Source organism: Pedobacter sp. B4419, from assembly GCF_059693725.1.
In genome coordinates this window covers 2652891-2710561 of record NZ_JCASSL010000001.1, presented here as the reverse complement: position 1 = coordinate 2710561, position 57671 = coordinate 2652891, and the positions used below count along the sequence as shown (strand labels likewise).

The following is a 57671-nucleotide window of genomic DNA, read 5'->3' as shown; positions in this document are numbered from 1 at the left end:
ACGGGCGTAAGTTATTCCAAGCATCAAATCAGTGCAGAGAGTTTTGAGCGCACGCAAGACCCAGGTGGCGATGATCATGCCCCAGTGGTATCCTACAGAAACGTACTTGATTACATTACACAATACAAAGCTACCAAAACGGCTATTGTAACGCCATGGGTTAATCTGCGTACTTATTTGAGAAATGCAGATTTTGCACCAGTGGCAAATAGCGATTTGGCCGTTAAAGACAGCACCATCAACATCTTGAACAAGCAAGATAACCTAGGCGTAATGATGGTTAACCTTAGAGACGTAGAGGCTGCGGGTGCAAACGGAGGATTTGTGGCCACCAATGATAATTACAAAAATGCCATTCTAAAAGCTGATGAATATGTAGGCAATATCCTTGCCGCTGTAAAAGCCAGAAAAAACTACGCCAAAGAAGATTGGTTGGTGATCGTAACCACTAACCATGGCGGCAGCAGCAGCAATCCACAATTAGGATTTTTAATGGCTTCTAACAAAAACTTTAAAGAAGAAAAATTACAAAAAAGAGGTTTTAATACTGTTCAGTTTACTGGATTTTCAAATGCAATAGTACCCAAGGACAATGGATTATATGATATTGGTGATAAAGGGGATATGACGATTCAGGTACAGACCAAATTTGCCGGAGGCCAAAGCTACCCTGGGTTTTTGGGCAAAACAAGTGGCATGAGTGAATCTAATATTACTGGATGGCTTTGGTTGCAAAGTGGCAGTAATTTCGGGGGCTATGCCGGTGGAACATTGAACGGAGGTGCAGGAAAAGATGGGGGCTATACAGGCGGGGGTTCTATTTCCGATAATGCATGGCATACGTTAACTATGACTATTAAAACTACACTTAATGGGTCAAATGTAGTAACTGCAAGAACATTGAAAATGTTTCTGGATGGCGTACTTAAATCTACAACTGATATTGCGGGTAAAAAAAGTATAACTGTTGTCAATCCTTTAACTTTGGGATTTGTTAAAGTTGATAATTCTGGTGGCGCTACTTTCAATGCAGCTAACCTGCAGTATTTCAATGTTGCTTTAAGCGATGCGGCTGTTTTAGCAAATCTTTCGCTAAAAGATATTACCAAGCACCCAAATTATGCCAATTTAAAAGGTTTTTGGCCAATTGATGAGGGTACTGAAAGTATTTTAACCAATAAGGCTCCAGGTGGTTATGATATGGTCTTGTCTGGACCTTATTCTTGGAAAGCCATGGGTACGGATGTACCTCCGGCTACAGCTTTAGACCCTAACGCCGCAGGTAAATCTATTGTGGTTACCCCAACTGCAGTATCAGCAAACATGCTGTATTGGATGAACATTAAGATTTTGCCAGATTTTAGTATTGATGGCAATCCCTTCTTGAACCAATTTGAGTTAGAATTTTTAAAGTAGTTTAAAAATAAATTTAGGTAAAAAAGCGAAGCCCCGTCCAATTGGTCGGGGCTTTTTATTTGAAACATTAGCGTAGGCTACAATTGTGGCAATATTTTCTCCATTACATCCATGCCTTCGTCTATGTGTTTTTGCTCAATGCATAATGCCGGACGGAAGCGAATGGTTTGGTTGCCACAGCCTAAGAACATCACATTGTTTTCCATTCCTTTTTGGATAAAGCTGTTGCGGATTTCCTTGCTCGGGAAATCAAAGGCACAAAGCAAACCACGGCCACGCACATTGCTCATCTGGGGATGTTGGCTAGCGAGTGCAGTCAATCTTTCTTTTAGATAGGCACCTACCTCTGTTGCATTTTTGCACAAATGATCATCGTGTACAATATTTAAAATTTGTGTAGAGCGAACCATGTCTACCAAGTTGCCACCCCAGGTAGAGTTGATACGTGAAGGAACCTTAAACACGTTCGTCTCGATTTCTTCCACTTTCTTGCCTACCAAAATACCGCAAACCTGCATTTTCTTGCCAAAAGCAACAATATCTGGGCGGGCTTTTTCGCTAAAATGTTCATGGCACCAGAATTTGCCCGTAAGGCCAACACCGGTTTGTACCTCGTCATAAATCAAAAAAGCTTCGTTTTCATCAGCCAGTTGACGCAGCTGGATCAGAAATTCTTCACGCAAATGGTTATCGCCACCTTCAGACTGGATAGGCTCGATAATGATGGCACAAATGTCGTCCTTATTATCGGCAAAAGCCTGTTTTACCTGAGCAATAGAGATTTCTTCGCTTGAAATCGCATTTTTTAAATTATCATCGGCCAATGGAAATTTCACTTGTGGTACCGATACCCTTGGCCAATCGAATTTGGCAAACCATTTGGTTTTATCGGGCAGGGTATTGGTTAAGCTCAAGGTATAGCCTGTACGACCATGAAATGCCTTTTCAAAGTGCAATACTTTAAATCCTTTTTCTTCTTTGTAGCCTTTGGCAAAGTTTTTCTGAACCTTCCAGTCCATAGCCACTTTAATGGCATTTTCTACAGCTAAAGCTCCACCGGCAATAAAAAAGGCATGAGGTAGGTAAGCGGGAATACCAACTTTGGAGAATGTAGCCACAAACTCTGCATATTGTTGAGTGTAAACATCAGAGTTAGAGGGGTTAGCCAATGCTGCCAATAAAAGGTTATGCTTAAAGGCCTCGTCATTGATCATTTTGGGATGGTTATAGCCCAAAGGCACCGATGCAAAGCAGGTAAAGAAATCGAGCAGTTGGCGCTTGTATTTCGAATCATAAATATAAGCACCTGTACTTTTCTCCATATCATAGGTCAGGTCGAAACCATCAGCTAAAATATGTTGCTGCAAAGTTTGGTTCACTTGGTCTGGCGCTACACTAAGTTGATACATAAAATTTATATTTTGGTGTTTCTCAAAAGTAACTAAATGTGCCAAATTATCAAATCTGAGCACTTTTTTGAGAAAAAGTCAAAAACTAGGTTTAAACTGTTTAAAGTATGATTATAGACAAAAACCAATTTTAGACTACACATATGTGGAAAACTTTTTAAGCTGATTTATACTTAACCGACAAGAAAAGAAGGGTTATACGAAGCTTTTCATTGGCTGATTAGTTCATTGGCTGATTAGTTCATTTGTGCCTTTATTTACTGAGAATTGCCAATTGTAAACGGATTTCATCTTAAATTTTCGATGTGCCTATGTGGTGTTTAATCATTAATGAATGAAGGGTTATTCAAAGCATCGCATTAGTTCATTAGCCGTTAGTGTCTTTAATTTACTGAGAACTGCCAATTGTAAACTGGTTGCCATCTTAAATTTTCTATGTGCCTATGTGGTGTTTTTTAATCACTAATGAATGAAGGGTTGTTCAAAGCATTGCATTGGTTCATTAGCCGTTAGTGTCTTTAATTTACTGAGAATTGCCAATTGTAAACTGGTTTGTCATTCCAACGTGAGGAGAAATCTGAGTTGGATAAGGTTCTTTAGAGATCCTTCGCTTTGCTCTGGATGACAAGTTGGTTTAGGGAGATTGCTTCGCGCGTTCGCAATGACGACTGGCTATTGACCATCAACTATTAACCATGAACTAAAATACTATAGACTACCGATTAAATGACGTACCTTACCTTGAATTTAGAACGAGTGCGATGAGGTATGGAGTAGTAATTAGTTTCAATTCTTCAAAAGGAATGGGAAACATCAAAGACAATACAACCCACGAGGAATATGCTTTCTCAAAAGAAGATTGTCCACATGAAGTAGAAATCCTCGACGAGGTAGCTTTCGAACCAGTTATTGTTGATAATAAGAAAACGGCTACAAAGGTCAAGCCGAGTTATTAGCCATTCATTGGCTGATTGGCTCATTGATCATGGGTTTATTTGCTGAGCTGGTTACTGATAACTGACAATCGTCAGCTATTTTCTTTACAGATCCTTCGCTTGCTTGGATGATAACGCTTTTAGTATTTTGACTATAGACTTATAGACTATGGACAATTCGTACAAGACTAAGAAATCGCATTGTAAAAGGCATCCCGGTAAATATCGCCCAAGGCAATTACCTGATCGGCAATATAAATGCGGTTGCGCTCAACGCTGCTGATCTTGTTCAATGCCACGATAAAAGATTTATGCACCCTTAAAAACTGCGGACTAGGCAACTGTTCCTCTGTTTTTTTCATTGTCTGCAAACTGGTGATTTTCTCGGTGCTGGTACAAATCACGATATAGTTTTGCATCCCTTCTATATAAAGGATATCTGCTGTGTTTACACGGACGAGTTTATATTCGGTTTTAACAAAAATATGATCTATCTCTTTGTCGCTAGGTGCTGATACAGGTAAAGGTAAAGGAGCATTCTTTTCTGCCAATGCATTCAACACAAATTGGGCCTTTTCTGCGGCTTTATAGAAACGCTCGAAAGAAACGGGTTTCAATAAATAATCAATCACGTTGTTTTCAAAACCCTCCAGCGCATATTCTGTATAAGCGGTAGTTAAGATGACCTGGCATTTATCCTTAACAATCTTCATGAACTGAAGCCCGCTCAATTCAGGCATTTGAATGTCTAAGAAAACCAAGTCTATGCCACCCTCGATTACTTTATTGAGCGCCTCTAACGGATCGGTTGTACTGTAGGCCAATTCCAAAAACGGGACTTTGGTTAAATGGTGCTTCAGTACATCTATGGCCAAGGGTTTATCATCAACAATTAGGCAACGGATCATAACAAGTCTATTTTGAGGTCAACGGTAAAGGTACTGTTTTGTTGGTCAATCAGCAGTTCATGTTTTTGCGGATAAATCAAGGCAAGACGTCTTTTTACATTCACCAAGCCTATGCCACCCGTCTTATCTTTTTTTAAGGTATTGACCTTATTCCTTACACGCATGTGAAATTGATTTTCGGTTATGCCCAGTTCGATTAGGATAGGCTCGCTTTCGTCTTTAAAAACACCATGCTTAAAGGCATTTTCAATAAAATTGATCAAAATTAGGGGTGCGATTTTCTGATTCGTAACTTGTCCTTCTACCTTAAAATTGATAAACGACATTCCTTTTTGGCCAATGCGCTGCAGTTCGATCACATTTTCAAGGTATTCGATTTCCTTGGCCAAGGGCACATGCGTGTCATCGCTTTCTCGCAACATGTAACGCAACAGCTCAGAGAGTTTAAGCAGGGCATCAGGCGCTTCCTCACTTTGCCGTTGGGTGAGTGAATAAATATCGTTAATGGTATTGAACAAAAAATGAGGGTTTACCTGTGATTTCAAAAAAGCCAGTTCGGTTTTGAACTGCTCCTTTTCGGCGATCTCTTTCTCCACGCGCATGGTTCGCCAGTCCATTAGATAGCTCAGCAACAAGCCTAAAAAGATGTGGATGAAGTTAGCACTGACTACAATCATCGCTGCGGATAAAAAACTGAGGTCTATTTCATAGCTTTTCCAGCCTATAGATGGATAAAAATGCTGTTCGAGGTAATAATACAAGGGCGCAAAAGTTAATATCGCGCCTAAAAGCGAAAGAACGTATTTAAAAATGTTGCCTTTCTTTAAGCAATAAGGCACAAGCAAAAGATAGTTCACATAGAAAAATGCTACGGAACAAGCTGTTTGAATGAGCTTAACGGGAAGCACAATACGCAAAAATAAACCCCAGTCTATTTGACTGCCTAAAACACCGGTGCCTAGGGCTACCAATAATACCTGAACAAATACCAGTAACCAGTAACCGATATGCAGGTAGCGGATGTTATGCTTCTTCATGGCTTAAAAATAAGCTAAAAATGATGGCCTCATCAAATAGAATACACCAAAAGCCAAATTTCATTGACGAAATGCTTCATTTTCCACACTTAGGGCCTAACGCGAAAATCTAACTCTTGTCAAGGAGTTTTGGGCTTTCGTCAATCGCTTTTGTCGAGGCGTTAAAGATGCTCCACCTTTGAGACATCAAAACTAAGAACATGAAAACGAAAGCAATCCATATTATTCTATTTACAATTTTAATGAGCTTTGGCCTGAAAGCAAAAGCACAAACAAGCCTACAACAGGAAAAGAATATTCAGAAATTTATCCAGGTATGGGCTTTGATCAAGTATAAATCTCCCCAAGGCATAAGTGGCAAGTTCGATGCCGACAAGGTATTTCTAGCCAACGTCGCTTCGGTAAGCAAAGCCGACGAAGCTACCTGTAACGAACAACTATTGGCTTTGCTGAAAGAAAACACAATTGGAGTAACCAAAGTTAAACCAATAAACGATAAAGCGCTATACCTTAATAAAAACCTAAATTATGACTGGATAAAAGCTTATCCCAAAAACCTGCAATCAGAATTGAAGCTGTTGGTTAGCAATACAAATGCAACTGGCAAGCACTATTACATTTCGGCAGATGGCAAAAACGCTGGATTGGTGCCTAACGAACCTGTATACGCTGATTATGATTTTAAAAGCGAAGCCATGAATTTATTGGCCTTGGCCAAAGCCTGGGCAGCTATCGAATACCTGTTTCCTTATAAATACGTGATTGGCCGAAACTGGTGTGATGTATTAGCAGAATCTATCCCGATGTTTAGGGCTGTCGATTCGAGAATGAGCTATGAAAAAGCAGTATTGACACTAGAAAGCGCCATTAATGATACTCATGCTGGTGGATTTATTGGGCAGATGAAAACCTTGCCAAAAATCTTTAAACTGGTCTATTATCCGCCATTCGACTATCAGGTTGACCAATGGACAATTGTAGTGAAGAATTTTTTGAATGATTCTTTGGCCAAGGCCTCGGCTATCAAAGTTGGTGATCAGATTGTGGAAATCAACGGAACAGCTACAGAACAGTGGCTAAAAGAACGCAGCGCCTTGTTGCCGGCTTCTAACTATGCGGTAAAACAGCGCCACCTTTCAACCGATTTTAAAGGAACTGCTTTCGCTTTTGGTGATTTGCCCAGTAAAACCTTAACAGTAAAGGTACGCAGAGGCAATGCATTGTTAGAGCTGAAATTAGAAATGCTAGAACGAAGCAATAAAAACCATGTTGCCCTGATTAATGCCTACTTTAAAGCAAAATTAAATGAAAGATGGGCGCCTAAGGGCTACGAAGAACTAAATGGCAATATTGCAGTTGTAAGAGCTGGTAATTTTATGGAGACAGGCTTGCCAGAAGATGATGCCGCTTTAATGGAATTTTCAAAACAATTGAAAAGTAAAAAAGCGATCATTTTCGATATGCGTAATTATCCGCAGGCACCGGGGCTGTTCTATTATTTTTTGCCGACAGCTTTGGGCAAGCCAGCCTTTTATTTCGCTCGCTATTATCGTGCAGGGCTTAAAAATCCGGGTACTTTTGTAAAACAGGAAGCCATAGAGGATTATCTCTCTAAAGACATTAAGCCAATGGGCGATTTGTATACCGGCAAAATTGTAATCCTAACCAACGAAAATACACAGAGCATGGGCGAGTGGTTTTCCATGATGTTACGTCAGATTAATAATAAAACGATTGTTTTGGGCAGCCAAACTGCCGGTGCCGATGGCGATGAGAAGCAATTGAATTTACCGGGAGGCTATGAGTTTGCATTTACAGGCAATGGTATTTTTTATCCGAACGGAAAAGAAACACAAAGAATAGGCATAATCCCTGATATCGAATTTAAACCAAGCGTAGCAGAAATTGCATCAGGTACAGATGTGCAACTACAAAAAGCGATCGACTATATCAACAAAATCAAATAAACGCAAATGTAAGGTTCAAGCTAGCTCAAAATCTGGGCTAGCTTTTCTTGCATTCCCCAAATGCCCAACAAGCCCCCAGTATGGATGGCTAATATCTTGGCGTCTTTTTCAAAAGCACCATTTTTGGCCAAATCGTTAATGGCAAAGAAGAGTTTTGCAGTATATACAGGATCGACCAATAAGCCTGTTTGCGCAATGAAATCCTTCATAAACTGTAACAGTTCGGGTGTGGTTTTGGCATAGCCACCAAAATGATAATCGTTATGAAGGCTGAGCTGATTGAGCTTGCTTTCGTATTTAGCTATTTCAGAGGCGATAAATTGGCCACCTTTGAGCACAGGAACTACATGAAGCTGGGTAGCTAAGTTTTGCTTGTAAATGCCCTTCAGTAATCCTGCAGCAGTAGTGCCGGTGCCTGCCGCACAAAAAATATGGTCATATTGTATGGACAACTCGTCGATGATTTCAGCGCAACCTTGTACCGCTTGGGTACTGGCTCCGCCCTCATCTATGAAATAGGCTTCCGCATCTTTACCGAAATATCTGTCAAATAGCTGTTGCTTGTCTTTATAGCTTTCCCGGTCTACAAAAATCAAGTGCATGCCAAAGAGTTTGCAGAGCAGCAGCATTTCGTTGTGAACCGTTTCGCCACGAACAAAAGCTGTGGCCTTAAGTCCGTTTCTCGAAGCAACAGCTGCCGTAGCTACCAAATGGTTAGAATAGGCGCCGCCAAAGGTTACCAAATGCTTTTTATCCTTGCTTTGGGCATCGGCCAAGATGTATTTCAGTTTTCGCCACTTATTGCCCGAAATATAAGGATCGATCAGATCATCCCGCTTCACCCAAACTTGCTTGAGGTGCTCAAAATTGATGGCTTGAATGGGACTGTAGATTTGCATAAACAAAAAGCTCCACCAAAGAGAAGCTTTTTTGCCGAGGTTTTAAAATTTTTAGGCTATTTGCCGAAGCCAAAGCCAATACCTGCATTTACATATTGGTATTTGGTAGCTGTGTAAGAGGCATAAAGCCTTAAAAAAGCGAGATCTAATTGAAAGCCAAGGCTGGCTCTAAATCCATCCAAGTCATTTTTAATAGCTATAGGGTCGTTAAACGTGGTCGTTTTGTTAGGATCGAGCAAAGTAGGGGTGCTGAATTGGTAGCTTCCCAATGCCCTTAAAGTTGAATTGGCGCTGTTATAGCCTATGCTTGCAAATGGGGTAAATGCCAATAGTTTTTTAGAAACAATCAGCTCTGAGCTAAACCCGTTGACTTTAATGTCCAATTCCTGATTTGAATTGGATGCACTTGTATTTACGTGCAGGGGCAGGCTGTAGTTAAGGCGGGTAAAGCCTAAGGCAATGGCTAAATTAAAGGGAATCAGGTTTTCTCTTTTGCCCAAAATTAGCGGAAACAGCTCTGCTTTGGCACCAATACCAAACATGTCGATTTTTCCAGCGTCGCTACCCAGTTTGATCTTTGGTACATAGCGAAGCGAAACATCAATATTTCTAGGCAGGCCTACCGTTAACTGAACCTGCGGAGATGGCACAAAATTTAAACCAGAGCCCTGAGGCAGGTTAAAAGTTTCGTTGGTTGGGGTTCCATTGTAGTATAAACGCATATTGGCACCGCTGTTATTATCGCCAAAAGCCGTAGGACCTGTACTTGGTCCGCCAGGAGTAGCCGGTCTGATGTTTTGCAGACCAAGCGTATTTACATCATAAGAACGGTCTGAAGAAGGCACAAAAGCCAAAGTTGCCGTAAAGCGCAAATCAAAACGCAAAAAACCTTGCCTCTTGGCTGTATTGTTCCAACCTGAATTTAAACCGACGCCCAAACCCTTGAACAAAGGGTTCATGTAAGCATTGATTAATTTTGTTGCATCTTCGGGCCCAGACTTAAATAAGCCTTCCACATCTTTTTGGGCCATCAACTGGAAAGGAAATAAAAAAGCGCTTAGGATGAGAGTTATCTTAAGCGCGGATGATTTAGTTTTCATCTTCTATACCTGTTTAAAAATCCAATCAGTGTTTGAAGTAGATCTTCCTGATCAGATAAGGAAAAAAGTTTAAGATAATCTTAACATTTTGAGTAAAATTTTTCATACGCCCACCTATTTAGTTCTTTATAAGTGCTGTATAAACAAATAGCGAGCCAATTTGTTTTTTTCGGTATTATCAAATTGTTAATCCTATTTTTGTGGCATGGAAAACCATAATATTGAGCAGGAAGAAGAGCAGGACCTATTTGAGCATTTTAATATTGTTGTAGATAAAGGACAGTCTTTGTTGCGAATCGACAAGTTTTTAATGCACCGGATAGAGAATGCCTCCCGTAATCGGATTCAAAATGCCATTGATGCGGGTAATGTACTGGTCAATAAGAAAACAATCAAATCAAGCTATAAGGTAAAGCCATTTGATGAAATTTCCATCGTATTTGCCCATCCGCCCCGCGATACCGAAGTTTATCCAGAAAATATTCCATTGGATATCGTTTATGAAGACGAAGACCTTTTGGTGGTAAATAAACCTGCGGGAATGGTGGTGCATCCAGGTTTTAATAACTATACAGGTACATTGGTTAATGCTTTGGCCTATCATTTTGAGCAGCTGCCCACTTTGCCAGGCAATGATGGCCGGCCCGGATTGGTACATCGGATTGATAAAGATACCTCTGGGCTTTTGCTCATCAGCAAGAACGAAATTACGATGACCAAATTGGCCAAGCAGTTTTTCGACCATAGCATTACCCGAAAATACGTTGCCTTGGCTTGGGGCGATATAGAAAAAGACGGCAGGGTAGAAGGCTACATTGGCCGAAGCCTGAAAAACAGGATTGTGATGGATATGTATGATGACGAAGAAAAAGGGAAATGGTCGGTAACTAATTATTCGGTATTGGAGCGCCTGGGCTATGTCACGCTCGTTAGTTGCCAATTAGAAACCGGCCGTACCCATCAGATCAGGGCGCATATGCAACACATCGGACATCCTTTGTTTAGCGATGCCAATTATGGTGGCGATAAGATTTTAAAAGGAACTACGTTTGCCAAATACAAGCAGTTTGTGGCTAATTGTTTTGAGCTGATGCCGCGCCAGGCGCTACATGCACAAACTTTGGGCTTTATTCATCCCACTACCAAGCAATACTTGGAATTTGAAGCTCCTTTGCCGGCTGATTTTGAAGCCGTTTTAACTAAATGGCGTAATTATTCTTTACAAGCACAATAAGAGATGTCGCAATACATTTTGCATAACGACGAGTTTTTTGCCGCAGACGAAGCGATAATCAAATCGAGTAACCGTGGCTTTAAGTTTGGCGACGGACTGTTCGAATCGATGCGCCTGTGCAACGGCAAGCTCCAATTTGCAACTTTGCATGCCGATAGACTAAAGGCCGGAATGAAGGCTTTAAAGATGGAAGGCTACGCCCTGCTCGACGATTATTTTCTGAAACAAAAAACCACTGAGTTGCTCAAGAAAAATAAAATGAGTGGTAATGCCCGCTTTCGCCTTTCGATTTACAGGGATGGTGAAGGATTATATACTCCACAAAGCAACAAAGTAGGCTATCTTTTAGAATGCAAGCCCTTGGAAGAGCCTTACTATGAGCTGAATAAAAAAGGCTTGATCATCGATGTGTACGATGAAATTGCTAAGCCCATCAATAAATTGTCCAATTACAAAACCAGTAATGCATTGTTGTATGTAATGGCTGCGTTGTACCAAAAACAGCACCGCCTGGATGAAACCCTGATCTTGAACCAAAATGGCTTTTTGTGCGAAAGCATGAGCTCTAATGTATTTGTAGTTTATCAGAAGCAGATCTATACGCCGGCCTTATCCGAAGGATGCGTGGCAGGAGTAATGCGCAACGTTGTATTGCAATTGGCCAAAACCCATCAGTTGCCCTTGATCGAAGCACAAATTAGTCCGGAGATTTTAAAGGAAGCCGAAGAAGTATTTGTAACCAATGCCGTGAGTGGCATCCGTTGGGTAATGGGCTATGGCAAAAAGCGCTATTTTAACGAAGTGGCGAAAATGTTGAGCGAGAAGTTAAATTCACTGGTTCATTAGTTTGTTATTGGCTGATTAAAGGATTAGTTATTGGTGAATTGCAAACTGAATTTTCTAAAAAAAGATTGCTTCGCTGATAAAAGTCGGCTCGCAATGACGATCCTTGCACTAAGGACCATAAATTATAAACCAACCCCTCTTCCATCTCCCATCTTACCTCTTCCATATTACAACCCAACCATTGAAATTAACCTAAAATTTTAGTAATATTGGTTACACACAAATTTAACCGAAATGAAAAAATTACTCATTATCGTGATGGCTTGCTATGGCCTAAACGCTCGTTCGCAAGTGAACGAATCCAAAAACTTTATGTACTTCTATTCCGATTCCACGGTTTATGCCCAAAAGATCAGGCTTCGTCCCGATTTTGCAGGTTCTTGGACCTTAAGGGCCGATTCTCGGCGAGTGCCTACTGCACAAGTCAAGTTCTTTAGCAATGAAGACGGTTTTTTTGCCAATACCAGGAAACTCAATTTTTTTGGAGAGGCCTCGTTTGCCGAGAGGATTATTGAAGGGAAAATTAACCTTTATCAACAAGTAGTTTATGACGATGTTCCTGTGGAGACAGACTATTATAGGTTTAGAGCCTACAGGCGACAAGTGGTGAACACCCGAATGTTTTTTAATAAGGGTTTTTTAGATTTGAAAAGAGTAAATTATAACAACCTCAGCGAAGCGATGGCCGACAATCCGAAAAGTTTGGACCTGTTAAAAAGCTACCGGAGCAGCAAGAATACGGGTACCATCATGTATGTTGCGGCTGGAGCAGCAATTATTGCTGGTGCCATTACTTTTCTTTCGGGCAATGACTTTAAAAACAATCCTAATACAGGATGGAAAGAGCTTGGCGATCGCAATTACACGGGAAGCTACGTTTTGATGGGAGCTGGCCTCGGTTTAACCGTAGGAGGCTACCTCATCCAAGAATCTGGCAAGAAAAATATAGAAAGGGCTATCGAAAACTATAACCGATAGTCCAATAAACAAACAGGCAGGCCAATGGCAAGCCTGTTTGTTTATTGATGTCATTAGTTCATTTGCTGATTAGTCAATTGCAAACGGTCAACCGGTAACTAGATTGCTTTGTCGTTACTCTCCTCGCAATGACAGTTTTTTGACTACAGACTATCGATCATAGACTATAGGCTATGGACCATCGGCCACTAACCGTCGACTATGGACTATTAGCTTAATAGCCGCATTCCCCTTAAAAATTCTTCAATTGGCATTCGCTTCTTGCCTTCGTATTGGATATCGTTCAACTTTAAGAAACCGTCTTTCGTTGCAAATTTAAGATAGGTTTTTCCATCGGTTAAAAAGGCTCCGGCAGAAATGCCAGGTTCTTTTTCTTCCAAGTTCGCACCGAATATTTTTAAGGTCTTTTCGTTAAATATGGTAAACGCTGCAGGATAGGGGCTCAGGCCTCTAATGTGGTTATAAACAATTTGAGTAGGCTGGTTCCAGTCGACCTTGCAAAATTCCTTAAAAATTTTTGGCGCCATTTTAAGCTCCTCGCTGTGTGGCTGCGGTACTTCGTTGTAATCGTTAGCTTCGATGGCTTTTACGGTTTTAACCAATAAACTCGCACCCAGTTCCATTAATTTATCATGCAGTGAACCTGCAGTTTCATCGTCGCCAATGGCCACAGAATCAGAAAAGATAATATCGCCGGTATCAATTTCCTGTTTGAGGAAAAAAGTGGTTACGCCACTTTCCTTCTCTCCATTGATGATAACATGATTAATTGGGGCGGCGCCACGGTATTGAGGTAGCAAAGAGGCATGCAGGTTAATGGTGCCTTTGGGTGGCATATTCCAAACCACTTCCGGCAGCATCCTAAAGGCAACTACCACCTGCAGATCGGCCTTAAGCGCTTTAAGGGCTTCAATAAACTCGGGGTCTTTCAGCTTAAGTGGCTGCAGTACGGGAACTCCCTTTTCAACAGCATATTTTTTTACGGCGCTTTCGCTCAGCTTTTGTCCACGTCCGGCAGGCTTATCTGCTCCTGTTACTACAGCAACAACATCCAATCCGGCCTGTAGCAGGGCATCTAAAGAGGCAACGGCAAAATCGGGCGTACCCATAAAAACTATTTTCATATTTGTATTGTTATTCCCAGCACACAAAACCGCATTGCTGTTTAGTACAAAACTAAAAAAAATCACTCAAATTGTTCGCTGTCCCTATGGTTTCAACCGAAGAAGTAATCAATTCAAGCCACCTGGTTTACGTTAATCCGGCTATGCCAGGGTTTTATAGAAAAGGTAAGCCAGGCAAATTCTATTATGAAGATACCAAGGGCAACCGGCTTAAAAGCGAGGCTGATCTAGAGCGCATCAAGAAATTGGTACTGCCTCCAGCCTGGACCGAGGTATGGATTTCGCCCAAAAAGAATGGCTATTTGCAGGCAACAGGTCTTGATGTTGCCGGAAGAAAACAATACCGCTACCATCCAGATTGGACTACCAGACGGGCCGACCATAAGTATTTTAGGCTGCTGGAGTTTGGCAAGGCACTGCCCAAAGCCCGTCTGCAAATTGCCAAAGACCTGAGAAGAAAAGCCTTCGACGAAAGAAAAGTGCTGGCCATTAGTTTGCGTGTAATTGAAGAGACTTTAATCAGGATTGGGAACGAAAGCTATAAAAAAGCTTATGGAAGTTATGGTTTGAGCACCTTGCGGGATAAACATTTTAAGCAGGAAGGCAATCGGTCTTTTCTCACTTTCGTGGGCAAAAAGGGCGTTAGTCAAGAAGTGGAGCTGAACGATAAAAACTTGGCCAAATTGGTTAAAAAATGCAAGGACATTCCCGGACAGGAGCTTTTTCAGTTTTATACACAAGGCACAACGCATAAAGCCATCGATTCGGGAATGATCAACAATTATATCAGGGAAATAACGGGTAGCGATTTTACGGCCAAAGATTTCAGGACTTGGGGCGGTACCTTGGAGGCGTTAAGGCAGTTGGCTTGTTTAACCCAACGATATCCAGAAATGTCTAAGCAAAAGATTATTGTAGAGATGCTTGATTGTGTGGCGGGCAAATTGGGCAACACGAGGGCTGTTTGTAAAAGTGCTTATGTTTATCCACAATTGTTAACGGCTTTTGAAGAAGACCGTTTGCAACCTTATCTCAAAAAAATCAATATTGAAGTCAGCACAAATAAAGACGCAATACGTAATGATGAAAAGATATTGTTGCAGTTTTTGAAGAAAGAGCATCATTAGCCCTTATTTCATTCGGCCTTTTAAGATGAATGCCCAAATGATGCCTCCTAAAATAAATCCGACAGGAATAATAATCTGACCAGGTAAGAGGAGGTATGAAACTATTGCAAAAGCTACGCCTAAGCCAATTTTTATCAATGCCACATTATAAAATGGCTCTACATTCTGTTTGATATGTTCTACTTTTCTTTGCGCATACAGGTTTTCGATGACCTCAAAAATCAGGTCTTCTGGAATTCCTTGTTTTTCTAATCTTGCATAAATTACCTCTCTATCCATTCCTGACCTAGAAAGCTTAAGGCCTTCAGTATAAGCCTTTCTCTTCAATTCTTCACGCGTTGGCGCAGATTCTTCATTGTCCATGGAAATCGTTTGGTTTGGTTAACCAAGTATAATTAAAATTCACTAAATCCGAATAGATTAAGCTCAATTATTTAGCGAGTAATTGTGAGTAGGCACTCTTAAAGTTAGGTGCTGCGATGTGGAGCATTTCAGCCTGTTTAACCACATAGCCCGTTAACGATTCGAGTTCGGTTTGCTTTGAGGCCGTAAAATCGCGATGCATGGAAGAGGTGGCGTCAAAAGGCAGCATTTCGTAATGAGCAATGGATTTTTCTAGGATTGCCGGATCTACCTCAATGCCTTTTGTTTTTGCCAAAGCTGTAACTTCTGCAATTAAACTGGTTAAAACTTCCCGTTTTTCTTGCAATAATTGACCAACCGATTGGTCAAAATAGGAGGTAGCCGTGGCTAAAGAGGACAGAAAAATGAATTTTTGCCAAATGATTTTTGAAATATCGGTTGATAAAGTGGCTTCAATTCCCGCTTCTTTTAATAAATGCTCGAGGCGGTTTAAGCGTTCATCAGCAGTGTCATCCAATCCAAAAAATAGTTTTTGCTGATTGCCAATGTTCTCTACCACACCAGGTTCTTTAATGGCCGAAACGATGTAAACACATCCCGATGGCACCAGTACATCGGGTAAGAGTGCCCTGATTTTTTCTACGCCTTCAATGCCGTTTAACAAAGGCAATACAACCGTAGCTGGACTTATGCAGGGCCTTAATTGCTCGATTATGGTTGACAAATCATAGTTTTTGGTGCAAATGATAATATAATCGGCCAGGCCAATTGTTGTGGCATCGGCTGTGGCTAAATAAGGTTTGGCGATAAATGAATCATCGCCTTTAATTACCTTTAAACCCTGTTGCTTAATTTGGTTCAGGTGTTCGCCACGGGCAATAAAAGATACCTCTACAGCACTGTTCTCGTATTTTTTGGCAAGCAGGCCACCAAAGTATCCCCCTACGCCACCAATGCCGGCAATAACTATTTTGGTTTTTTCAGACACTTAGGGATGTTTTGATTAACTATTTTTTTGGTGCTTTTTTAACAGGATGCACAGGCTGTTCGCTTTCTTCTCGCTGCTTAGCTGGATTTTTAGCCTTGCTGGTTGCAGGCTTTTCCTTATAAACCTTATCTTCTTCCTTTTTAACCGCTTGGTCGCCTTTTGGCACTTTGCCCTTTGGCTGCGGTTCCTGAAAATTGCTTGCAGGCTTATTGCTCTTTTTAACGGATTCCTTGTTCATAAACTTGTCTATTTATGGATAGAGCAAGTACTTTTTACGCATTTGTTTATACTTGCTTAATCCTGGTTCCCAGCTTGCGCGGATTTCTTTTTCAGATTTTCCGGCAATAATCTGCTGTCTGAATGTATCTACACCAACTAATTTTTCGATGGTGCCCATCTCTTTGCTCAGCTTGTTGTTAAAGAAATCTTCTTTTTTAGGCGAAGCTTTGTACAGTTCGATGATCCAGCTTAGGTTTAACATTTTAGTCTTCCTAAAGTTTGAAACATCGTAATTTCTCAAATCCAGCCCATAGCAAACCTGGTCTTGGAACAAAGGCGTTTCAGCCATGCCTTTAATGCTGGTAGGGGTATAAGAGAAAGAATAAATACCCTTTAAATAAGGTGCACCAATTACGGTAAAAGGAAACTGGGTGCCACGGCCATGGTTAAGGTAAATGCCCTCGAACAAGCAAGTTGTTGGGTACAGTAAAATAGCCTGCTGCGTATTTAGGTTCGGCGATGGCTTAACCGGCAACTCGTAAGGCATATCGTGGTTGTAGTTCGCATTTTTGATGATGTTCAGCTTGCATTTGAGCTTATCTTTCAGCCAGCCTTCTCCATTGAGCATTTGTGCATATTCGGCAATGGTTAAGCCATGTACAATTGGAATAGGCTGTACGCCAATGCCTGATTTAAAGCGCGGATCCAAAATCGGACCATCAATATAAAAGCCATTTGGATTCGGGCGGTCAAAAATCATCAATTCCTTGTTGTTTTGCGCACAGGCCTCCATTACGTGCTGCAAAGTATTGATATAGGTATAAAAACGTACGCCAACATCCTGGATGTCGAAAATCATGATGTCGATGTCTGCTAATTCTTCTTGGGTTGGCGTGCTGTGTTTGCCATAAAGAGAAACTACCTTAATGCCTGTTTTGGCATCAACGGCGTCGTCTACGTGAACGCCAGCGCTGGCATCGCCCCTAAAGCCGTGCTCAGGACCGAAGATTTTTACAATATTAACGCCACGTTTCAATAAGCTGTCTACCGAAGTGCGTTTGCCGATAATAGAAGTTGGATTAACCACCATTCCTACACGTTTGCCTTTTAAAAGTGGCAGGTATTTTTCGGTTTGCTCGGCTCCGGTTTTCAAACCGGCTTTTTCGCCAGGCTTTTTCATCTGACGTTCTTGGCTGCAAGCGGTTAGTGCCAACACTGCAAATACAAATGTAAAAACAACAGCAAGTTTCTTCATTATAAAGGTTTTTTTAAGATTTATGTGCGAGTTCGGAATTGAATTAGCACTTTTGCTAAGTTACAATTTATTACAAAACTTGAATATAGAATATTTCATAGCGGGTCGGATGGCCATTAGATCTGAGCGGACTTTTTCGAAGCTCATCGTGCGCATAGCTATTGCCGGCGTAATGCTCAGCCTTGCCGTTATGATTCTTTCTGTAGCCATTATCAAGGGCTTCAAGACCGAAATCCAAGACAAAGTTCGAGGCTTTATCGGTGATATTCAGATATATAGGTATGATTTGAATGGGTCTTTCGAGAAGGCGCCTTTTGTGCCCAATGATACCACATTAAGTTACCTCAAAAATAATAAGTCACTGGTTTCTTTTTATCCTTTTGCCACCAAGCCAGCCATTATTTCGGCCAATGGCGAAGTAGAGGGCATCAATTTTAAAGGAGTTGATGAAACCTACGATTGGACTTTTGTGAAGAAACATTTGGTGAGCGGAAGCGTGATCAATTTTGCCGACAGCAGCGTTAATCAGATTTTGATATCGGCTTATACGGCTAATCGGTTGAAATTGAAAACTGGCGATAGCTTTTTGATGCATTTTGTGCAGAACCCGCCCAAAAGAAGGAAATTTAAAATTGCCGGGATTTTTAATGTGGGCATTGAGAATATCGACAAGAGTTTTGCCATTGGCGATATCAACATCATCAGAAGCGTAAACAATTGGGCGCCCAACCAAATGGGTGGCATTGAGGTAAAGGTGAGGGATTTTACCAAACTCAAAACCACTGCCGATGAAGTTTATGCCAATTTAGAACTCAAGTTGCGCTCACGCTCGGTAAAGGAAAGTACACCCGAAATTTTTAACTGGCTTTCCTTGTTAGATGTAAATACCAAAGTGCTTTTAGTGCTGATGATGATTGTAGGGGTGATTAATATGGTAACCGCCTTGCTGATCATGATTTTAGAACGCACCACAATGATTGGCCTCCTCAAATCAATGGGGATGTCTAATGGCAGCATAATGCAGGTTTTTCTTTACAATGCGGTTTACCTGGTTGGCATCGGCTTGATTTTGGGCAATATTTTAGGCCTTGGCCTGGCGTTTATACAGCAATATACCCAAGTGTTTAAGCTAGACCAAACCAACTATTACCTCTCGTATGTGCCAATGGAGGTGCATTTTGTCGACGTGTTGCTGCTCAATCTGGCCACCATCATTATTTGTTTCTTGGTATTGCTGATCCCATCACTCTTGGTAAGCAGAATCAGTCCGTTAAAAGCAATTAGGTTTAAGTAAAAAATCACTAGCTGATTAGAGCATTAACTTTCGATGCCATCGTTGGTGTTGCTCACCAACGATCTGACTTTAACACTTGAAATGGCTTGTTGGTGAAGAACACTACGGGTTGATTTAGTTGAAGTGCAATAGTTAAGTATTCGTTTCGAAGCGCAACATCACTGCATAGATTAACGACACTCCAACTTTCAGCTCTATCTTTTTCGCCTTAACGGCAAAAAAGGATGCCACTTCAATTTGGGCTATTATACTTCGGCCTGTGCAATCAGACATAGGAGCAGAAAATATGTTAGCTAAACCCGATGGAAGCGGGCACGAAGCAAAGCGTACAGCGGGACAGGATTTGCTATGAAATGCTATGGTTGCTTTTCGAAATAAGGGATTCGTCATGCTGGACACCGATCCAGCATCTCACTCGAGTTAGATCCTGAACTAAATAATGACGATCTATCATCCCTTCTTATCCATCTTCAAATTCTTGGCCAATCGGTCTATGGCCTGTACCATTCGTTCTACTTTCGCCTCTTCATTTTTGGCATTGTCAATCCAATTAATAAAGGCTTCTTGTTCTTCCCTGCTGTATTTCCGATAGGTTTTTAAAGCGATGGGTTCATCTTCCAGGCACAAGAGCAATTCCTCTTCGGTACTCAATGTGCTTTCTTCTAGTGCAATGGTATCACTATATAAAATCAGGTCAACCCATTCGCCGGCTTCTTTGCCAATGCGTTTTCTGATTTCGGCCTTTACGGGCAGAAATAGATTTCCGTTTTTCATCGGCATTAAGCTCACGTTCTCGAGGACATAGTCGTCTATTTGCCCATTGATTTTGACCATGCCAAAATAGCCTCTCTTTTCTTTGGGTATTTCTGTAATTACAATAAACGTCCAGCCACCTTTGCCAGGCATTTTGTTCAGGAGGTACTTTTGATTGATGAGCTGATGTGGCATTTGAAAGAGATCTGATCTTGGCTAAAGTTCTAAAAAAAATAGCAGTTTCCAATTGACAGTTATCAATACGACTAAACGACTATTGACTAAAGACTTTTGACTAGGCCGGCCGATTAACATTTTCTTAATCCTAAGCTTACTTTTAACCTATATCGCGCTTATAGTTTTGGGCAATTATATCCCTTAACGATGAAGAAAATTTTATTCTCCCTTATTTTATGCTGTGGTATGGCGGTTTCGCTCAATGCCCAAGAAAAGAACCATGTGATTGTAATCAGTGTTGATGGTTTGCGACCAGAGTTCTATATAAATCCCAATTGGAACATGGTCAACTTGCGTCAGGCCATGGAAACCGGTTCTTATGCCCAAGGTGTTCGTGGTGTTTTTCCAACAGTTACTTATCCTTCGCATACCACTTTATTAACTGGTGTGAAACCATTAAAACATGGCATCTATTACAATACACCTGTTGAACCTTTGGGCATCAGTGGCAAATGGTATTGGGATTATTCGAGTATTAAAGTACCTACCATTTGGAGCGCCGCCAAGCAAGCTGGCTTAACCACTGCCTGTGTGGGCTGGCCGGTAACTTTAGGGGCACCCATCAATTATAACTTGCCGGAGTATTGGTATCTGCCAAAAAACAAAGGCGAGCAAAACGACGAAATCAAGGCATTGGCCGATGTGGCTAATCCAAAAGGATTATTTGAAGAAGTACAAGAATATGCCACAGGAAAGCTGGGCAAAGGCGGTGCCGATTTGGATTACTATTCGAGCGATGAAAACAAATCGAGGATGGCTTCTTACTTAATCCAAAAGTATAAGCCTTCGTTTTTGGCCATCCACATCGCACAGGTAGACCATTTTGAGCACGAAGAGGGTAGAGAAGGACCGAAGGTTCGTTCGGCTGTAGCTGGTGCCGATAGGGCGATCAAAACAATTATCGATGCGGTAGAGAAAGCGGGTATTAAAAAGAATACTACCATTATCGTAACCGGTGACCATGGCTTTGTCGACGTACATACACAGGTAACACCAAATGTGTTGTTGGCAAAAGCTGGTTTATATGATCCTGCCAAGAAAGACGATTGGAAAGCTTATTTCCATGCCAGTGGTGGTTCGGCATTTTTGCACCTGAAAGATCCTAAAGACAAAGCTACTTTAGATAAGGTAAAATCGATTTTAAATGGCTTAACTTCAAGCCAAAAACGTTTGTTCAGGGTAATTGACAGAACTGCGCTCGATGAGATTGGTGCCGATCCAAATGCGGTATTGGCTTTAACAGCAGAACAGGGCGTTGCTTTTGGTCCGGCGGCCGATGGCGAATGGGTGAGGTCTGGAAAAGGCGGCACGCATGGCTATTTGCCCGATTTTAAAGAGATCCAAACTGGATTTGTCATCTTTGGCAAAGGCATTAAGCAAGGTGTTGTCATTCCCTTAATGGGCGAAGAAGACGTAGCGCCAATCATCGCCAAATTATTGGCTTTCGATTTTCCATCGGCAGACGGCATTTTATACCAAGGATTATTTAAATAACTTCTATCCAATCTTTATTTTGCAAACCTGCAAATTCCGATCTTAATGGAAGGTTAAGGTAGGGGTAGGTTACTTTAGAAAGATATAGTCCGGTAGGGTGGGCAGGCTCTAATAAAGGAGGTGGAGTTTTGTTGATCAGGTAGCTTTCAAATTCGGCTACGCTCAACTCGTTCTTGCCAATTTTAAGCAGCTTGCCCATTATGATTCTGATCATCTTGCTCAAAAAGCGATTGGAAGAGATATGGAAACGGATATGTTCGCCATTGGCAGAGCTAAATAGCTTGGCATCGCGCACATAGCAGAGCGTATGCTCGTTCTTATCTGGCGATGTGCATAAAGCCCTGTAGTCTTTGTATTGGGGCAATAAATCAACGGCTCTTTTCATTTCGCCTAAATTGAGGTCTTTGTACCTATAAAAAGTACTCAATTGGCTCAAGAAAGGGTCTTTATAGGTGTGTAGGTAATAATCGTACTGGCGCTGAACGGCATCAAAACGGGCATGGCGCTTTTCTTCCACCTCAATAATATCAAAAACGGCAATGTTATGGGGCAATATGGCATTGAGCCTAAACACAAGATCGTAATCCCATGCAGGTTCAATATCTACATGAAAAAAGAACTGGCTGGCATGTACATGCGAATCGGTTCGGCCACAGCCATTAATAGTTAAGGGTGTTTTAAAAATCTGGCTGAGCTTGTTCTCGATAACTTCTTGTATGCTGTTTGCCTTGGGGTGTTTTTGCCAGCCATTGTAGTAATGGCCATTGTAGCCGATGTGGAAGAAGTATCTCATTTGCCTGCAAAGATAATGAAATAGCCACATCTCAACCAGCATCAATATAGTTATCCACAGATTTTAGACTGTAGGCGATGGCAATTGACCATTTATTAGAATAGCAGAACCAACATTTCATTGGTAGTCCCGCTATTCCTTGCAAGTCCTCACCTTGTGCCTCGGCTCCAGGCTTTCCATGCTATCGGTTTAGGTAGGTAAGTCCGTTCTGCTATGTTGGTTGCACTGACCCAAAATAGCAGTTGCTTCATCATATGGCCTCCAAATCTTTGGAAACAAAGGCAAACCGAAGCTGAGCACTTTCTTTCAGTATGCAAAAACAAGCAAGGGCGCAAAAGTGGTGTAGTGCCGCTAATTAACTAATTATGTTCGCACGGCTTGGCCTTGCGCCATCAATGCAAAGGTTTAGAATTTGTGACAAAGGTTTGAAGCCTTGAACTTTTGGTCACTTTTGTTTCAAGACAAAAGGACTAGCCCCGCCGGCTAGGAGGCGAAGAAGAGATAGATTTTATTACATTGGATCAGCTGCTTTCCGGTGGACGGAAAAATCCTACGATTCATCAGAAAAGCAACACCAGCATTCCATTTGATTGTCAGCCCCGCTTTTTGCTAAAGTTTTTCGCCCTGCTCAAAACTATCGCTGTCAATCGGGTTTAGTATGCAAGGTTCGTACTGCTATGTTGGTTGCACTGACCTAGGTTAAATAGCCCGGATTGAAGCGACATCCTCCCGGACTTGATCCGGGATCTAACTCGAAACAGCTGCCGGATCGGTGTCCAGCATGACAATTCTTTTATGCCGGACTGATCTTAACCATCCCATATGCAATGTGCCTCAAAATAAAACTATTTATTTATAAAAAACTTGTTGGTGAAGAACACCAACAAACGCTGAGTTGGCATCACTTCCCAATTTTTATGGTCGGTACTAACTCATCAAATAGTTTCAAGTCTACATCATCAGCTAAGCTGGCGATAAAAACAACTTTAAACAATTTTTTATCAGCAATAATGTAATAGATTTTTTTCTTGAAAGCGCCTTCTCCCGTGTGAGAATTATATTTAAAATTTACGGTCCCTGTAATTGCCGTCTTTCCATCAACTTGAACAACTTCTGGTGCTTGAACAATAGAGTGGCCGAGATAATAATACTCATCCCATTTAGCTGGTTTTAGCATCTTTTTTGTGAAATTTTCAATTTTTCCGCTGAACCGTTCCACACTAACATTGATTGTTGAATTGCCTTTAAGATGCGTCCCTCTTTCGTACTTGTTAAAGGTTACTATGTTCCTGCCATTGTTTTTATCTAGATTGAAGTAAGGCTCTCTATTTAGTATTTTAACCCAGTCGGTAGGCTCTTGTATGCTGAAACCATATTTCCCATCTTTGAATATTTGCTGAGCAGCTACATTTAAGCATAAACTAAAAAGCACAAGGAACAGAAAAGTGTTTTTGATCATGTAGTTGAGTTGTATTTGTTTTTTTATGGGTGTTATTTGCCGATTTTTATCGTCTGCACTAATTCGTCAAACAATTTACTGTCTTCTTCTTTGCCCTGTTCGTCTGTAAAATTAAGCTGAAAAAAGAACTTGCCATTAGGGAAGGCATAAGTTCTTGTTCTAACCTTCATTGATTCGTTTTGGGTGGTTTTAAGTGAATAAGTGCCAACAAATACTATACCTTTGGCTCCATTAACTTCAATCGTTTCCGGTTTTTTGATCAAGACAAAATCAGGGAAATAATTTTTAAATATGCCTGCACTTTGGCTCATAGCCCGGTTAAATTGCTCAAAGTTTTGGGTAGGGTTGGCACATGCATTAATCTTGATCGTTGGAATTAGTCCTGCATGTTTTTTTACATCATACTTGGCATAAGAGGCCAGTAATAAGGAGCCATTGTTGCTTTTAATGGCATCTGTAAGCTTCTTGTCATCTGTACCAATCATTTTATTGAAATTATCAATAACGGATTGTTTGTCCATTGATAGCCAGTCTTTTGGTTCCTGCATGCTAAAGCCATAGGCCTCGTTTTTGAAGGTGTTTTGCGCAGTGGCATTTAAGGATAGGCCAAAAAGCAAAAGGAACAGGAGCGTGTTTTTGATTTTCATCTCTTTAGATAGTTGTTTTTAATTTTCCAAGATGAAGATAGTATTCAATTTTTAAATAGTCACAGATTAACAGATTTTTATAAGGGCAACATGCTCATTTAACTATTTATTAGAAAAGTAGCACCAGCATTCCATTTGATTGTCAGCCCCGCTTTTTGCTAAAGTTTTTCGCCCTGCTCAAAACTATCGCTGTCAATCGGGTTTAGCATGCAAGGTTCGTGCTGCTATGTTGGATGCACTGACCTAGGTTAAATAGCCCGGATTGAAGCGATATCCTCCCGGACTTGATTCGGGATCTAACTCGAGACAGATGCTGGATCGGTGTCCGGCATGACGATTCTTTTATGCCGGACTGATCTTAACCATCCCATAGGCAATGCGCTTCAAAAGAAAACTATTTATTTTATAAAAAACTTGTTGGTGAAGAACACCAACAAGCGCTGAATATTTCATTTGATTAAAAATCCAAAGCTATTTAGGTCAAGGCGGCGCATTTCGACGTAAAAGGAAAAAACTTGTTGATGGAGAACACCAACAAGCGCCGAAAGTTATTTAGATCAAGATCGCACATTCCGACCAATATAAATGAAGGACTATCTTCCTGCCTTCACCAGTCTTTTCAGCCCTAGGCTGCAACCATAATGCAAACCATCGTGCGATACGATAAAGCTAATTGCATCGGCTACGCTCGTTAGCTGCAGGCCTGGATAGGTAGAAATGGTATAAGGTGTATAATTGGCAAACTTATCGGTTTGCAGGTCGCTTTCCAGTTGATCGATTGTACTCAACAGGTAAGTTTTCATCTGGTCGATTTCTTCGGCACTAAAAGGCCTTTCGGGCTTAGAGCCGTTTTTATAAAGATCGATCAGGTTTTCTTCTATTACAAAAGGATTGCCAGATAAGCGATAGCATAAAATCTGCTGGCTCACCACGAAATGGCCTACTTGCCAAGCCAAGTTATTGTTAAAACCATGTGGAATTTGGTTCAGTTCGTCTGTTGAGAGATCGGCAATGATGCTCAGTAATTTATTTCTCGAGGCTTTGATGACCTCCAAAAGTTTCTCCATTTTTTAATTGTTTAACATTGGTTTAAAGCGCTTGTCTTTATTTCTTAGGTCCAAGCCGCCTTCATATACAGATTTAAGGTTGATCAAATAAAACGACCAGCCATTGTGGCAACCCAAACGGATATATTTTTTGCTGTTATCATCTGTTGGGATGTTTTTCTGGGTGAGGGTAACTACGGTATGCTCGTTTTCTTGGGTCAAAGTAATGCTCACGAGGCATTCTCCGGCAAAGGTAAATTCGAAAAAATCTTTGCCGTTAGCTTGGGTAACCTTGCCTTTTTCGGTGTCTTCATACAAAAACCAGCGCCAGAAATAGCGATCGCCCACCGTTGCCAATTGTGTTGCATCAATAGGTTGTTCGTTGGCGTCAAGATAATCAGCTTCGCTCAAAAACCATTTTTCTATGTCTTTGGTAGCCCAAGCTTTATAAAGTGTTTGCAGATCAGCCTTGATGGCTATTTTCAGCGTAAAGGAGGTCCAGTCGAAATTTTCCATGCTATTTATTTTTTGCCCGTAGGTTTTTTGCCATTGCCCAGCCAAAGCAAACCATCGATAATCATTTTATTCTGCATGTCGTTATCAAAGGTGTAGGATAGGGTTTTGGTGTCTTTGCCGTATTTATGTTCATAATCCATATCGTTATGGCCCATGTTTACATAGATCATTTTATAGTTTCTGTTGCTCCAAACTACCGGATAAAAGCCGTTGTGCCATATTTCGTGCGCCTTCGGACCGGTTCCCAACGGAAAGCTGGTCGAATCGATGCTGAGCAGGATGTCGATGTCTGGGTTTTTGCGCAGGTCTTTTTCCCACCTGTACCATTCGTTGGGTTGCGATTTAAAGGTTTCGGGTAGGTTTTTAGTCGCCGGATGTTTACGGTTTACCCTTAGAACAGCCGAAGTTGGTCGCCAGGTATTGCTGCCATATTGGCCAGAGCCTAAGAACTCGTTGTGGTACCAGTTCCAGTTTTGTTCGAAAGCAGAAGGGGTAAGGGCAAAGGCCGAAAAGTGAAAGCCCATCCAGGCGCCTCCGTTTTTCATGTAATTTTCGAAAGCGGTACGCTGTTCTGGTTTTTCGGGACGGGTATCTAAAAAGAGCACCACCTGATATTTGGCCAAAAATTCAGCATTTAAATTACTCCAATTAGCGGTTGAGTCGTAGCTGAAGCCATATTTTTCGGCCATTTTAGGAAACCATTTATTGGCTTCGTGTACATAGCTGACGTGGGCCTGGTCATTTTTGCCGGTGTAAAAGGCAATGACATTGAATTTGGATTTTTTTTGCGCTTGAAGACTGTTTACCAAAAGGATACAGCAAATCATTAAGGCAAAAGGTAACAGTTTGTTTTTGAGGGATACTAGCATACGTGAATTGGGGTTAGGGTGAATATAAAATAAAGATAATATTTTGGGCGCATTAAGAACCCAAGACAAATAAAAAAGCTTGCCACGAAATGGTGACAAGCTTTGATTAAGGTGGGCTAAAAGCTGGTGAAGACACCAGCCTAAAATTGTTTAGCTATTTGGCATTTTTAACATAAGTGTTCAGCCAGGTATTCATCTCCCAAAGCATGTGCAAGATGTTTTCTTTGCCACGATAGCCATGGGCTTCGTAAGGCAAAAACACAAAACGTGTAGTACCACCAAAGCCTTTAATGGCATTGAACAAACGCTCGCTATTGATAGGGAAAGTACCTTGGTTATCGTCCATTTCACCGTGGATCAATAAAATCGGCGTCTTGATTTTGTTGGCATAACTGAAAGGGCTCATTTCATAATACAATTGCGGGTTGTCCCAATAGGTACGGTCTTCATTTTGGAAGCCAAATGGCGTAAGCGTTCTGTTGTAGGCACCGCTACGGGCAATACCCGCCTTAAACAAGTTGGTATGTGCCAATAAGTTGGCGGTCATGAAAGCACCATAGCTGTGGCCGCCTACCGCCATACGGTTTTTATCGCCCACACCCATTTCGCTTAGTTTATTGATGGCCGCTTCGGCATTGAGCTTCAACTGCTCCACGAAAGTATCATTAGGTTTTTTGCCATCCTTGGCTACAATAGGCATTTCGGCATTGTCTAAAATGGCATAGCCTTGGGTAACGAAAAACAAAGGGCCTCCAGAACTGATGGTGGTAAACTTATCTTGCGAGCCACGAACCTGAGCCGCATCTGCTGCCGAGTTAAACTCGCGCGGGTAAGCCCAGATCAATACTGGCAAAGGACCGTCTTTTTCTTTGTTATAGCCTTTTGGCAAATATAAATCGCCGGTTAAATCAATGCCATCGGCACGTTTGTAGGAGATTTTCTGTTTGGTAACACCATCTAGTTGGGCATAAGGATTGGTAAAATTAGTGATTTGTCTATCCGCAATGCGCAAAACCAGGTTTTTGATGAAATAATTAGGCACATCTTTCTGGCTTTCCTTACGGGTAAGCAATACCAGTTTTTGAGGATCTAACACATCGGTTACCATTTCGAAAGAACCCGGTTGACAACGCCAAAGGATTTCAGATTTTTTGGTCGCTAAATCAAATTTGGCCAAGAAAGGCAAATCGCCTTTTTCTGAAGCACCAGTGGTGTTGTTCAGCAATAATTTAGTGCCGTTATCCGTAGTTAGAATTACCTGACGGCCATATTTATTCTTTTCGGTAACCGGAAATCCTGGATTATTATAGGCGTCGGTGGTATTCAGTTCGTATAAAGTCTCTACAGCACTGGTAGTTGGGTTGTAACGGCTTAACCTTGAAGTTTGTTTGATCCTTGAATTTTCTCTTACCAAGGCCAAATTGGCATTGCCCCAACTGATGCCACCAAAACGCATTTTTGTTTTGAGGATCTCTTTTGGCGTACCACTAAATGGTGCAGCTAAAGCCAAAACCTGATCGTGGTATTCTACGTTCTTTTTGATCAAACCACTATCTAAAGGAACTGTCCAAACCAGGGTAGCTGGTTCATCATCGCGCCAGTCGAAGCCTCTTGGCACATTCTGCACGTTGTCATAACCTGATGGGCGCACTTCTGTAGATGGCAGATCGGCTACTTGTTTCACCACTTTGCCAGCTCTATCAGTAATGTTAACCACAGATGGAAAACCACCTGCCGATACCAGGTAAGAAAAAGGTTTTTTAATGGTTCTCACCATCATGTAGTTTTTATCGGGCGATAAAGAAATGCCACTGTAAATGGCTGGTTTGCCAATCAGGGTTTCTACGCCACCTTTGTTTTGAACCAATTGCGAAGTGGCAAAAAATTCGAACAACTGCTCATCAAATGGCGATTTGATCAAATCTTGAAGCGTAGCACTCGGTGCAGCCTTGCCCAGGTTTTCTTGAATGGTTGGTCCTTTTGGTGCCAGCGGACGTTTTGGCGCCAAGCTGGCGGCCTTTGTGGCCACTCGGTACAATAAAGTATTGTCATCAACCCATGTTGCACCACCACCCATAATGGCATTTAACGGCTGTTTGTTGATTTTAGTGGCTTTGCCTGTAGCTACATCTATTACGTATAAATCTACCCTGCTTTGGGTAGTTTGGGTAAAGGCAATCTTGTTTTCGCTGGGATTCCAGTTTACGCTGCCTGCATACAAAGGCGTAGGCAAGCCCGTGACGGCCAATGTTTTGCCGGTTTTAATGTTTTTGAGGCTAAAGTTGTTAATAAAGGTCTGCCTGCTGGGCGAATAGTTGTTAGGGTTGATGCGCATGCCAGCAATTCGGTATTCGGGCATGGCCAGCTCTTCAACAGATGGGAAGGAGTTGCGTTCGCTAAACAACATCCATTCGGCTTTGCTGTCTATGCTCACGGTTGGGGTAGGTTTGGCAAGCAAGAGGTCGGCAATTTCCTTTGGTGGCATCTGGTAGTTTATGGCATCTTGCGCATAAGCAGTCCCGCCAAGGGCGATTAAAAATAAATTGAGTAGTAGTTTTTTCATCAGCTTTAATTTTTAATGTTGATGAAGCGATCTGTGCAATTGTATAAGGTTGCACCTGATGGTTTCATTTAAACAAGGGTAAGTTTTCGGTTAACTTAAAAGAGCCTGCTTAATACAGGCTCTTAAACTTACACATAGTTTAAATAATTTTCGATTTGTATCAAAAATTTGATGAAATCGACATAAAATTAAATTTTGGTCAAAGTAAGATAAGCCGTTAATGGGACTTGAGCTCCTACTCGAGGAAAAGGACTGATGTTTTTGAACTGAAGGATGTAGTTGGTGCCGTTGAGGCTGATTTCTGTTAAATCTTTTTGTGTGGCAGGTACAGGCGCTCCAATATAAAGGGTGATCGTTTTTTCTGAACTGATGCCCAGGTCTTTTATTTTTAAAGTCGCCTTGCCAAAACCTGGATCTGTACAGTTGGCATTAATGGGGCATCGGCTATCCTCAATTGCAGTTAGCGTAACAGTAGCTAAAATGTTATCGCCCTGCTTGAAATGATAGGCATCGGCTTGGGTAACGGTAAACGCCCCAGACAGGTCTGTAGTTTTGTCTTTTTTGCAGGCAATAGCCGTAATCAGGAGTAAAATTGCAAATATGCTTCCTGGTAGCGGATTTTTGGTTAAAAAGTTCATCGTTTGTCTTTTTTGAAATGGGTGATTTGTTGACTAAAGCTTGCTGAGCATCAGGTATACAGTCTTTTCTGTTTTGTTGTCTCCGGCATAAGGCTGAAGCTCTCTCAATTGGATGATGTAGCTCTTGCCATTGATGTTGATCTTTGCCAAATCCTTTTGTTCTTTTGGCAAAAGATAGCCAAGGTATAGCATAACCGTCTTTTCCTCATTGATGCTTAAATCCTTTATTTTTAGGGTTACTTTGGCCAATCCTGCATTGGCGCAGAAAGCGTTTGGAGGGCAACGCGTGTCTTCGATGTCGGTTATCGTTACGGTAGCAAGCAGCTTGCCATTGTGTTCAAATCTTTGTGCCTTGTTTTTGGTAACCGAGTAGTTTCCAGAAAGATCAACGATCTTGTCTTTTTTGCAGGCCATTAGTGCAATGGACATAAAAAGGGCTAGCAAACTAGTTGCGAAAAGGGGTTTTAATAAGCTGTTCATGGTTTGGGTTTATTTTTTCTTGCCGGTAAAATTGAATCTCAGGTTGATCCCTGCGCTATTTATTTTTAGATTTTTATCGCCCATGCTGCCTATGGTAGGCTTGAAATAAGGTTCGAAAATAATGGTGTTTCTGCCCACGCTTTGGCTCAGGCCTACAGCAATAATCGCGCTATTGGCAAAATCGAAGCCCTTAAATTTGCTTTCCTCGGTTTGTTCTTGGATGGGAGCGCTTTTAACAAAGCCAGCTGAATTTTGAACGGTATAATCATAAGTATAACGTTGTGATAAATAAGAGTTGGAATTGATACCAGTAGCGATGTAGAAATTTTTGTTTTTGCCGGTATAAAACTTAACGGTAATAGGGATATCTATGGCCAATAGCTGGGCATTTACCTTAATGTCGCTAATTCGGCTTTCGGCACTAACCACATTATAGGCTGCCGCACTAGAAGAAACATCGCTGGCCAAGGTATTCGGAATCCTATCGCTATTGTTATAGGAGATCCTGTTTTGGCTCAGGCCTGCTCCAACGCTCAACACTACGCTTGGAGCTACTTTTATATTGGCATTTATACCAAAGCCCGCATTGATCTTGGCCGCATTATTGGCATAATAGTTAACAAATGTTCCGGTAAATACATCCAATGAATTCTTGATGTCCCTGCCTTTTTCTTCTTTTTGCTTAGTACTGGCCATTAGCAATTTGCTTTGCTCGTTTAAGAAATCTTCGGTGGTTTTTTTCTGTGCAGGCTGTGCTGCTGGCACGGCAATTGCCGACTGGTTCGCTACAATCTGCTGATTAGGCTGGGCAGCCATTACCTGAGGCGGTGCAACAACTGCCTGGGCAGGAGGAAAAACTCTACTGGAAGTGTCTGCTTTAGCAAGAACAACAGTTGAAACCGTTGGGATTACTGTGGAGTTGCTTGCCGCAACTGTTGGGTTTTGACGGGCAACAAATACGTTTTGCTTAACATTTGGATTTTTGATATCACTACTTGCTACTGGATTTTGGTCAGGATTAATGTCTGGCAATTTTACTGTTGGCTTTTGACCCGTTGTGGTATTTGGTGTTTCTGTTTTTTGGTTTTTTGCAACTGAATTAGTGTTTTTTATGGTTTGAGGAGCTTTTTGAACGAACAATAAGATGCCAGCCACTACTAAAATAGAGGCGGCAATGCCCGAAAGCCACCAGATAGGCAACTTCCTGCTGGGTACTTCCGGATATTTTTTGCGCAGTTCGGCCCAGCCTTGTTCGCTTAGGCCATCGTCCACATCTTCAAATAAGGCTTTGATATGCCTTGTTAATTCTTCTTCTTGCTCCTTCATCGTGTATATATTGAATACTCGCCCAATAAATTCTTCAGTGCCTGTTTAGCCCTGGTCAAATAAGTTCTCGAAGAACTTTCAGGGATATTCAGCATTTCTCCTATTTCCTTATGGCTATAGCCGTCTATTTCGTATAAGTTAAAAATCAAATGTTGCGTTTCGTTAAGGTTTTTCATCAGGTTGAGAATGTCTTTGGCCGAAAGCTGGTCAATGGCCGAGTGATAAGTAGTCTGTATCTCGGTATCTACCATTTCTATGGCCTGATTGAAACGCATGTTTTTTCTTTTATGGTCTAAAGCCGTATTCACCAGTATTTTCCTGAACCAGGCCTTAAAATCGGCATCTTCCCTAAATGAGCCTAATGACTTAAAAACCTTGATAAAAGAATCGTTTACCACTTCCAAAGCATCTTCTTTGTTGATTAGGTATCGCGAAGCCACCCCCAATGCATAGCCATAAAACTGCTTGTACAGCACTTCCTGAAACTGCAGATTCCCATCTTTGCAGTTCCTCAGTATTTCGTTAAGAGGGGATGCCTGTGGCTTGGCCATTTATTATCTGCTGCGCTTTAAACGATATTGGTAAAAATTGTAGGCTCTGGTTCCATTAACATCGTAGGGCAGAACCTTGTTCAAAATTAAACTATCTCCCTTGGTTTTATATTCAAATGTGCCTTTTAAAATCAGGTTCCAGTCAAAATCTGCCGTCCACATGTTTTTGTCTGCGAAATCAATAGTCGGATTGCCACCGTTGTTCCCAAAGCTAAAGGTGCCCTTGCCTCTGCCTTTTAGACTTGTATAGTTTTCGCCGTCAAATAGAATTTTTGCATCGCTCATTACCGCTTGGCCATTACTTACGGCTCTGAACGTACCTTCGTAGCTGCCTTGAAATGCAGTGCTATCTCTATCTTTCTTACAAGCGGCAAAAGTAAGGGCCAGTGCAGCAATGTAAAGTAATCTTCTCATGGTTTGTTTGTTTCTTAATAGCTATACGCAGGTTTAAGGGCAAACGCTACAAGTTTTTCTAAAAAAGATAAAATAGTTATTCGGCACATCGCTGCCCACTCTTTTATATTTTCGTAAATTTGCAGTTCAAAATACAAACTGTGTCTTTAGAACAACTCAAATTAAGCAAGCCTTTGGTATCGGTTATGACCGAGCTGGGCTATTTAAATGCAAAAGAAATCCAGGCGAGAAGCATGTCGCGCATTATTGGCGGCCAAGACCTGATCGCCGTTGGTCCAGAGGGCGCTGGCAAAACCACAACCTATGTACTGGCTACTTTAATGCGCATCAAATATGCTTTTGAAGAAGCACCTAGGGTATTGATTTTGGCGCCAACCAAAGAGAAGGTAGAGGAAGTAATTGCCCAGTTTGAATTGCTGAACAAAAATAAAACCATTCGTATTGTGGGCATTCATGCCGACGACAGCATGGAAAACCAGGTTAACTGGCTTACAGACGGCTGCGATATCGTAGTGGCTGTTCCGTCGAGGGCAAGAGCTGTGTATTTGAAACTAGGTCTCAATACCAATAAAATCCAGTTGATGGTAATTGATGATGCGGCCGAAATGGTGAAACAGGGAATGCAATTGCCGATTAACGAATTGGCCAACAGCATCCAAAAATGCCAACATTTGGTATTTACAGAGGTGATGCACGAGAAGCTGGAGAAAATGATCAGCAGCTTTATGCGTTTTCCTACATTGATAGAAGTTGAAGACTTGGGCGAAACCGTAGTAGAGACCCATCCGCAACTGTTGTATCAACTCCCTAATTTTAGGACCAAGCTCAATTTGCTCAACCTTTTGCTAAGGGATAGCGAGGTTTTTGATAAGGTTGTGGTGTTTGTCAATACGCGCTTAACCGCGCAAACTTTGTCTAAAGATCTTTTTGATGGCAAGGCCGGCGATATTTTTGTATACAAGCCTTTGTTTTTTGACGAAGCCGGATTTGATGACATCGAAGTTTTTAAGGCTGATGAAAATGCACGTGTGCTGATTGTTGCGAACGAAGGCTTAACCGATATGGACTTAAGTGGTATTCCGTTTTTGTTTCATTTCGAATTGCCTGCACAAAGAGAAATATATTTAGCAAGGGTAATTAAAAAGCAAGGTGGAGATGAAGTAATGGCGATTACGTTTGCCACCGATTTGGAACTTGCCGAAGTACGTAAAATAGAACAATCTATTGGCCAGAAATTAGAAGTGGCCGAACTGCCGGCTGATTTGCTGATCGAAGATACCGTAAAAGACAATTCTTCCAAAAACCGATCGAACAAGGAAGAGGCCGAGGAAGAAATTTTTGGCAAGGGTGCTTTCCATGAAAAAAAGAAAAGCAATGCCAAAACCAGCAATTTCGGTGCCGGCGAAAAGGCCGCAATGAGCAAGAAAAAGAAGCATAGCTAAAAAACTGTAAACTGTAAGCTGTTAACTGTTAACTGTTTTCGGAACGCTTGTTTCTGTGGAGGATTAAAGCCGGGTTATTTTGCCGGGCCTGCAACCAAGCATAGCAGAAGAGACGGTTGTTTTATAAACCCGATTGACAGCGATAGTTTGAGCAAAGCGAAAACTTTAGCAAAAAGCGGGACTAACGGTCGAATGCAAAACAGTTTTTGCTTTTCCCTAAAACAGTTAAAAACTTATCAAACCAGCTGTTGATTCTCGCAGTTTGGATTTAATTCGTAAGCTGCGTTGCTTTTTTGGCCATTTTATCCAAATAGCTGCTTGGAAAGATGGCATGGTTGTTTTTCTCCATTTTTGCCATCAGCTCTTTTATGTGTGCCTGTACCTTGGCTGGCAGGTTGTAAAAAGTAAGGTCGATTTGGGTTTTTCGGCCAGAATCTGTTACGCTATTTTGGTGTCTGATGGCTGTTTTTTGGCCTTTGTAATAAGTCAGGATTTTTAAGCGCCCATCATCATAGCCATTGATGCCGAAGGTGCCATACACCACAATGGGTTCGATCAATCCATCGCCATCTAGGTCGTTAAACTCGCAGTATTTGGTCCAAAACCATATAGAAGTTTCTATTTCTTCGCCCTTTGTTTCTGGGAATTTAAAATCGTTGATTTCCCATTTTTTAATCGCAACTCCTTTGTCGACCTTAAAATTAAAGGCTTTGATGGTATTATTGATGGTATCTTTTGCCTTCACCTTGTCTGAACTTTCTGAAAGGGCTACATAATAGCTGCCACTTTTATCTTTGTAGATATAGGCCCTGAAAATAGGGAAGCTGATGAGGTTCTTTTTATTGAAAGCCGGGGTGAAGAATTCGGCGGTTTCGGTTTTGTTCAATATTTGGCTGCTGGTACTGTCGCTTTGGGCATTTACCTGAAACGCAAAAACAAGCATACAGGCCAGTGCGTATATTTTCTTCATCTGAATAAGTTTAGCGGGGTAAAATTAAAGTTTCTTGGCTTCATTCCAATATACATCCATTTCGGCCAGCGTCATATCCTGTAGGGCCTTGCCGCTTTCTTTGGCCTTGCTTTCTAAAAACTGAAAGCGCTTGATAAACTTTTTGTTGGTTTTTTCGAGCGCATTTTCTGGATTAATGTTGATGAAACGGGCATAATTAACCAAAGAGAAAAGCAGGTCGCCAAATTCGCCTTCGGCCTTTTCGGCATCAATAGCCTCGTTTTCGACAATGTTAAATTCGTTTTTAAATTCTTGAAGCTCTTCTTCTACTTTTGCCCAAACCTGTTCTTTTTCTTCCCAGTCGAAACCCACGCCACGTGCTTTTTCCTGGATCCGGCTTGCCTTTACCAAGGCGGGCAATGAGCCTGGTACGCCACCCAATACCGATTTGTTGCCTTCTTTGAGTTTCAGTTGCTCCCAATTGCGCTTTACATCTTCTTCGTTGTTTACCTCTACATCGCCATAAATATGTGGATGGCGGTTAATCAGTTTATCGCAAACGCCGTTCAGTACATCGGTAATGTTAAATTCGTTGGTTTCGCTGGCAATTCGGGCATAAAAAACCAAGTGCATCATCAAATCGCCCAATTCCTTTTTGATTTCCTGCATGTCGCCGTCTAAAATCGAGTCGGAAAGTTCGTAGGTTTCCTCAATGGTAAGGTGCCTCAGTGTTTCCATGGTTTGTTTTTTGTCCCAGGGACATTGGGTACGCAAGGTATCCAGCACGGTAAGCAATCTTAAAAAGGCGGTATCTGGAGTTTGGGTAGCTAGAGGTGGAATATTGGCAGGCATATTAGTGGATAATATTGAAGGTAATCATTAAAGTAGTTAGCAAAAGTACGATAAGCCCGAATAAGAACATAATATCCGCCAGGCGTTCCATCTTTTTTGCACGCAAGGTAGTGCTCCGCATGGCCAAAAAGGAGAGGAGACAACTGCCCATAAACAAAATAATAGCCAGGGCTGCACCTTCGTCTATGTACGAAGATTGTGTGAGTTTAGAAATCTTTACCGAAGTGAGCACGATAAAACAAAATCCCAATAGGTTGGCCGAAGTATTTAAAATGTGTGGCGACCTGTTCTCGTTTTCCTTCATGCTATTCTGCTTCTTCGAGTTTGATTTTCTTGGTAATGCGGTAAACTTTTCGCTTTCTCGGATTGGCTTTCTGTTCTTCTCCCAATAAAATTCCCCAAGGAGTTAAGCCATCAACCCTTTCGAAAATAATTTTGAGCATGGCCAAATAAGGGATACACAGGAACATACCCGAAATGCCCCAAATCATTTCGCCCACTATAATGCCGATGAAAGCGAACAAAGCATTTATTTTCACTTTCGAACCCACGATCAATGGCATCAGCAGGTTACCATCGATGGTGTGTATGCCTACAAAAGCCAAAATTACAAACAAGGCTTTGGCCGCACCTGCCGTGGCAAAAGTGATGAGCGCACTGATGAGCAGTGCAGTAGAGATGCCCAGATAGGGAATGATGTTAAAGATACCGGCAATCAAGCCCAGCAAAATCGCATATTTCACTCCTAGTAAAGAAAGCGTAATGATCATCAAGGTAGAAACGATCAGCATTTGGAGAAATAACCCAGTAATGTATTTTTTGATGATCCGCTGGATTTCAGTTACGATTTCGGTTACTTTGGTTTTATGTTTCTCGGCGAAAACCGTGCTCAAAAAGGTAAAGAGCAATCGCCTGTAGTTGAGGATAAAAAACGTAAACAACAAGGTAAAAGCCAAAAACAACAGGCTCGAAGAAATGGTGAGCAGGGTAGAACCTACAAGAGTTGCCCCTGTAGCCAATGCCTTTTCTGCGCTATTGCTTAAATAGGTTTGTTGATTGGTTGCATTTACATGAAAAGTTTTAGAGATCCAATGCTGAATATCGTGAAAAGCAGCTGTGAGTTGCTTCACAAGCAAAGGCCAGTCTGCCCAAAGCTCGCTTAGCTGAGTACCGAAAAAGTACATGATGCCATAAATAGCGGCAATCATTACAACTACAGCAGTAATAGCGGCCAAACTTCGCTTAAACCTGAGCTTGCGTTCTAAAAAGTTGGCAAAGGGCAGGAGCAAAAAGGCCATTAGCAGAGAAAAAAGCAAAGGCGACAAAAGGCTTTTGCCCAAAATAGCCAGATAGCCGATCATGATAATGGAGAGCAGCGCTAACGCTAGTCTGGCAACAAAGGGTAACGATACTTCTTTCATGGCAGGTAAATTTGAAATAAATATAGATGAAAAATTTATAATTTGTTTGTCAGCTCGAACTTGATTCGGGAGCTATTCTCGAGGTCGATGCCAGATCGGGATCCAGCATGATAATTGATGGGTTAAAGACTACGGACTATTGCCTTTCCATCTTACCTTTTCCATTTTCCATCTCAAATTACCTTAATAGCTCTGATCATCTCTCTTTTGCCTGGTGCGCCTTGAAGTTTTTCAATTTGCATGCCACAAGCTTTTAAGGCTCTTTTCAAGTTTCCGGTTATGGCATAACTTACAAAAACGCCCCTTTGTTTTAAAAAACTGCAAGAATGGGCAATTAGCTCATCGCTCCACATCTCTGGCTGATGCCTCACCGAAAAAGCATCGTAGTACAAAAGATCAAATTGCTGGCTGCTGCTAAAATCTGCAAGGGTTGTATGGGCGATGTTCAACTTGCAAAAAGGGGAGAGCTCCTGTTGATGAACGAGCGCCTGTTCATAGTTTGTTATAAATTCCTGCCAGCTTTTTTCGGGCACATATTCATGATAACCCGTTTGGCCAATAAGGTCTAAAGGCAAGGGAAATGCTTCTATGCCGGTATAATCCAGTTTTTGTCCTTGTTCCTCGCAATAAGCCTTGCTCAAGATAAAATTTAACCCGGTACCAAAACCCACTTCCAGTATTTTGATTTCCTGACCTAGATTGAGGCTGCTGACAAACTTTAATCCAGCTTCTATAAAAACATGTTTGCTTTCTTGCAAAGCGCCATGGGCAGAATGGTAATGCTCGCCAATGGTTTCATTGAATAGCGTGTTGGAGCCATCGGCGGTTTTGGTCAGGATATTCATGGCACAAAGTTGCTAAAAAAATGCCCATTAAAAATTATCTTTAGCTCATGAATATTGAAAGCTTTAGAGAATTTTGTCTCAGTTTGCCTGGAACAACCGAAGGAATGAAATGGGAACACCTTTGTTTCATGATCGAAGAAAAAATGTTTGTCATCATCGCCTTAGAAGAGGGGAACAGTTTTTCTACCAAGTGTACGCCCGAAGAATTTGATGAACTGGTGGCAAGGGACGGTATCCGTCAGGCCTCGCATATGGCCAAAAGACAATGGGTGCTGATTGATCGTTTGGATCTATTAAGCGACGAAGAACTTAAAAACCGGGTAATGACTTCAAGGGCTCTAGTACTTGAAAAGCTTTCGAAAAAGGTGCAAGAGAAATATAAATAATCAACGATTTAAATAGAGGCCGTTACCTTTGAACTTGATTCAGGGTCTTTCTCGATATAGCTGCTGGATCGGGGTACAGCATGACGAATCTAGGCCGCTAATCCTGATATAACAAAAAAGCCTCCCAGTTACCCAGGAGGCTTTGCTTTTAAATATCTTACCAGATCTTAATTCTGTCTTCTGGTTTTTTGTAAAGCTTGTCTCCAGGCTTCACATTAAATGCTTCGTACCAGGCGTCCATGTTTACCGGAGCGCCAATGGTTCTGTACGGACCTGGCGAGTGCGAATCGGTTTTGATCAATTGAGCAGCAGCTTCTGGCAAAATATTGCCTCTCCATACTTGTGCCCACGATAAGAAGAAACGCTGATCTGGTGTAAAACCATCGATTTTCTCATTGCTTTGGCCTTGTTTGGTCATTTTAAAGGCAGTGTAAGCTGCGTTCAAGCCACCTAAGTCGCCGATATTTTCACCCATGGTCAATTTGCCCAATACGTGGATGGTGTCTACCACCGTGTAAGCACTGAACTGATCGCCCAAGGCTTTTGTTTTTTCGTTGAATTTAGCGCGGTCTTCGTCGGTCCACCAGTTTTTAAGGTTGCCATCTTTGTCATATTGGCTTCCGGTATCATCAAAACCATGGCTCATTTCGTGACCAATTACGGCACCAATACCACCATAATTTACGGCATCATCTGCATTTGGATCGAAGAAAGGAAACTGTAAAATTCCGGCAGGGAATACAATTTCGTTCATGGTAGGACTGTAAGAAGCATTCACAGTTGGTGGAGTCATTCCAAAACGCGTACGGTCAACAGGCTTGCCTAATCGGTTCACCATTTCATTGTAGCCCCAAGCACCCGCATTGCGCAAGTTTTGGAAATAAGTGCCTCTATTGATGTCTAAACCGGTATAAGTTTGCCATTTGGTGGTATAACCTACTTTAGGCGTAAAGGCATGCAGTTTTTCTAAGGCTCTCTTTTTGGTGGCATCGCTCATCCATTCCAAACCGTTGATCCTGATTTCGAAAGCCTTGCGCAGGTTGACAATCATTTGGTCCATGCGTACTTTCGCATCTGGCTTGAAATATTTAGCTACGTACAATTGGCCTAATAATTCGCCAATGGTACCGTCGGTTAAGGCCGACATGCGTTGCCAGCGTGGAGTTTGTACTTTTTGTCCGGTTTGTGCCTGTGTAAATGCAAAACTGGCTTTAACAAAAGGAGAACTCAAGTTATTCGCAGCTCCTTTTAAGATGTTCCACTCTAAGTACGTTTTCCAATCGGCCAAAGGAACCGAAGTCAACATGCCGTTTAGGTTCTTAAAGAAAGAAAGCGAGTTTACCAATACTGTATCTTGGCCATTTACCTTAAATTTAGGCATTAGGGTAGTCCAATTAATAGCTGGAGTTACTTTATTGAATTCGGCAACAGTTAGCTTGTTATAGGTTTTATATTGGTCGCGCATTTCGATACGGCTCATCTGGATTTCGGCTAATGCCTTTTCCAATTTAAAAACCGTTTCTGCTTTTTGGGTAGCGGCTGCTTCAGAGTTGCCAATGAGGCTAAACAACTTAACCATGTAGGTATGGTAAGCTGCTCTGATCCTTTGGCTTTGCGGATCGTCTTTTAAATAATAGTCGCGATCGCTCAAAGTGGTTCCGCCCTGAGAAATATTAACGAGGTATTTGGTTACGTTTTTCCTGTCTTGACCAACGCCAAAGCCAAACATGCCACCTCCAATACCCGAGGTACGCATGTAAGCAATATGATCTAACAAGCCTTGTACATCTTTTATTTGGTTGATTTTTTCCAGATCGGCCTTGATAGGAGTATAGCCCAATTTTTCGATAGTGGTGCTGTCCATGGCGGCCGCAAAGAAATCGCCTACACGTTTGGTTACCGAACCTGCAGGCGCACTTTTATCTGCTGCTGCGGTTTCTACCAAGCCTCTTACGGCCTGTGCATTAAATTCGCGAAGTTCGTTAAAAGATCCCCAACGTGTTTCTTTGGCTGGTACAGGATTGTTTTTGATCCAGGTTCCGCTGGCATATTGATAAAAATCATCACCTGGCTTAACGCTCAAATCCATATTTGCCGGGTCGATGTATTTTTTTGGTGCCTTTTGCGCCGAAGCTGCAAAACTGCCCGCCAAAATACCTGCTACTGCAAAATAGCTTTTCAATTGAATTTTCATACTTTATGGTTAAAATTAAAGATGAAAATTAAGAATTAGCCGATAAACTAAGGCATGATAATAGAAATATTACTTGTTGAACCAGTAATAGATTTTGCTTAAGCCAATTTTGCGGAGAATGTCAATATTAAATATTGTTAATCTGAACGATTTCATTGTTTTAGCTTTTATATCTTATTTAACATATTTTAACATCTTTTATTGTGCAAGCTTAAAAATCAGCAGTTTGAAAACCTCATTTTAGTGATTTAATATGTAATTTTGAATAATTCTAAATTAGAAATGGAAAAACACGAACATCCCCCACATACAGATGGCTGCTGCAGCCATGACCATTCGCATAGCCACGATGATGGCCATGATCACGACCATGGTGATGCTTCCTCCATCAAAACCTATTTGCCGGCGATTTTAAGTTTGGCGCTTTTGCTAAGTGCCATTGCTTTCGATCATTTTAAGCTGGGCTTTTTTACAGGCTACCTGCGTATCGTATGGTACTTGCTTGCCTATGCCATTGTGGCCTATTCTGTAGTGAAAGAAGCTGTGGTAACCATAGCCAAAGGCGATATTTTTACAGAATTCCTTTTGATGTCGCTGGCAACGATTGGTGCTTTGGCCTTGGGCGAATATCCTGAGGCAGTTGCCGTAATGCTTTTTTATACCATTGGCGAATTGTTTCAGGGTGCTGCGGTAGAGAAAGCCAAGAGAAACATCAAGGCACTGTTAGATGTAAGGCCAGATGTAGCCAACGTTTTACGCGAGGGCAAATTTGAAACCGTAAAGCCAGATACGGTTGCCATTGGCGAAACCATACAGCTAAAAGTAGGCGAGAAGGCGCCCCTAGATGGTGAACTGCTGAGCGATAGTGCCAGTTTTAATACAGCGGCGCTCACTGGCGAAAGTACGCCGAGAACCATCCGCAAAGATGAAGCTGTTTTGGCGGGTATGCTTAACCTCCATCAGGTGGTTACCTTAAAAGTGACGAAGAAATTTGCTGATAGCGCATTGTCGCGCATTTTGGAAATGGTGCAGTCGGCAACTTCTAGAAAAGCCAAAACCGAATTGTTTATCCGCAAGTTTGCCAGGATTTATACGCCTATTGTTTTCTTTTTGGCAGTGGCTTTGGTCGCTATTCCCTATTTTATAGTGGCCGATTACCAATTTCAGACCTGGTTGTACAGAGCTTTGGTGTTTTTGGTAATCTCTTGTCCTTGTGCCTTGGTTATTTCTATTCCATTGGGCTATTTTGGTGGCATCGGGGCGGCATCAGCGCATGGAATTCTATTTAAAGGCTCTAATTTTCTCGATGTAATTACCCAGCTCAATGTGGTGGTGATGGACAAAACCGGAACCTTAACCCAAGGCGTATTCAATGTAAAAGAAATCAAAGCCGAAATCGATGAAGCCAAATTTATGGCCTTGCTGGCTTCATTGGAATCGCAGTCTACCCATCCGATAGCCAAAGCCATTGTAAGCCATTATGGCGATCAGGAACTGCTCAAGGTGGCCGATGTGAAAGAAATTGCGGGCCACGGATTAACGGCTATGATCGAAGGACAGCAAGTAGGCGCGGGTAATGCCAAATTGCTTAAAAAGCTCAATATCGAATATCCAGATTTGATTAACGAGCAGGTAGAAACCATTGTGCTTTTGGCTGTTGATGGCAAGTACGCCGGTTATGCAATTATTGCCGACGAAGTAAAATCGGATGCCAAACAAGCGGTAGATGAATTACATGCCAACGGAATTAAACAGGTAGTAATGCTGAGTGGTGATAAAACGGCCATTACGCAGAAACTGGCCAAAGAGTTAGGCATCGATCAGGCCTTTGGCGATTTATTGCCAGAAGATAAAGTAACCAAATTAGAAGAAATCAAAAAAGATCCGCTCAACCGTGTGGCATTTGTAGGCGACGGTATTAACGATGCACCTGTATTGGCGCTCAGCGATGTAGGCATGGCCATGGGGGCAATGGGCAGCGATGCGGCTATTGAAACTGCAGACGTAGTAATCCAGAACGACCAGCCAAGCAGGATTGTTACGGCTATTAAAATTGGCAAAGCTACCAAGAGCGTAGTTTATCAGAATATTGGGTTGGCCTTTGTGGTGAAAGCGATCGTACTTATTTTAGGTGCTGGCGGACTTGCAACCATGTGGGAGGCTGTTTTTGCCGATGTTGGAGTCGCATTTCTGGCTATTTTAAATGCAATTAGAATTCAGAAAATGAAGTTTTAATTTGCTATTTATTTTAGTATATTTGGTTTGTGAAGGAGCATATAAAATATAAAATCCCAGAAGATGACGGTAAAAAGGTGTGGCAGTTCAATGATATTGACCTGTCGCTAACCTACAGTTATGCCCATTACCTCAATTGGCTTTTCGATGATCGCGTTGAGCTGATCAAAGGCAAGGTTTTTAAAATGAGTCCGGCGCCATCTCGCGTGCATCAGGAAATTTCAAGAAATCTGTTCTTTCCAATTGTTGCTTTTTTGAAAAACTATTCCTGTAAAGCTTATTCGGCGCCTTTCGATGTGCGCTTTCCAAAAGAGAGTACAGCCAACGAAGCCATTTACACCGTGTTGCAACCCGATATCTGCGTCATCTGCGATAAAAGCAAGCTCGATGATAAAGGCTGTATCGGCGCGCCCGATCTCGTCATCGAAATCCTCTCGCCAGGCAACAACAAAAAAGACCTGCTGTACAAGTACCAGGTTTATCAAGAGTTTGGCGTAAAAGAATATTGGGTGGTGAGCCAAAGCGATCAAACCATCTTAATTTATACTTTAATCGATGGTCGCTATCAGCCTTCAAAAATCTATACCCTAAGCGAGGTAGTTACTTCAGGTGTTTTGCCGGGCTTTAGCCTCAACCTAGATGAGGTCTTTACTGATTTGTAGGCAAATTCTGGCCAAACTGCAATAAATAGCCATTGTTGTCGTAAATGGCAAATTCCCTCATGCCATAATCAAAATCCTCGATTGGATAGCAAACTTTGGCTTTGTCTTTGAGTTCGTCCCAAATCTCATCAACGTTAGGCGTGTTGAAGTAAAAAGAACCTGTAAAAACTGCTTTTTCGAAACCAATATGTTCATTGGGCAAGCTCACGAAGAGTTGTACATTGTCTTTTTGCAGAAAAGCCCAATAGGTTGGCTCATCTGTTAGGCATGAAAAGCCAAGTATTTGGGTGTAAAATTCGATGGTTGCTGCAAATTGATTAGTAGAGATGCTGGGGGTTAATCGGTCTAGTTTCATGCTTGGTTTTAATCTATTCTAAATTACAAAATTAAGGGAAGTTTGTAAAGTTTTAAGGTTAATGTGGTTTAGCTGTAGACTGATCTTTATTTGGAAAACCAGTGGCGTTGCTTATCGGCAATTGTAGCCCTTCTTTCCGCTTTACTCCATTGCAATCCGTGTCCGCTCCAATAAGGTTTATCATTCAATGGAAGTGATAATGAAGAAGCTAGCTCAAAAACAGATCCTTCACTTCGTTCTGGATGACATACTTCCATAGCCCATTTCTTCGTCTGTTTTTTGCGAAAGTTTTGTCCCTTTGCGGTTAAAAACTGTCAACTGAAAATTGAGAACTGCGAATGCTTTTCCGCTTTAAAAATTCGCCCTAAAATCGTATTTTTGTGATTTAATCGATACAAATATAAATGAGCATTTCCACAAAATACGACCCTACGGCCGCAGAAGACAAATGGTACAGCTATTGGCTGGATAAAAAGTTTTTTCATTCAACACCTGATGAACGTGAACCTTATACCATCGTCATTCCGCCACCAAACGTAACCGGTGTATTGCACATGGGGCACATGCTCAACAATACCATTCAGGATGTGTTGATCCGTAAGGCCCGTATGCAAGGCAAAAATGCCTGCTGGGTACCTGGAACGGATCACGCGTCTATTGCTACCGAAGCAAAAGTTGTTGCGATGCTTAAAGAAAGAGGCATCAGCAAAAAAGATTTGAGTCGTGAAGAATTTTTGAAATATGCCTGGGAGTGGAAAGAGAAATACGGTGGCATTATTTTAGAACAGCTTAAAAAACTAGGTGCGAGCTGCGATTGGGACAGGACACGCTTTACCATGGAAGAAGATTTGTCTGAAGCGGTAATCGATAGTTTCATCCACTTGTACAAAAAAGGAAATATCTACCGTGGCGTGCGCATGGTAAACTGGGATCCTGCAGGTAAAACCGCCGTTTCCGACGAGGAAGTAATCCGTAAGGAAGTTAACCAAAAGCTATATTACATCAAATATGAGGTTAAAGGCGAAGGTGAGCCCTCAACCTTCTTAACCATCGCAACTACTCGTCCAGAAACCATTATGGCCGATAGTGCGATTTGTATCAACCCCAACGATGAGCGTTATACCCACTTGCATGGCAAAAAGGTTTTTGTGCCCTTGATCAACCGTGAAATTCCGGTGATCCAAGACGAGTACGTAACCATGGAGTTTGGTACTGGTTGTTTGAAAGTTACTCCGGCGCACGATTTGAACGATTATGAATTGGGCGTTAAGCATAAGCTTCCGGTTATCGATATCCTAAACGATGATGGTACTTTAAACGATAAGGCAGAAATCCTTATTGGTGAAGACCGTTTTGTGGCCCGTAAAAAGATTGCCAAAATGCTCGAAGAATGTGGGCATCTGGAGAAAGTTGAAGATTATAAATCGCAGGTAGGTTTTTCTGAACGTACCGATGCGGTGATCGAACCTAAATTGTCATTGCAATGGTTCAGCAAAATGGACCAATTGGCTAAACCGGCACTGGAAGATGTATTGAATGGAGAGGTAAAACTGATCCCCGAAAAATTCATCAATACCTATCGCCACTGGATGGAAAATGTGAGAGATTGGTGTATTAGTCGCCAGTTGTGGTGGGGGCAGCGTATTCCGGCCTGGTATTTCCAGCATGAAGAACCGGTTGTGGCCAAAACAAAAGCAGAGGCTATTGAAGAATTGATTAACCGCGTGCCAGAGCGCCGCGATTGGTCTGAAGAATCGAAAGCAGGTTTTAGGAAACAGGCCGACGAATTCATCAAGCAGGATGAGGATGTGGTTGATACCTGGTTTTCGTCGTGGTTATGGCCAATCACGGTTTTCGATGGCTTTAAAGATCCTCAAAATAAAGACTTCAACTACTACTATCCAACCAACGATTTGGTAACGGCACCAGAGATTTTGTTCTTCTGGGTAGCCCGAATGATCATGGCTGGACGTGAGTTTACGGGTAAAAAACCATTCACCAATGTGTATTTAACTGGTATTGTTCGTGATAAGTTGGGCAGAAAAATGTCTAAATCGTTAGGCAATTCGCCTGATCCGATAGGACTGATCGAAAAATATGGTGCCGATGGGGTTAGGGTAGGCATGCTGATGTCGTCTCCGGCAGGAAACGACTTGATGTTTGATGAAGCTTACTGCGAGCAGGGCCGAAATTTTGCCAATAAGATATGGAATGCCTTCCGTTTGGTAAAGGGATGGGAAGTTGACGAAAAATTAGCTAACCCTAACCAAAAAGCCATTGCCTGGTTCGAAAGCCGTTTCAGCGAAGCTTTGGCCGAAATCGAATCGAACTTTAAGCAATACCGTTTATCAGAAGCCTTAATGGCCACCTATAAATTGGTATGGGACGATTTCTGTGCCTGGTATTTAGAGATGATCAAGCCGCAGTACCAACACCCTATTGATGCCGAGACCAAGCAAATAACCATCCAGTATTTTGAGCAGATTTTAAGGTTGTTGCATCCTTTTATGCCTTTCTTAACCGAAGAATTGTATCATGATGAGCTGTTTGGCGAGCGAGCCGAAATGGATTGCTGTATCGTAGCCGATTATCCGGTAATTGGTCAGGTTAATGAACAACTGCTAAAAGAGGCCGAATTGGTAAAGGGTTTGGTTTCTGAAATCAGAAATGTAAGAAACATGCGCCAGCTTTCGCCAAAAGAGGCATTGCCAATGGCCATCAAAGTTAATTCAGGCCTTGATTACCAGCAATGGGAAAACATCATTTTCAAATTGGCCAACATCGATCAAATAGAATTGGTAAACGATAAAGTTGCTGGTGCGGCCAGTTTTATGGTGGGCAACGACGAGTTCTTTATCAGCTTAGGCGATACGATTGATGCTGATGCAGAAAAAGAGCGCCTGACTAAAGAATTGGAATACCTGCGAGGCTTCTTGAAATCGGTTGATGCGAAATTGGGCAATGAGCGTTTTGTACAGAATGCAAAGCCTGAGATCATTGCCAACGAACGCAACAAAAAAGCTGATGCCGAATCTAAAATCGCAATCATTACCGAGAGCTTAGCGACATTGGAGGGTTAATATGAAAAAAGCACTGATTTTAGCTGTTTGCATTATTTTTGGAACCAATTTGTATGCCCAAAAAGTAAGTCAAACGAAAGATTCATCTAAATCGAAAATACCCACATTCTTTACTTCTAAAAGTATTGATTCTGTTTACCAGAACCTATTAAAAGCAAATCCAAAACCGATTGTGATAGTTGACGGAGAAATAGCTACAGTTGCCGTACTCAAGCCTTGGGATGTATCTAAAATAGAATTTGTTGAGGTCTTGACTAAAGACCAAGCCATAACTATTTATGGTCAAGCAGGAGCTAAAGGCGTAGTAAGGTTTATACCTAAGCGAAATAGTAGCATCCCTTATACCTGGTCGGAGTCTCCTCGACAGGAGTGGAAAGCTGAAGATACGACAGTGTACAACAATGCAACGCCAGATATTTTGATGCCATCATATCCTAGAGGTTTAGAAAAACTTTCTCAATTTGTGAAAGAAAACACTATTTATCCGGAAGCAGCTAGAAAGAATAAAATTGAAGGAGAAGTATTGCTTTCTTTTATCGTGGATAAAGATGGGAAGGTAACTAATGTTAAAATAGATAAAGGCTTGGGGCATGGCTTGGATGAAGAAGCAAAAAGACTGATTAGCCTTAGGAGATGGAATCCCGCTATATTAAAAGGACATCCGGTTAGGGCATCTTATAGTTTGCCTATTGTGTTTAAGCTAAATTGATATGAACTTTTGGAAGGTTAACAGGAAAGAATTTAAGCTTGTATTTGTAGGATTGGCATTATGTTTTGTGGCCTGCCAGAGCAATCAAAAGAAGGCAGAACAGCCAGATACGGTAATTTTGGATGCATCTATTAGCCAAGATGCAGAGACGCCACCTCCGCCAATTGACAGTACAACAGTTGCTGGTACAAGCTTAAAACCAAATCCGAACAATATTGTGGTGAGCTGCGAAGGCGTGGGGAAAATCACTTTTGATGATACTTATGAGGACGTAATAGGCAAGGCAGGCAAGGAAAACGTAAAGCTGGATTCGGTTTTTGTGAATGGGGTGTTTCAGCATACCTTCGCTACCAAGGTTTGGAAGGGTACAGCTGGCGAGTTGACCATTAACTGGCAAGAAAGCGCGCAGCCTTACGAAACGATCCAGAATATAATCATCGATCAGCCGGGCTCAACTTATGTGCTTCAAAATGGTTTAAAATTGGGCAGTCCGCTTTCTTTGGTAAACAAGTTAAATGGCAAGCCAGTAATGCTGATTGGCTTTGCGGGTAAAAACGCAGGTACTTTAATGAGTTTTGATGGAGGAAATTTAACCAATCAAATTCCTTGTGTAAGAGGTGTTTTTGCCCTGCCTAAAATGAAGTCGTACCCTAAAGAAGTGAATGCTGTGCTTACCGCCAATTTGGTACAATCGAACCAAACCGCTTTTAAGATTTATGATCCAGCTTTGGTTAAAATAATTGTCAACTCAAAAAGATAAAACATGAAGAAATTAGTTTTGATCCTTGCAGTAGCCGTTTTAGTTGCCTGTACTAGCAAAAAAGCAGAAGAAAAAACAAACAGCTCTACTATTTTTATCGAGCAAAACCTAAACGAGTTTATTGCCAAAAATCCCGACTGGACCAAAGATGAGACCAGCTTGGATACCACTACAGAGAACTTTAAGCGCTGGGCGATTAGGCTGAGCAATGAGCCAGGATTTTTAAAGGATATGCCTTTGCAACTGAAAAGCCTGACTGATACCATTGTTAGCGGACAAACTTTTAAGCTAGCCAAATTTGTAGGTTATAACGATAAGGCAAGACCAAAAGGTTCTTTGTTGAATTATATTCAGCTTCAAGTTAATGGCATTATGCCTGATGATATTGTGAAAACGGTAGCATTGGATAAAAAATACACCATCAGTGGCAATTTATACAAGCAAGGTAAAAGAGCCGATGTGAAGTTTATCAACGTGTCTGATTTTAAGGGCTACGATGTTGGCAAATACACCTTTTCTATTACAGCAGTAAAGCCTTTATAAAAAGGTTCATTGGTGTCATTGGTTCATTGGAGGATTGGTTAATTGGTCATTAGCTTATTGGTATCGTTTGCCATTCCGACGTACGAGGAACCCGATAAGTAGGTTCTTTCTAAATCAGATCCTTCACTTCGTTCTGGATGACAATTTTTGTCATTCCGACGCGCGAGGAATCCAATAAGCACAGTTCTTCTTTCTAAATCAGATCCTTCACTTCGCTCTGGATGACAATTTGGTTTAGGAATTTGATAGGAGCAATACTCTTATTTAACGGTAGGCAATGCGATAATAGCTGTATAGGCACCTGTTCCTAAACCCGATAGCATGGAAAGCCCGAAGCCGAGGTACGAGGCGAGGACTTGAAAGGAGAGCGGGACTGACGCTCAAATGGAATGCTCACTAGCTTTTCTATAAAATAGGAAATTGGCGTTCTTCTTCACAACAATACTGTTTCCAATATTTTTAGCCACAGATTAACAGAATAGATGGAGTTTGCAATTGCCGGTTTTCAGTTGATGCATCTTCCATATCCATCTTACCTCTTCCCTCAACCCTCCGCCTTTAATCAACCATCTTGGCAATTAGCTAAGCCCAAGTAGCTTTGTAATTAAAATATTATCTGTCAGGCTATTAATTATGAACGAAAAATCTTATTATTGATTAGGTTAAACGATTAACCTGCCGGATAAACTTTTTCACTCATTTATTTATCGTTCTGAAATGGATCACACTAGAAGAACATTTATCAAGCAATCAGCATTGCTTGCAGCCGCTACTTATGCCGGTACGCTTAGTACAAGCGCAAAAAGCTATAATCGAATTATTGGCGCAAACGATCGGGTTCGGGTTGGCGTAGTTGCCTTCTCTGATAGATTTAGGGAAACGCTATTCCCTTGTTTCCAAAACCACTACAAAGAACTGAACTTTGATATCGTTGGGCTTTCAGACCTATGGTCGTACCGCAGGGATTTGGGTACCTCTTTTCTCAAAGAAAAACTGGGATCCGATGTGCAGAGCTGTCGCAATAACGACGAACTGTATGCCATGAAAGATTTGGATGCCGTTATTATCAGTACAGCTGATTTTCAACACGCCCTGCACACCATAGAAGCGGTAAAGGCAGGTTGCGATGCCTATGTAGAAAAGCCGTTTGCCGAAACCATGGACGATGCAAAAGCAGCGTTGAAAGCGGTTAAGGCCAGCAATAAAATTGTACAGATCGGTTCGCAGCGCCGCAGTGGCGAAAATTATAAAAACGCCGCCAGTTATATTCAAGAAGGTAAATTTGGTCCCATTACCGCTGTTGATCTGGTTTGGAATGTAAACCAGCCAGGACGTTGGCGCAGGCCATCCCTGGTAGAAAAACTAAAACAGGAAGATACCGATTGGAAACGCTTTTTGCTCAATCGCCCTGCCGATACCTGGGATCCGCGCAAATATTTGGAATATCGTTTGTTTTGGCCTTACTCATCGGGTATGCCGGGCCAATGGATGTCGCACCAGATTGATACGGTGCACTGGTTTACGCAACTGCAGCATCCGCGTAGCGTAGTAGCCAATGGTGGAATTTACACTTGGAAAGACGGGCGCAAAAACTGGGATAGCATGGTGGCCGTATTTGATTATGGCAAACCCGATACCAGCGATGGTTTTCAGGTTACTTTCACCTCGAGAATGCAAAATAGCGTAGGCGATGTGGGCGAAGTTTATTATTCGAACGGAGGAGAGCTTAATTTGATCACCAATAAAGTATCGCCAAAGGGCGGACTGGGCGAAAAAGAAGCCGCTGCCATGGGCATGAAAGCCAACCTTTTGGGCAACTTCGACCTTTCTAAAAAAGAAATCAAAACCGCTACTGGCGCCAGCATGGGTGGCGATGCGCTTACTTCGGGTCACATGCGCAACTGGATGGAATGCGTACGCAGCAGACAAACGCCAAATGCGCCAGTGGAAGCCGGTTATTACCATTCTATAGCTAATATCATGACCAATGCTGCGGTGCATACCGGAGCAAAAGCTACCTTCGATGAGCAAAAGCAGGAAGTAATGGCCAATGGCAAAATTTTTAAATACTAATCTACCAAACCTATCATTTACAATCCCCAATATGATGAAGTTAAACACAATTACCTTAGCGCTGTCCCTGCTTGGCCTCACCACGGCTGTACAAGCACAAAAAACTACTCCTTTATTTGATGGCAAAACCTTAAAAGGCTGGAAAGCCATTGTAGGTTCGGCCCCTTATGCCATAGAAAACGGCATGATCATCGGTACCATGGCTAAAGGATCGCCCAATTCGTTTTTGGTAACCGAAAAAGAGTATGGTGATTTCATCTTGGAATTAGATGTAAAACTAGAAGGTACCGAAACCAATTCTGGCGTGCAGACCAGGAGCCATTTTGATCCGGCCGGTAATAAAGGCAAAGGAATGGTTTATGGTCGCCAAATGGAAATAGACCCATCGGCCAGGGCATGGACGGGTGGCATTTATGATGAAGCCCGCAGACAATGGCTTTATCCGTTAGCACTTAATCCGAAGGCAACATCGGCCTATAAAGTTGAGGAGTTTAACCACTATAAAATCGAATGCATTGGCAATGAAACCAAAACCTGGGTAAACGGAGTTCCTGTTGCCTATGTAATTGATACGGTAGACAAAAAAGGCTTTATCGGGTTGCAGGTGCATGGCATTGGTAATAACCTCAAACTGGATGGCAAAAAAGTTTATTTTAAAAACATCAATATCCAAACGGAAAACCTAAAACCTCAAGCTTTTCCGAAGGGTATTTATACGGTGAATTTTACCCCAAATCAACTTTCGGCGTACGAGAAATCCAATGGCTATCGTTTGTTGTTCGATGGCAAAACAAATACCGGATGGATTGGCGCTTATAAAACCGCTTTTCCGGCAAAAGGCTGGGACATTGCCAATGGCGAATTAACGGTGCTGCCATCAAATGGTGCAGAATCGACCAATGGTGGCGATATTGTAACCAAAGAAGAGTTTTCGGCATTTGACCTTTCTTTCGATTTTAAATTGTCTGAAGGTGCAAATAGTGGCCTAAAATATTTTGTTACACTAGCCGAAAAGAATACCGGATCGGCTATTGGACTTGAGTATCAGGTATTGGATGATGAAAGGCACCCAGATGCGAAACTGGGCCGAGATGGCAACAGAACCTTGGCTTCGTTATATGATTTGATCACCGCCAAAAAAGAAGCTCGTTTCTTGCATCCAATTGGAGCCTGGAACAGTGCCAGGGTGGTGGTTTATCCGAACAACAAAGTAGAGCATTACCTTAACGGCGTAAAAGTGCTGGAATATAATAGAGGTTCTGAAGAGTTCAAAAAACTGGTGGCACTAAGCAAGTATAAGGTTTGGGAAAATTTTGGCGAAGCACCTAAGGGCCATTTGCTGTTGCAGGATCATGGCAATAAGGTGAGCTTTAGAAGTATTAAAATCAAGACTTTGTAAATGCACCGTCGGAGTTTTATTCAAAAATCGGCTTTATTGGGGTCGGGTTTGCTATTGTCTGACCAGTTGATGGCAAACCTGGCTGCCGAGCCTATCAAAATAGCGATGATTGGCTGCGGCGATCGTGGCAAGGGCGTACTTTCTGTGATTAAAAAGATGCCCGAGCTGTTTAAAATAACCGCCTATTGCGATGTGCTCGATTTCAGGTTGACTGAAACCAAACCCTATGTGCCCGATTCGGCCGAAGCCATCAAAGACTACCACAAAATTCTCGATGACAAGAACATCAGTGCCGTATTTATCGCCGTGCCCCTAAACATGCATTTTAAAATTGCAAAAGATGCGGTACTTGCAGGTAAACATGTGTATGTAGAAAAAACAATGACCTACGATACTGCTCAGGCAATTGCTTTGAGAAAACTGGTGAAGCAATACCCTAAACAGGTGTTTCAGGTAGGCTATCAGTACCGTTATTCGCCTTTGTACTTTAAGGTGAAGGAGATGATCCAGAGTGGGTATATCGGCAAGGTTTCGCAAATAGATTGTAGATGGGACAGGAACGGAAACTGGCGAAGGGCAGTGCCCGACCCCAGTTTAGAAAGACAGATCAACTGGCGCATGTATAAGGAATACTCTGGAGGCTTGCCGGCCGAACTGCTTTCGCACCAAATCGATTTCATCAATTGGGCCTTCGATACCCAGCCAGATGAGATTATAGGAACCGGAGGCATCGATGTATTTAAAGATGGCAGGGAAACCTACGATAATGTGCAGGCTACGTTAAGGTATAAAAATGCAGGGATGATTGGTAATTTTGGCGCTACCTGTGGCAATGCCCATGATGGTTATTTGTTTAAGATCAAAGGGACCAAAGGTTCGGTTTCCTTATTAACCAATACAGGTACTTTTTATCCCGAAAAGGCATTGGCCAAAGAATTAGGTATTGTTGATGGCGTAACCAGCGCCACTAAGATTGCGCCCAACGCCGATGGGGGCATCCCAATTTTAGAGAAGCCAACCATTGACGGTACCAATTATGCCTTAAATGCTTTTTACAAGGCAATAACAGAAGGAATTGTGCCGGTTTCGAACATCGATACGGGCACCAAGGCCTCTATTTGCGTAGCCATGTGCAACGAAGCCATTTATTCAGGGCAAAAACAATCGTGGAAAAAGGAGTACAATTCTTAAAGGTGGCAGACTTGTTGTGGAATTCTATAAAATATTTGTCACGTTGAGCTTGTCGAAACGTCGTATTGATCGGTCTTCGACAGCTCAGACTGACATATTTAATTGAAAATTATAAATCCTTATAGTTCGGCAGCTCAGCTACAAACAGAAACTTGCTGTTGGCATGGTCTATTTGGGCATGGTAATGCTGCAAGCCGTTGCTTACCACCAGCCAAGGTGCTTTGTACACCGAATTGTAACGTGCAGCTTGGTCGAACGTGGCTTGGGTAATGGCCACCGAAGGCGCCTTGCACTCAATAACCATGATCTTTTGGCCCAAGTTGTTGTAAACCAAAATGTCGCTTCTTTTGCGTGTTTGGTTAAGGCTTAAACCACCTTCAATTTGCAATAATGTCGCCGGGAACCCTTTTTCTTTAATGAGGAAACAGATAAAATGTTGCCTTACCCATTCTTCGGGCGTTAATACCAGGTGCTTTTTACGGATTTCATCAAAAATGAAATACACCTCGTCTTTTTGGGTAATCTTAAAAGGATGTGGTGGTAAGTTAAGCGGTGTGGGATTAAAGGGCATCGTTGGCAGTTATCAGTTGTTGGTTGACAGTTATCAGTTGGCAGTTATCGGTTTTTAGTTGATAGTTAATGGTCAATAGTCCATAGCTTATTTGGCCTATTGTTATTCGAGCTAGCCATCTTGCTACTTGATACTCGATACTTGCTACTCGCTATACTCAAGAGCAAATATACTATCTCAAATCTAATTTAAATCGTAATTTTACGGCAATGAGCGCGGTTGAGATTATAAAAGATTTAAAGGCAAGAAAATTCAAACCTTTGTACCTGTTGCAGGGAGAAGAGCCTTATTACATTGATCAGGTAGTGGATTACATGGAGAAACATGTGCTGAGCGATGGCGAAAAGGGCTTTAACCAAACCGTGCTTTATGGCAAGGATACCGATATGGCTACCATTTTAAATGCGGCCAAGCGTTACCCTATGATGGCCGAATACCAGCTGATCGTGGTAAAAGAAGCACAAGACCTGAAATGGGCCAAAGAAACCGAGGGTAGTGGCAAAGAAGCCGAAGTAGCGCTCAATTATTTCGAGAAGCCTTTGCCGAGCACTATTCTCGTATTGGCTTATAAATATGCTAATTTTGATAAGCGCAAGAAGATCTATAAAGCCATCGCCAATAATGGAGTGGTTTTTCAGTCAGACCCGGTACGCGACTACAAATTGATGCCTTGGATTGAAGACCATATCAAAGAGAAGGGCTATAAAATTGCCCCGCAGGCCGTTGCGCTGATGGCCGAATATTTAGGAACTGATCTATCTAAAATTGCGAATGAGGTAGAAAAGCTTTGCTTGAACATTAGCAAAGATGCGACCATCCAAACAGATGATATCCAGAGGAACATCGGGATTAGCAAGGAATATAATGTATTTGAGTTGCAGAAGGCATTGGCTACGCGAAATGTGCTCAAATGCAACCAGATCGTCAATTATTTTGCAGATAATCCAAAGGCAAATCCAATGGTGATGGTAATGGCCAATCTGAGTGCCTATTTTACCAAGATCCTTAAATACCATTACCTGCCCAATAAAAACGATGCCGCCAAGGAACTGGGGGTCAATCCTTATTTTGTTAAAGATTATGAATCGGCTGCCCGCACATTCAGCATTGGAAAAACCTTCGATATCATCAGTATTCTCAGGACCTACGATTTAAAGAGCAAAGGCTTAGACAGTACCGGAAACACCACAGATGGTGAGCTGTTGAAGGAGATGCTGTTTAAGATGATCCACTAGGATGGAAAATGGAAGATGGAAAATGGAAGAAGGGGAAGGTAAGATGGGGGGTATGATGGGTTCTTTTCTAGATTTTAAACAAAACGCTAAACGTAAAACATACAACATACCACATAAAAACTCTTCAAGTTATGCTACAAGGACTCAGAACTATCGTTTATCATGTTAACGACCTCGAAAAAGCCAAAGAATGGTACCTGCAGGTTTTCGGAATTACCCCTTATTTTGATGAGGTTTTTTATGTAGGCTATAATGTTGGTGGTTTTGAACTCGGCTTAGATCCGGATCCATCGACTTACCAAACAGGAAATCAATCCATCACCTATTGGGGCGTTGAAGATATCAAAACCTCCTTCGAGAAAATCGAATCTCTAGACGTAAAAGTACACGAAGCACCTAAAAACGTGGGTGGACCAATCTGGGTAGGCAGTATTTACGATCCCTTTGGCAATATTGTAGGCCTGATCGAAAATCCGGAGTTTCAAGGCTAAGTAAAAGGTAGGATGGAGGAGGGGAGATGGAAGATGGGAAAATCTATAGGCTATCAAAGGGCGTCATCCCGGACCTGATCCGGGATCTTCTCAAAAATAGGTACTGAATCAAGTTCAGCATGACGGTTGATTTCCAAGCGTTCAACGCCGAACGCTTAATGTGCCACACATCGTGGTGATTTTCGCATAAATATTTATGGCATTGTAACTATAAAGTTATTCGTACTTAAGCTAATTGGGCTTCAGGCCATCTATATTTACTTGTCAATTAACTTATTATTACATGAAAAGAAATTTACTAACCATTTTACTGGCTGTTGGGGCTATTACTGTAACCCAGGCACAGGTAAGACAACAAGGTGGTGGCGGAGCAGATACTACCCGCAGGGCACCAGGCTCGGCTTTAGGCTCAGGCGTAAGGGCACAGCCAAAACCTTATAATCAAGTGATTACCGATAAGGCACTTAGTCGTAAGGGCATGATCACTACACACAAAATCGAAGACAAGTTCTTTTTTGAAATTGCCGATACCACTTTAGGCAGAGACATTTTGGTGGTGAGCCGCATTGCCAAATCGGGTGCCGAAGTTCGTGCCGCACAAGGTTATGCTGGCGATGTGATCGGTAGTACGGTCATCCGTTTCGATAAAGGACCAAACAACCGTATTTTCATGCGCAAGGTGAGCTTCAGAACGTATAGTCCTGATAGTACAACAGCCATGTACCAAAACCTAAAAAACTCAAGCATCCAGCCAATTGCTGCTTCTTTTAACATCGCGGCCTACTCGCCTGATAAAAACGGAAGCGTAATCGATGTAACCGACTATATCAATAGCGATAACGATATCTTTTATTTCAGCTCGCCTGCGTCTAAAACAAGGTTCAGGTTGGGTACGCAGTTGGCAGACCGCAGTTACATTCAAAGTATCCGCAGTTTTCCAACAAACGTTGAAATCAGTACCGTAAAAACCTATACCTTGGCTGCTGCGCCATCTCCATTTGGCGGTGGTGGTGCTCCTACAGGTGGTGGCGGTGCGGGTGGTTCTACAGGTTCGGCAACAGTTGAATTAAATACTTCAATGGTGATTTTGCCTAAAGTGCCAATGAAGGCCCGTTATGCCGATCCACGTGTAGGTTATTTTACCGTAGGCTATACCGACTTCGATTTGAATCCTCAAGGCGTAAAGGAAATCGATTTGATCAAGCGTTGGAGATTGGAACCAAAACCTCAAGATTTGGCCAAATATAAACGTGGCGAATTGGTTGAGCCAGCTAAACAGATCGTTTATTACATCGATCCGGCTACACCAAAAAAATGGATTCCATACCTGATTGCCGGTGTAAACGATTGGCAAAAGGCTTTTGAGAAAGCTGGCTTCAAAAATGCCATCGTT

Annotated in this window: 54 protein-coding genes (2 of these 54 cut by a window edge); 23 read left to right on the top strand and 31 right to left on the bottom strand. The window is 41.9% G+C overall.

The genetic code is table 11. From position 1 onward, the window contains the following. Nucleotides 1-1416: the 3' portion of an alkaline phosphatase family protein gene (locus AC570H_RS11285; protein ID WP_497354757.1), read on the top strand. It extends 288 nt beyond the left edge of the window; only the last 1416 of its 1704 coding nucleotides appear in the window; its start codon lies beyond the left edge, outside the window; it ends in the stop codon at nucleotides 1414-1416. A 77-nt stretch (nucleotides 1417-1493) separates the two neighbouring features. Here the strand turns inward: AC570H_RS11285 and lat are convergent, their stop codons facing one another. After that, nucleotides 1494-2825 (bottom strand): L-lysine 6-transaminase, encoded by a 1332-nt coding sequence (gene lat / locus AC570H_RS11280; RefSeq protein WP_497354755.1) that lies wholly within the window; start codon nucleotides 2823-2825, stop codon nucleotides 1494-1496. 761 nt (nucleotides 2826-3586) lie between these two features. On the opposite strand from lat, the gene AC570H_RS11275 reads away from it, so the two are divergent. Then, nucleotides 3587-3781, top strand: a complete 195-nt coding sequence (locus AC570H_RS11275) for a hypothetical protein (protein ID WP_497354753.1) — start codon at nucleotides 3587-3589, stop codon at nucleotides 3779-3781. Nucleotides 3782-3948: 167 nt separating this feature from the next. Here AC570H_RS11275 and AC570H_RS11270 read toward each other — a convergent pair whose 3' ends face one another. Together AC570H_RS11270 and AC570H_RS11265 are read right to left on the bottom strand one after the other, a co-directional pair. After that, on the bottom strand, nucleotides 3949-4668 hold the full coding sequence (locus AC570H_RS11270; RefSeq protein WP_497354751.1) for a LytR/AlgR family response regulator transcription factor: 720 nt from the start codon (nucleotides 4666-4668) through the stop codon (nucleotides 3949-3951). Then, on the bottom strand, nucleotides 4665-5705 hold the full coding sequence (locus AC570H_RS11265; protein ID WP_497354749.1) for a sensor histidine kinase: 1041 nt from the start codon (nucleotides 5703-5705) through the stop codon (nucleotides 4665-4667). Before AC570H_RS11265 ends, AC570H_RS11270 begins: the two co-directional genes overlap by 4 nt. A gap of 200 nt (nucleotides 5706-5905) precedes the next feature. Here AC570H_RS11265 and AC570H_RS11260 point away from each other — a divergent pair, with 200 nt between their 5' ends. Beyond that, on the top strand, nucleotides 5906-7672 hold the full coding sequence (locus tag AC570H_RS11260; protein ID WP_497354747.1) for a S41 family peptidase: 1767 nt from the start codon (nucleotides 5906-5908) through the stop codon (nucleotides 7670-7672). Nucleotides 7673-7692: 20 nt separating this feature from the next. Here the strand turns inward: AC570H_RS11260 and AC570H_RS11255 are convergent, their stop codons facing one another. Next, nucleotides 7693-8571 carry a 1-aminocyclopropane-1-carboxylate deaminase/D-cysteine desulfhydrase gene (locus tag AC570H_RS11255; protein ID WP_497354745.1) on the bottom strand — a complete coding sequence of 293 codons (879 nt, stop codon included), beginning with the start codon at nucleotides 8569-8571 and terminating at the stop codon, nucleotides 7693-7695. A 56-nt stretch (nucleotides 8572-8627) separates the two neighbouring features. Beyond that, nucleotides 8628-9671 (bottom strand): DUF6588 family protein, encoded by a 1044-nt coding sequence (locus AC570H_RS11250; protein ID WP_497354743.1) that lies wholly within the window; start codon nucleotides 9669-9671, stop codon nucleotides 8628-8630. A gap of 205 nt (nucleotides 9672-9876) precedes the next feature. On the opposite strand from AC570H_RS11250, the gene AC570H_RS11245 reads away from it, so the two are divergent. The 3 genes from AC570H_RS11245 to AC570H_RS11235 all read left to right on the top strand — a co-directional run bounded on the left by AC570H_RS11245 (nucleotide 9877) and on the right by AC570H_RS11235 (nucleotide 12729). Beyond that, nucleotides 9877-10905, top strand: coding sequence for an RluA family pseudouridine synthase (locus AC570H_RS11245; protein WP_497354741.1), 1029 nt, complete (start codon nucleotides 9877-9879; stop codon nucleotides 10903-10905). Nucleotides 10906-10908: 3 nt separating this feature from the next. Further along, entirely contained in the window at nucleotides 10909-11751 is an 843-nt protein-coding gene (locus tag AC570H_RS11240; RefSeq protein WP_497354739.1) for an aminotransferase class IV, read from the top strand. 234 nt (nucleotides 11752-11985) lie between these two features. Continuing rightward, nucleotides 11986-12729 carry a hypothetical protein gene (locus tag AC570H_RS11235; RefSeq protein ID WP_497354737.1) on the top strand — a complete coding sequence of 248 codons (744 nt, stop codon included), beginning with the start codon at nucleotides 11986-11988 and terminating at the stop codon, nucleotides 12727-12729. Nucleotides 12730-12938: 209 nt separating this feature from the next. On the opposite strand, the gene fmt is transcribed toward AC570H_RS11235, so the two are convergent. After that, entirely contained in the window at nucleotides 12939-13853 is a 915-nt protein-coding gene (gene fmt, locus AC570H_RS11230; RefSeq protein WP_497354735.1) for a methionyl-tRNA formyltransferase, read from the bottom strand. Nucleotides 13854-13939: 86 nt separating this feature from the next. On the opposite strand from fmt, the gene AC570H_RS11225 reads away from it, so the two are divergent. Continuing rightward, nucleotides 13940-14980 (top strand): DNA topoisomerase IB, encoded by a 1041-nt coding sequence (locus AC570H_RS11225; RefSeq protein WP_497354733.1) that lies wholly within the window; start codon nucleotides 13940-13942, stop codon nucleotides 14978-14980. Nucleotides 14981-14983: 3 nt separating this feature from the next. Here the strand turns inward: AC570H_RS11225 and AC570H_RS11220 are convergent, their stop codons facing one another. The 4 genes from AC570H_RS11220 to AC570H_RS11205 all read right to left on the bottom strand — a co-directional run bounded on the left by AC570H_RS11220 (nucleotide 14984) and on the right by AC570H_RS11205 (nucleotide 17805). Then, nucleotides 14984-15343, bottom strand: coding sequence for a hypothetical protein (locus tag AC570H_RS11220; protein ID WP_497354731.1), 360 nt, complete (start codon nucleotides 15341-15343; stop codon nucleotides 14984-14986). A 67-nt stretch (nucleotides 15344-15410) separates the two neighbouring features. Further along, entirely contained in the window at nucleotides 15411-16331 is a 921-nt protein-coding gene (locus tag AC570H_RS11215) for a ketopantoate reductase family protein (protein WP_497354729.1), read from the bottom strand. Nucleotides 16332-16350: 19 nt separating this feature from the next. Next, nucleotides 16351-16569, bottom strand: a complete 219-nt coding sequence (locus AC570H_RS11210) for a hypothetical protein (protein WP_497354727.1) — start codon at nucleotides 16567-16569, stop codon at nucleotides 16351-16353. 12 nt (nucleotides 16570-16581) lie between these two features. After that, nucleotides 16582-17805: an exo-beta-N-acetylmuramidase NamZ family protein gene (locus AC570H_RS11205; RefSeq protein WP_497354725.1), complete on the bottom strand. Its 1224-nt coding sequence runs from the start codon at nucleotides 17803-17805 to the stop codon at nucleotides 16582-16584. Nucleotides 17806-17914: 109 nt separating this feature from the next. On the opposite strand from AC570H_RS11205, the gene AC570H_RS11200 reads away from it, so the two are divergent. Then, nucleotides 17915-19099, top strand: a complete 1185-nt coding sequence (locus AC570H_RS11200; RefSeq protein ID WP_497354723.1) for an ABC transporter permease — start codon at nucleotides 17915-17917, stop codon at nucleotides 19097-19099. Between the two features lie 450 nt (nucleotides 19100-19549). On the opposite strand, the gene AC570H_RS11195 is transcribed toward AC570H_RS11200, so the two are convergent. Further along, nucleotides 19550-20047: a YdeI/OmpD-associated family protein gene (locus tag AC570H_RS11195; protein ID WP_497354721.1), complete on the bottom strand. Its 498-nt coding sequence runs from the start codon at nucleotides 20045-20047 to the stop codon at nucleotides 19550-19552. A gap of 189 nt (nucleotides 20048-20236) precedes the next feature. On the opposite strand from AC570H_RS11195, the gene AC570H_RS11190 reads away from it, so the two are divergent. Continuing rightward, a complete protein-coding gene (locus AC570H_RS11190; RefSeq protein ID WP_497354719.1) occupies nucleotides 20237-21583 on the top strand; it encodes an alkaline phosphatase family protein in 1347 nt (448 codons plus the stop codon). On the opposite strand, the gene AC570H_RS11185 is transcribed toward AC570H_RS11190, so the two are convergent. The 12 genes from AC570H_RS11185 to AC570H_RS11130 all read right to left on the bottom strand — a co-directional run bounded on the left by AC570H_RS11185 (nucleotide 21576) and on the right by AC570H_RS11130 (nucleotide 32885). Continuing rightward, nucleotides 21576-22376 carry a tRNA pseudouridine synthase A gene (locus tag AC570H_RS11185; RefSeq protein WP_497354717.1) on the bottom strand — a complete coding sequence of 267 codons (801 nt, stop codon included), beginning with the start codon at nucleotides 22374-22376 and terminating at the stop codon, nucleotides 21576-21578. The two genes, AC570H_RS11190 and AC570H_RS11185, sit on opposite strands and share 8 nt — an antisense overlap. Nucleotides 22377-23277: 901 nt before the next feature. Continuing rightward, nucleotides 23278-23835, bottom strand: coding sequence for a hypothetical protein (locus tag AC570H_RS11180; protein WP_497354715.1), 558 nt, complete (start codon nucleotides 23833-23835; stop codon nucleotides 23278-23280). Nucleotides 23836-23867: 32 nt separating this feature from the next. Further along, nucleotides 23868-24482, bottom strand: coding sequence for a PsbP-related protein (locus AC570H_RS11175; RefSeq protein ID WP_497354713.1), 615 nt, complete (start codon nucleotides 24480-24482; stop codon nucleotides 23868-23870). A gap of 593 nt (nucleotides 24483-25075) precedes the next feature. Beyond that, nucleotides 25076-25549 carry a DinB family protein gene (locus AC570H_RS11170; protein WP_497354711.1) on the bottom strand — a complete coding sequence of 158 codons (474 nt, stop codon included), beginning with the start codon at nucleotides 25547-25549 and terminating at the stop codon, nucleotides 25076-25078. A gap of 3 nt (nucleotides 25550-25552) precedes the next feature. Beyond that, nucleotides 25553-26044, bottom strand: coding sequence for an SRPBCC family protein (locus AC570H_RS11165; RefSeq protein ID WP_497354709.1), 492 nt, complete (start codon nucleotides 26042-26044; stop codon nucleotides 25553-25555). A 5-nt stretch (nucleotides 26045-26049) separates the two neighbouring features. Continuing rightward, the gene (locus AC570H_RS11160) at nucleotides 26050-26913 is read right to left on the bottom strand and encodes a ThuA domain-containing protein (protein ID WP_497354707.1); all 864 of its coding nucleotides are present in this window, start codon (nucleotides 26911-26913) and stop codon (nucleotides 26050-26052) included. A gap of 154 nt (nucleotides 26914-27067) precedes the next feature. Further along, entirely contained in the window at nucleotides 27068-29476 is a 2409-nt protein-coding gene (locus tag AC570H_RS11155) for a S9 family peptidase (protein ID WP_497354705.1), read from the bottom strand. Nucleotides 29477-29664: 188 nt separating this feature from the next. Continuing rightward, entirely contained in the window at nucleotides 29665-30114 is a 450-nt protein-coding gene (locus AC570H_RS11150) for a hypothetical protein (protein ID WP_497354703.1), read from the bottom strand. Nucleotides 30115-30147: 33 nt separating this feature from the next. Next, complete coding sequence (locus AC570H_RS11145) at nucleotides 30148-30543, bottom strand: hypothetical protein (protein ID WP_497354701.1); 396 nt, start codon at nucleotides 30541-30543, stop codon at nucleotides 30148-30150. Nucleotides 30544-30603: 60 nt separating this feature from the next. Beyond that, nucleotides 30604-31920: a hypothetical protein gene (locus AC570H_RS11140; protein ID WP_497354699.1), complete on the bottom strand. Its 1317-nt coding sequence runs from the start codon at nucleotides 31918-31920 to the stop codon at nucleotides 30604-30606. After that, a complete protein-coding gene (locus tag AC570H_RS11135) occupies nucleotides 31917-32471 on the bottom strand; it encodes an RNA polymerase sigma factor (protein WP_497354697.1) in 555 nt (184 codons plus the stop codon). The genes AC570H_RS11140 and AC570H_RS11135 overlap by 4 nt, the downstream gene beginning before the upstream one ends. A 3-nt stretch (nucleotides 32472-32474) precedes the next feature. Further along, nucleotides 32475-32885 carry a hypothetical protein gene (locus tag AC570H_RS11130; protein ID WP_497354695.1) on the bottom strand — a complete coding sequence of 137 codons (411 nt, stop codon included), beginning with the start codon at nucleotides 32883-32885 and terminating at the stop codon, nucleotides 32475-32477. 140 nt (nucleotides 32886-33025) lie between these two features. Between AC570H_RS11130 and AC570H_RS11125 the strand changes: the two genes are divergently transcribed. After that, nucleotides 33026-34327, top strand: a complete 1302-nt coding sequence (locus AC570H_RS11125) for a DEAD/DEAH box helicase (protein WP_497354693.1) — start codon at nucleotides 33026-33028, stop codon at nucleotides 34325-34327. Nucleotides 34328-34595: 268 nt separating this feature from the next. Here the strand turns inward: AC570H_RS11125 and AC570H_RS11120 are convergent, their stop codons facing one another. The 5 genes from AC570H_RS11120 to mnmC2 form a co-directional block, all read right to left on the bottom strand. After that, entirely contained in the window at nucleotides 34596-35297 is a 702-nt protein-coding gene (locus AC570H_RS11120) for a M949_RS01915 family surface polysaccharide biosynthesis protein (protein WP_497354691.1), read from the bottom strand. 24 nt (nucleotides 35298-35321) lie between these two features. Further along, on the bottom strand, nucleotides 35322-36128 hold the full coding sequence (gene mazG / locus AC570H_RS11115; RefSeq protein ID WP_497354689.1) for a nucleoside triphosphate pyrophosphohydrolase: 807 nt from the start codon (nucleotides 36126-36128) through the stop codon (nucleotides 35322-35324). A gap of 1 nt (nucleotide 36129) precedes the next feature. Then, nucleotides 36130-36432, bottom strand: a complete 303-nt coding sequence (locus tag AC570H_RS11110; protein ID WP_497354687.1) for a hypothetical protein — start codon at nucleotides 36430-36432, stop codon at nucleotides 36130-36132. Nucleotide 36433: 1 nt separating this feature from the next. Further along, complete coding sequence (locus tag AC570H_RS11105; RefSeq protein WP_497354685.1) at nucleotides 36434-37549, bottom strand: AI-2E family transporter; 1116 nt, start codon at nucleotides 37547-37549, stop codon at nucleotides 36434-36436. A 173-nt stretch (nucleotides 37550-37722) separates the two neighbouring features. Continuing rightward, nucleotides 37723-38394: a tRNA (5-methylaminomethyl-2-thiouridine)(34)-methyltransferase MnmC2 gene (gene mnmC2 / locus AC570H_RS11100; protein ID WP_497354683.1), complete on the bottom strand. Its 672-nt coding sequence runs from the start codon at nucleotides 38392-38394 to the stop codon at nucleotides 37723-37725. 47 nt (nucleotides 38395-38441) lie between these two features. Here mnmC2 and AC570H_RS11095 point away from each other — a divergent pair, with 47 nt between their 5' ends. Continuing rightward, on the top strand, nucleotides 38442-38780 hold the full coding sequence (locus tag AC570H_RS11095) for an MmcQ/YjbR family DNA-binding protein (protein WP_497354681.1): 339 nt from the start codon (nucleotides 38442-38444) through the stop codon (nucleotides 38778-38780). A 157-nt stretch (nucleotides 38781-38937) separates the two neighbouring features. Here the strand turns inward: AC570H_RS11095 and AC570H_RS11090 are convergent, their stop codons facing one another. Then, nucleotides 38938-40974 (bottom strand): M13 family metallopeptidase, encoded by a 2037-nt coding sequence (locus AC570H_RS11090; protein ID WP_497354679.1) that lies wholly within the window; start codon nucleotides 40972-40974, stop codon nucleotides 38938-38940. 282 nt (nucleotides 40975-41256) lie between these two features. On the opposite strand from AC570H_RS11090, the gene AC570H_RS11085 reads away from it, so the two are divergent. Then, the gene (locus tag AC570H_RS11085) at nucleotides 41257-43209 is read left to right on the top strand and encodes a heavy metal translocating P-type ATPase (RefSeq protein WP_497354677.1); all 1953 of its coding nucleotides are present in this window, start codon (nucleotides 41257-41259) and stop codon (nucleotides 43207-43209) included. Nucleotides 43210-43238: 29 nt separating this feature from the next. Continuing rightward, complete coding sequence (locus tag AC570H_RS11080) at nucleotides 43239-43871, top strand: Uma2 family endonuclease (protein ID WP_497354675.1); 633 nt, start codon at nucleotides 43239-43241, stop codon at nucleotides 43869-43871. On the opposite strand, the gene AC570H_RS11075 is transcribed toward AC570H_RS11080, so the two are convergent. Beyond that, on the bottom strand, nucleotides 43858-44226 hold the full coding sequence (locus tag AC570H_RS11075; RefSeq protein ID WP_497354673.1) for a VOC family protein: 369 nt from the start codon (nucleotides 44224-44226) through the stop codon (nucleotides 43858-43860). The genes AC570H_RS11080 and AC570H_RS11075 overlap by 14 nt on opposite strands. Before the next feature lie 404 nt (nucleotides 44227-44630). On the opposite strand from AC570H_RS11075, the gene AC570H_RS11070 reads away from it, so the two are divergent. The 7 genes from AC570H_RS11070 to AC570H_RS11040 all read left to right on the top strand — a co-directional run bounded on the left by AC570H_RS11070 (nucleotide 44631) and on the right by AC570H_RS11040 (nucleotide 53981). Further along, nucleotides 44631-47306: a valine--tRNA ligase gene (locus AC570H_RS11070; protein WP_497354671.1), complete on the top strand. Its 2676-nt coding sequence runs from the start codon at nucleotides 44631-44633 to the stop codon at nucleotides 47304-47306. Nucleotide 47307: 1 nt separating this feature from the next. After that, complete coding sequence (locus AC570H_RS11065) at nucleotides 47308-48015, top strand: energy transducer TonB (protein ID WP_497354669.1); 708 nt, start codon at nucleotides 47308-47310, stop codon at nucleotides 48013-48015. Between the two features lies 1 nt (nucleotide 48016). Beyond that, nucleotides 48017-48775: a hypothetical protein gene (locus AC570H_RS11060; protein WP_497354667.1), complete on the top strand. Its 759-nt coding sequence runs from the start codon at nucleotides 48017-48019 to the stop codon at nucleotides 48773-48775. A gap of 3 nt (nucleotides 48776-48778) precedes the next feature. Continuing rightward, nucleotides 48779-49318: a hypothetical protein gene (locus tag AC570H_RS11055; RefSeq protein ID WP_497354665.1), complete on the top strand. Its 540-nt coding sequence runs from the start codon at nucleotides 48779-48781 to the stop codon at nucleotides 49316-49318. 717 nt (nucleotides 49319-50035) lie between these two features. Further along, nucleotides 50036-51391 (top strand): Gfo/Idh/MocA family protein, encoded by a 1356-nt coding sequence (locus AC570H_RS11050; RefSeq protein WP_497354663.1) that lies wholly within the window; start codon nucleotides 50036-50038, stop codon nucleotides 51389-51391. A 34-nt stretch (nucleotides 51392-51425) separates the two neighbouring features. Beyond that, nucleotides 51426-52790: a 3-keto-disaccharide hydrolase gene (locus AC570H_RS11045; protein ID WP_497354914.1), complete on the top strand. Its 1365-nt coding sequence runs from the start codon at nucleotides 51426-51428 to the stop codon at nucleotides 52788-52790. Continuing rightward, nucleotides 52791-53981: a Gfo/Idh/MocA family protein gene (locus AC570H_RS11040; protein WP_497354661.1), complete on the top strand. Its 1191-nt coding sequence runs from the start codon at nucleotides 52791-52793 to the stop codon at nucleotides 53979-53981. Between the two features lie 109 nt (nucleotides 53982-54090). On the opposite strand, the gene AC570H_RS11035 is transcribed toward AC570H_RS11040, so the two are convergent. Further along, nucleotides 54091-54552 (bottom strand): type I restriction enzyme HsdR N-terminal domain-containing protein, encoded by a 462-nt coding sequence (locus AC570H_RS11035; RefSeq protein WP_497354659.1) that lies wholly within the window; start codon nucleotides 54550-54552, stop codon nucleotides 54091-54093. A 209-nt stretch (nucleotides 54553-54761) separates the two neighbouring features. Here AC570H_RS11035 and holA point away from each other — a divergent pair, with 209 nt between their 5' ends. The 3 genes from holA to AC570H_RS11020 form a co-directional block, all read left to right on the top strand. Next, entirely contained in the window at nucleotides 54762-55787 is a 1026-nt protein-coding gene (gene holA / locus AC570H_RS11030) for a DNA polymerase III subunit delta (RefSeq protein ID WP_497354657.1), read from the top strand. 131 nt (nucleotides 55788-55918) lie between these two features. Further along, the gene (locus tag AC570H_RS11025; protein ID WP_497354655.1) at nucleotides 55919-56278 is read left to right on the top strand and encodes a VOC family protein; all 360 of its coding nucleotides are present in this window, start codon (nucleotides 55919-55921) and stop codon (nucleotides 56276-56278) included. 283 nt (nucleotides 56279-56561) lie between these two features. Then, nucleotides 56562-57671 carry the 5' portion of a zinc-dependent metalloprotease gene (locus tag AC570H_RS11020; RefSeq protein WP_497354653.1) on the top strand. Its footprint extends 1470 nt past the window's final position, so 1110 of the gene's 2580 nt are visible here — the first part of the coding sequence; its start codon is at nucleotides 56562-56564; its stop codon lies off the right edge, out of view.

Excerpts from the sequence above, each read along its gene's own strand:
- AC570H_RS11150 (WP_497354703.1), bottom strand. The coding sequence starts at position 30,114 with ATGAACTTTTTAACCAAAAATCCGCTACCAGGAAGCATATTTGCAATT.
- AC570H_RS11155 (WP_497354705.1), bottom strand. The coding sequence starts at position 29,476 with ATGAAAAAACTACTACTCAATTTATTTTTAATCGCCCTTGGCGGGACT.
- AC570H_RS11175 (WP_497354713.1), bottom strand. The coding sequence starts at position 24,482 with ATGAAAATCAAAAACACGCTCCTGTTCCTTTTGCTTTTTGGCCTATCC.
- AC570H_RS11135 (WP_497354697.1), bottom strand. The coding sequence starts at position 32,471 with ATGGCCAAGCCACAGGCATCCCCTCTTAACGAAATACTGAGGAACTGC.
- AC570H_RS11255 (WP_497354745.1), bottom strand. The coding sequence starts at position 8,571 with ATGCAAATCTACAGTCCCATTCAAGCCATCAATTTTGAGCACCTCAAG.
- AC570H_RS11205 (WP_497354725.1), bottom strand. The coding sequence starts at position 17,805 with ATGAAGAAACTTGCTGTTGTTTTTACATTTGTATTTGCAGTGTTGGCA.
- AC570H_RS11260 (WP_497354747.1), top strand. The coding sequence starts at position 5,906 with ATGAAAACGAAAGCAATCCATATTATTCTATTTACAATTTTAATGAGC.
- AC570H_RS11110 (WP_497354687.1), bottom strand. The coding sequence starts at position 36,432 with ATGAAGGAAAACGAGAACAGGTCGCCACACATTTTAAATACTTCGGCC.
- AC570H_RS11090 (WP_497354679.1), bottom strand. The coding sequence starts at position 40,974 with ATGAAAATTCAATTGAAAAGCTATTTTGCAGTAGCAGGTATTTTGGCG.
- AC570H_RS11195 (WP_497354721.1), bottom strand. The coding sequence starts at position 20,047 with ATGCCACATCAGCTCATCAATCAAAAGTACCTCCTGAACAAAATGCCT.
- AC570H_RS11165 (WP_497354709.1), bottom strand. The coding sequence starts at position 26,044 with ATGGAAAATTTCGACTGGACCTCCTTTACGCTGAAAATAGCCATCAAG.
- AC570H_RS11220 (WP_497354731.1), bottom strand. The coding sequence starts at position 15,343 with ATGGACAATGAAGAATCTGCGCCAACGCGTGAAGAATTGAAGAGAAAG.
- AC570H_RS11120 (WP_497354691.1), bottom strand. The coding sequence starts at position 35,297 with ATGAAGAAAATATACGCACTGGCCTGTATGCTTGTTTTTGCGTTTCAG.
- AC570H_RS11130 (WP_497354695.1), bottom strand. The coding sequence starts at position 32,885 with ATGAGAAGATTACTTTACATTGCTGCACTGGCCCTTACTTTTGCCGCT.
- AC570H_RS11235 (WP_497354737.1), top strand. The coding sequence starts at position 11,986 with ATGAAAAAATTACTCATTATCGTGATGGCTTGCTATGGCCTAAACGCT.
- AC570H_RS11060 (WP_497354667.1), top strand. The coding sequence starts at position 48,017 with ATGAACTTTTGGAAGGTTAACAGGAAAGAATTTAAGCTTGTATTTGTA.
- AC570H_RS11160 (WP_497354707.1), bottom strand. The coding sequence starts at position 26,913 with ATGCTAGTATCCCTCAAAAACAAACTGTTACCTTTTGCCTTAATGATT.
- AC570H_RS11190 (WP_497354719.1), top strand. The coding sequence starts at position 20,237 with ATGAAGAAAATTTTATTCTCCCTTATTTTATGCTGTGGTATGGCGGTT.
- AC570H_RS11265 (WP_497354749.1), bottom strand. The coding sequence starts at position 5,705 with ATGAAGAAGCATAACATCCGCTACCTGCATATCGGTTACTGGTTACTG.
- AC570H_RS11025 (WP_497354655.1), top strand. The coding sequence starts at position 55,919 with ATGCTACAAGGACTCAGAACTATCGTTTATCATGTTAACGACCTCGAA.
- AC570H_RS11035 (WP_497354659.1), bottom strand. The coding sequence starts at position 54,552 with ATGCCCTTTAATCCCACACCGCTTAACTTACCACCACATCCTTTTAAG.
- AC570H_RS11085 (WP_497354677.1), top strand. The coding sequence starts at position 41,257 with ATGGAAAAACACGAACATCCCCCACATACAGATGGCTGCTGCAGCCAT.
- AC570H_RS11210 (WP_497354727.1), bottom strand. The coding sequence starts at position 16,569 with ATGAACAAGGAATCCGTTAAAAAGAGCAATAAGCCTGCAAGCAATTTT.
- AC570H_RS11145 (WP_497354701.1), bottom strand. The coding sequence starts at position 30,543 with ATGTCCATTGCACTAATGGCCTGCAAAAAAGACAAGATCGTTGATCTT.
- AC570H_RS11185 (WP_497354717.1), bottom strand. The coding sequence starts at position 22,376 with ATGAGATACTTCTTCCACATCGGCTACAATGGCCATTACTACAATGGC.
- AC570H_RS11045 (WP_497354914.1), top strand. The coding sequence starts at position 51,426 with ATGAAGTTAAACACAATTACCTTAGCGCTGTCCCTGCTTGGCCTCACC.
- lat (WP_497354755.1), bottom strand. The coding sequence starts at position 2,825 with ATGTATCAACTTAGTGTAGCGCCAGACCAAGTGAACCAAACTTTGCAG.
- mnmC2 (WP_497354683.1), bottom strand. The coding sequence starts at position 38,394 with ATGAATATCCTGACCAAAACCGCCGATGGCTCCAACACGCTATTCAAT.
- AC570H_RS11040 (WP_497354661.1), top strand. The coding sequence starts at position 52,791 with ATGCACCGTCGGAGTTTTATTCAAAAATCGGCTTTATTGGGGTCGGGT.
- AC570H_RS11275 (WP_497354753.1), top strand. The coding sequence starts at position 3,587 with ATGAGGTATGGAGTAGTAATTAGTTTCAATTCTTCAAAAGGAATGGGA.
- AC570H_RS11140 (WP_497354699.1), bottom strand. The coding sequence starts at position 31,920 with ATGAAGGAGCAAGAAGAAGAATTAACAAGGCATATCAAAGCCTTATTT.
- holA (WP_497354657.1), top strand. The coding sequence starts at position 54,762 with ATGAGCGCGGTTGAGATTATAAAAGATTTAAAGGCAAGAAAATTCAAA.
- AC570H_RS11240 (WP_497354739.1), top strand. The coding sequence starts at position 10,909 with ATGTCGCAATACATTTTGCATAACGACGAGTTTTTTGCCGCAGACGAA.
- AC570H_RS11095 (WP_497354681.1), top strand. The coding sequence starts at position 38,442 with ATGAATATTGAAAGCTTTAGAGAATTTTGTCTCAGTTTGCCTGGAACA.
- AC570H_RS11225 (WP_497354733.1), top strand. The coding sequence starts at position 13,940 with ATGGTTTCAACCGAAGAAGTAATCAATTCAAGCCACCTGGTTTACGTT.
- AC570H_RS11250 (WP_497354743.1), bottom strand. The coding sequence starts at position 9,671 with ATGAAAACTAAATCATCCGCGCTTAAGATAACTCTCATCCTAAGCGCT.
- AC570H_RS11245 (WP_497354741.1), top strand. The coding sequence starts at position 9,877 with ATGGAAAACCATAATATTGAGCAGGAAGAAGAGCAGGACCTATTTGAG.
- mazG (WP_497354689.1), bottom strand. The coding sequence starts at position 36,128 with ATGCCTGCCAATATTCCACCTCTAGCTACCCAAACTCCAGATACCGCC.
- AC570H_RS11075 (WP_497354673.1), bottom strand. The coding sequence starts at position 44,226 with ATGAAACTAGACCGATTAACCCCCAGCATCTCTACTAATCAATTTGCA.
- AC570H_RS11055 (WP_497354665.1), top strand. The coding sequence starts at position 48,779 with ATGAAGAAATTAGTTTTGATCCTTGCAGTAGCCGTTTTAGTTGCCTGT.
- fmt (WP_497354735.1), bottom strand. The coding sequence starts at position 13,853 with ATGAAAATAGTTTTTATGGGTACGCCCGATTTTGCCGTTGCCTCTTTA.
- AC570H_RS11170 (WP_497354711.1), bottom strand. The coding sequence starts at position 25,549 with ATGGAGAAACTTTTGGAGGTCATCAAAGCCTCGAGAAATAAATTACTG.
- AC570H_RS11105 (WP_497354685.1), bottom strand. The coding sequence starts at position 37,549 with ATGAAAGAAGTATCGTTACCCTTTGTTGCCAGACTAGCGTTAGCGCTG.
- AC570H_RS11270 (WP_497354751.1), bottom strand. The coding sequence starts at position 4,668 with ATGATCCGTTGCCTAATTGTTGATGATAAACCCTTGGCCATAGATGTA.
- AC570H_RS11180 (WP_497354715.1), bottom strand. The coding sequence starts at position 23,835 with ATGATCAAAAACACTTTTCTGTTCCTTGTGCTTTTTAGTTTATGCTTA.
- AC570H_RS11050 (WP_497354663.1), top strand. The coding sequence starts at position 50,036 with ATGGATCACACTAGAAGAACATTTATCAAGCAATCAGCATTGCTTGCA.
- AC570H_RS11200 (WP_497354723.1), top strand. The coding sequence starts at position 17,915 with ATGGCCATTAGATCTGAGCGGACTTTTTCGAAGCTCATCGTGCGCATA.
- AC570H_RS11065 (WP_497354669.1), top strand. The coding sequence starts at position 47,308 with ATGAAAAAAGCACTGATTTTAGCTGTTTGCATTATTTTTGGAACCAAT.
- AC570H_RS11070 (WP_497354671.1), top strand. The coding sequence starts at position 44,631 with ATGAGCATTTCCACAAAATACGACCCTACGGCCGCAGAAGACAAATGG.